This is a genomic window from Pseudomonas grimontii, assembly GCF_007858185.1.
GTDB classification, from domain to species: Bacteria; Pseudomonadota; Gammaproteobacteria; order Pseudomonadales; family Pseudomonadaceae; genus Aquipseudomonas; species Aquipseudomonas grimontii.
On sequence record NZ_VFES01000015.1, the window covers coordinates 56591 to 114261 of the forward strand.

Annotated in this window: 38 protein-coding genes (2 of these 38 running past the window's edge); 25 read left to right on the forward strand and 13 right to left on the reverse strand. The window is 61.8% G+C overall.

The annotated features are described in order from the left end of the window. On the reverse strand, positions 1-362 hold the beginning of the coding sequence (locus FIV39_RS22205) for a serine/threonine transporter (protein ID WP_090403500.1). 916 nt of this gene lie to the left of the window's left edge; the window shows 362 of its 1278 coding nt (coding positions 1-362); the start codon lies at positions 360-362; its stop codon lies off the left edge, out of view. Positions 363-794: 432 nt separating this feature from the next. Here FIV39_RS22205 and FIV39_RS22210 point away from each other — a divergent pair, with 432 nt between their 5' ends. The 7 genes from FIV39_RS22210 (at position 795) to pdxR (ending at position 6838) form a co-directional block, all read left to right on the forward strand. After that, on the forward strand, positions 795-1295 hold the full coding sequence (locus FIV39_RS22210; protein WP_090403498.1) for a DUF4822 domain-containing protein: 501 nt from the start codon (positions 795-797) through the stop codon (positions 1293-1295). A 73-nt stretch (positions 1296-1368) separates the two neighbouring features. Continuing rightward, entirely contained in the window at positions 1369-1776 is a 408-nt protein-coding gene (locus FIV39_RS22215; RefSeq protein ID WP_090409935.1) for a hypothetical protein, read from the forward strand. 294 nt (positions 1777-2070) lie between these two features. Continuing rightward, positions 2071-2265, forward strand: coding sequence for a hypothetical protein (locus FIV39_RS22220; protein WP_090403497.1), 195 nt, complete (start codon positions 2071-2073; stop codon positions 2263-2265). Positions 2266-2405: 140 nt separating this feature from the next. Beyond that, positions 2406-3359, forward strand: coding sequence for a 2-hydroxyacid dehydrogenase (locus tag FIV39_RS22225; protein WP_090403495.1), 954 nt, complete (start codon positions 2406-2408; stop codon positions 3357-3359). Positions 3360-3488: 129 nt separating this feature from the next. Beyond that, complete coding sequence (locus FIV39_RS22230) at positions 3489-4556, forward strand: phosphotransferase family protein (protein ID WP_090403493.1); 1068 nt, start codon at positions 3489-3491, stop codon at positions 4554-4556. A gap of 10 nt (positions 4557-4566) precedes the next feature. Then, positions 4567-5334, forward strand: a complete 768-nt coding sequence (locus FIV39_RS22235; protein WP_024075896.1) for an SDR family oxidoreductase — start codon at positions 4567-4569, stop codon at positions 5332-5334. A 70-nt stretch (positions 5335-5404) separates the two neighbouring features. Next, the gene (gene pdxR / locus FIV39_RS22240; RefSeq protein WP_090403491.1) at positions 5405-6838 is read left to right on the forward strand and encodes a MocR-like pyridoxine biosynthesis transcription factor PdxR; all 1434 of its coding nucleotides are present in this window, start codon (positions 5405-5407) and stop codon (positions 6836-6838) included. Positions 6839-7017: 179 nt separating this feature from the next. Here pdxR and FIV39_RS22245 read toward each other — a convergent pair whose 3' ends face one another. Continuing rightward, a complete protein-coding gene (locus FIV39_RS22245) occupies positions 7018-7647 on the reverse strand; it encodes a DNA-3-methyladenine glycosylase I (protein ID WP_090403489.1) in 630 nt (209 codons plus the stop codon). 217 nt (positions 7648-7864) lie between these two features. Here FIV39_RS22245 and FIV39_RS22250 point away from each other — a divergent pair, with 217 nt between their 5' ends. From FIV39_RS22250 to FIV39_RS22265, 4 genes are all read left to right on the forward strand, one after another. Further along, a complete protein-coding gene (locus FIV39_RS22250) occupies positions 7865-9190 on the forward strand; it encodes a C4-dicarboxylate transporter DctA (protein WP_186731549.1) in 1326 nt (441 codons plus the stop codon). Positions 9191-9335: 145 nt separating this feature from the next. Further along, positions 9336-10037, forward strand: coding sequence for a FadR/GntR family transcriptional regulator (locus tag FIV39_RS22255; protein WP_090403485.1), 702 nt, complete (start codon positions 9336-9338; stop codon positions 10035-10037). A gap of 17 nt (positions 10038-10054) precedes the next feature. Beyond that, the gene (locus FIV39_RS22260) at positions 10055-10759 is read left to right on the forward strand and encodes a GntR family transcriptional regulator (protein WP_090403483.1); all 705 of its coding nucleotides are present in this window, start codon (positions 10055-10057) and stop codon (positions 10757-10759) included. A gap of 139 nt (positions 10760-10898) precedes the next feature. Beyond that, complete coding sequence (locus tag FIV39_RS22265; protein ID WP_090403481.1) at positions 10899-11507, forward strand: hypothetical protein; 609 nt, start codon at positions 10899-10901, stop codon at positions 11505-11507. A 165-nt stretch (positions 11508-11672) separates the two neighbouring features. Here the strand turns inward: FIV39_RS22265 and FIV39_RS22270 are convergent, their stop codons facing one another. Next, positions 11673-16541 carry an NAD-glutamate dehydrogenase gene (locus FIV39_RS22270; RefSeq protein ID WP_090403479.1) on the reverse strand — a complete coding sequence of 1623 codons (4869 nt, stop codon included), beginning with the start codon at positions 16539-16541 and terminating at the stop codon, positions 11673-11675. 492 nt (positions 16542-17033) lie between these two features. On the opposite strand from FIV39_RS22270, the gene FIV39_RS22275 reads away from it, so the two are divergent. The 11 genes from FIV39_RS22275 to FIV39_RS22325 all read left to right on the forward strand — a co-directional run bounded on the left by FIV39_RS22275 (position 17034) and on the right by FIV39_RS22325 (position 32913). Beyond that, on the forward strand, positions 17034-17387 hold the full coding sequence (locus FIV39_RS22275) for a hypothetical protein (RefSeq protein WP_090403477.1): 354 nt from the start codon (positions 17034-17036) through the stop codon (positions 17385-17387). A gap of 126 nt (positions 17388-17513) precedes the next feature. After that, positions 17514-20084 carry a PKD domain-containing protein gene (locus tag FIV39_RS22280; RefSeq protein WP_090403475.1) on the forward strand — a complete coding sequence of 857 codons (2571 nt, stop codon included), beginning with the start codon at positions 17514-17516 and terminating at the stop codon, positions 20082-20084. Positions 20085-20270: 186 nt separating this feature from the next. Continuing rightward, positions 20271-21230 carry an AAA family ATPase gene (locus FIV39_RS22285; protein WP_017739127.1) on the forward strand — a complete coding sequence of 320 codons (960 nt, stop codon included), beginning with the start codon at positions 20271-20273 and terminating at the stop codon, positions 21228-21230. A gap of 5 nt (positions 21231-21235) precedes the next feature. Continuing rightward, positions 21236-22168, forward strand: a complete 933-nt coding sequence (locus FIV39_RS22290) for a DUF58 domain-containing protein (RefSeq protein WP_090403473.1) — start codon at positions 21236-21238, stop codon at positions 22166-22168. Further along, complete coding sequence (locus FIV39_RS22295; protein ID WP_090403471.1) at positions 22165-22659, forward strand: DUF4381 domain-containing protein; 495 nt, start codon at positions 22165-22167, stop codon at positions 22657-22659. The genes FIV39_RS22290 and FIV39_RS22295 overlap by 4 nt, the downstream gene beginning before the upstream one ends. Then, on the forward strand, positions 22652-23740 hold the full coding sequence (locus FIV39_RS22300; RefSeq protein WP_090403469.1) for a vWA domain-containing protein: 1089 nt from the start codon (positions 22652-22654) through the stop codon (positions 23738-23740). Before FIV39_RS22295 ends, FIV39_RS22300 begins: the two co-directional genes overlap by 8 nt. Next, positions 23737-25476, forward strand: a complete 1740-nt coding sequence (locus tag FIV39_RS22305; RefSeq protein ID WP_090403467.1) for a tetratricopeptide repeat protein — start codon at positions 23737-23739, stop codon at positions 25474-25476. The genes FIV39_RS22300 and FIV39_RS22305 overlap by 4 nt, the downstream gene beginning before the upstream one ends. Then, entirely contained in the window at positions 25473-27113 is a 1641-nt protein-coding gene (locus FIV39_RS22310; RefSeq protein WP_090403465.1) for a BatD family protein, read from the forward strand. The genes FIV39_RS22305 and FIV39_RS22310 overlap by 4 nt, the downstream gene beginning before the upstream one ends. 336 nt (positions 27114-27449) lie before the next feature. Then, positions 27450-28688, forward strand: coding sequence for an exonuclease SbcCD subunit D C-terminal domain-containing protein (locus tag FIV39_RS22315; RefSeq protein ID WP_090403463.1), 1239 nt, complete (start codon positions 27450-27452; stop codon positions 28686-28688). After that, on the forward strand, positions 28685-32323 hold the full coding sequence (locus tag FIV39_RS22320; RefSeq protein ID WP_090403461.1) for an SbcC/MukB-like Walker B domain-containing protein: 3639 nt from the start codon (positions 28685-28687) through the stop codon (positions 32321-32323). Before FIV39_RS22315 ends, FIV39_RS22320 begins: the two co-directional genes overlap by 4 nt. Beyond that, positions 32320-32913, forward strand: coding sequence for a glutathione S-transferase (locus tag FIV39_RS22325; protein ID WP_090403458.1), 594 nt, complete (start codon positions 32320-32322; stop codon positions 32911-32913). The genes FIV39_RS22320 and FIV39_RS22325 overlap by 4 nt, the downstream gene beginning before the upstream one ends. Before the next feature lie 474 nt (positions 32914-33387). Here FIV39_RS22325 and FIV39_RS22335 read toward each other — a convergent pair whose 3' ends face one another. The 3 genes from FIV39_RS22335 to FIV39_RS22345 form a co-directional block, all read right to left on the reverse strand. Continuing rightward, on the reverse strand, positions 33388-33567 hold the full coding sequence (locus tag FIV39_RS22335) for a hypothetical protein (protein WP_090403456.1): 180 nt from the start codon (positions 33565-33567) through the stop codon (positions 33388-33390). 156 nt (positions 33568-33723) lie between these two features. Further along, positions 33724-34899 carry a lactonase family protein gene (locus FIV39_RS22340; protein ID WP_090403454.1) on the reverse strand — a complete coding sequence of 392 codons (1176 nt, stop codon included), beginning with the start codon at positions 34897-34899 and terminating at the stop codon, positions 33724-33726. Continuing rightward, positions 34886-35176 carry a DUF5629 family protein gene (locus FIV39_RS22345; RefSeq protein WP_090409933.1) on the reverse strand — a complete coding sequence of 97 codons (291 nt, stop codon included), beginning with the start codon at positions 35174-35176 and terminating at the stop codon, positions 34886-34888. The genes FIV39_RS22340 and FIV39_RS22345 overlap by 14 nt, the downstream gene beginning before the upstream one ends. A gap of 178 nt (positions 35177-35354) precedes the next feature. Between FIV39_RS22345 and FIV39_RS22350 the strand changes: the two genes are divergently transcribed. Beyond that, the gene (locus tag FIV39_RS22350; RefSeq protein ID WP_090403452.1) at positions 35355-40028 is read left to right on the forward strand and encodes a hypothetical protein; all 4674 of its coding nucleotides are present in this window, start codon (positions 35355-35357) and stop codon (positions 40026-40028) included. Positions 40029-40218: 190 nt separating this feature from the next. Beyond that, positions 40219-45132 carry a hypothetical protein gene (locus FIV39_RS22355; protein ID WP_090403450.1) on the forward strand — a complete coding sequence of 1638 codons (4914 nt, stop codon included), beginning with the start codon at positions 40219-40221 and terminating at the stop codon, positions 45130-45132. A 52-nt stretch (positions 45133-45184) separates the two neighbouring features. Here FIV39_RS22355 and FIV39_RS22360 read toward each other — a convergent pair whose 3' ends face one another. Beyond that, entirely contained in the window at positions 45185-47560 is a 2376-nt protein-coding gene (locus FIV39_RS22360; protein ID WP_090403448.1) for an efflux RND transporter permease subunit, read from the reverse strand. A 15-nt stretch (positions 47561-47575) separates the two neighbouring features. Then, the gene (locus FIV39_RS22365) at positions 47576-48604 is read right to left on the reverse strand and encodes a WD40/YVTN/BNR-like repeat-containing protein (RefSeq protein ID WP_186731550.1); all 1029 of its coding nucleotides are present in this window, start codon (positions 48602-48604) and stop codon (positions 47576-47578) included. A 298-nt stretch (positions 48605-48902) separates the two neighbouring features. Here FIV39_RS22365 and FIV39_RS22370 point away from each other — a divergent pair, with 298 nt between their 5' ends. After that, positions 48903-50018 (forward strand): Gfo/Idh/MocA family protein, encoded by a 1116-nt coding sequence (locus FIV39_RS22370; protein WP_090403443.1) that lies wholly within the window; start codon positions 48903-48905, stop codon positions 50016-50018. A 691-nt stretch (positions 50019-50709) separates the two neighbouring features. Here FIV39_RS22370 and FIV39_RS22380 read toward each other — a convergent pair. The 5 genes from FIV39_RS22380 to FIV39_RS22400 form a co-directional block, all read right to left on the reverse strand. After that, positions 50710-52413, reverse strand: coding sequence for an AMP-binding protein (locus FIV39_RS22380; RefSeq protein ID WP_090403441.1), 1704 nt, complete (start codon positions 52411-52413; stop codon positions 50710-50712). Between the two features lie 31 nt (positions 52414-52444). Continuing rightward, the gene (locus tag FIV39_RS22385; protein ID WP_090403439.1) at positions 52445-53743 is read right to left on the reverse strand and encodes an acetyl-CoA C-acetyltransferase; all 1299 of its coding nucleotides are present in this window, start codon (positions 53741-53743) and stop codon (positions 52445-52447) included. After that, entirely contained in the window at positions 53740-54630 is an 891-nt protein-coding gene (locus FIV39_RS22390) for a MaoC/PaaZ C-terminal domain-containing protein (protein ID WP_090403437.1), read from the reverse strand. Before FIV39_RS22390 ends, FIV39_RS22385 begins: the two co-directional genes overlap by 4 nt. Before the next feature lie 4 nt (positions 54631-54634). Continuing rightward, the gene (locus tag FIV39_RS22395) at positions 54635-55978 is read right to left on the reverse strand and encodes a 3-oxoacyl-ACP reductase (protein WP_090403435.1); all 1344 of its coding nucleotides are present in this window, start codon (positions 55976-55978) and stop codon (positions 54635-54637) included. 150 nt (positions 55979-56128) lie between these two features. Next, positions 56129-57671, reverse strand: partial view of an acyl-CoA dehydrogenase gene (locus tag FIV39_RS22400; protein WP_090403433.1) — the 3' portion only. Its footprint extends 983 nt past the window's final position; 1543 of the gene's 2526 nt are visible here — the last part of the coding sequence; its start codon lies off the right edge, out of view; its stop codon occupies positions 56129-56131.

The following is a 57671-nucleotide window of genomic DNA, read 5'->3' on the forward strand; positions in this document are numbered from 1 at the left end:
ACGCTGTAGATCAACAGGATCGGGAAAATCGCGAAAAAGTACAGCAGCGTGATCAACGCACCGGCCCTGATGCCGAAATGCTCTTCGACCACATCGGTAATGTCGGAGCCCGCACGACCGGAGAGTACGAAACGCGTCAGGCCACGGTGGGCAAAGAACGTCATCGGAAACGCCAGCACCGCCAGGATCACCAGCGGCCAGAAGCCGCCCAGGCCCGCATTGATCGGCAGGAACAAGGTACCGGCGCCAATGGCGGTGCCGAACAGGCCAAGCATCCAGGTGGTGTCCTGTCGGCTCCAGCTTGTGAGGGTTGCAGGTGTCGTTGCATAGCGTTCGTCGACGCTATTGGCCTGATCATTCATCCGGTCGGATCTCCGCATTTACACGGCCGGGACGAGTCAGAAAAACCTGACAGGCAGCGCCCCAACCATAGAAGGGGCGCGATTGTCCGGGATTCTCTTGAATAAGCAAAGACTTAGCTGAGGAACGGTTATGCGGTGCAGACGCTCAAACGCGGCCCTGGGCAGTGGTTTCGGGGGAGTTGTCACTGGTTTCTCGAACGACGGCCAAGTTGCATTAATGAGTTCGGCCAAGTTTCTGATCATTACTTTTTAGAGAAGTTACCTACAGCAAAATCGGACTTCGATTGCATTTAAATTAAATTCTAACCACAACACCCGTGCAATTGTTACACAACCTTACATTGCCATTGAGCAACCGCCAAACTGCAAACTAACATCACCCCGCAACATCCGAAAAACAGCACACTTATATAAAACCACAAGGATTCGAAAATGCGCAGACTCACTATTGTTTTTGCCGGTTTATTAATCACGGGGCTCTTCAATTCGTCCGAAAGTTACGCCAAACCCGCGGCACTTGAACCGGACGTTTTTGCACTGGCCTCTTCACCTCAATGGCTGACCACCAAAGTCTATATCGAAGGCGAGCCGGACAAGGACGTCAAGGCCAGTTACCCCGGTGTGGTAGGCCTATCGATGTGGGACCCGCAGCGCAATCGCTATGAGTTCTTCTACACCGATACAGGCCGCTCGAAATACGCCGATGGTGGCGGAGGTTATTTCCTGGTCACCGGCGACAAAAAGACCCACATCCTGGTGCCTGACGTCGGGCCGAACAGGTCCATTGTCAGAAGGCTCGAGAAACTCGACAACAGCGAGTTCACCTATTCTCGCGAAGTGCCGCGCGATATGGTCAGCACTAACCCGCCCGTTCGAATTTATGTGGTGCACGCGCCCTACACCGGCCCCATGAAAACAGCCATGTCGCACTGATTGAACATTCATGTTTATTAATAAAGTCCAATAACAAGCAAGGTACCTGATAATGAATATGCGCAAACTGTTAATGCCTGTATTACTGGCCGCGACCCTGTTACCCGGCGTGGTGACTGCACAAAACACAGCAGCACCTGTCGCCAAAAACGCTGCCGCCACGCCGGACGACACCGTCATGTTGACCGTATTTCTTAAACACGATCAATCGCGACCACTGGGCGAGTTGAAACAACAACTGGCCAAGCAGGAGTTTCACAAGGTATTCCCGCCTGCCGGTGTGGAGGTCGTCAGCTGGAACATAACCATGGGCATCGGACAGGTTGTCGTGCTGCGCCTGCCGGCGTCGCGCCTGGCAGAAGTCAACCTCGCAATCGAAAATACCGCATGGGGTGTCTACACCACGGAATTCTTTCCAACGTACAATTTCATGCCAATAGCACAAGCAGAGCAAAACAAGGCTCGACAGACGACACAGTAGTCAGGTCCTACGCCTCCAGCGCCCCGCCCCTGGCGGGGACGCGACGTTCCGATACGCTCTCAATTCCAGAATCCAGCTCATTGCCCTTAGGCTGTATGAAACTTCCTATTGCCAGTTGACAGCCCTTCGCCTACCCGCACCACCACGACCGCTGCCGGCGGGACGTGTGGATGCCCAATAGTGGTTGTAGGGAGCAGGTAAATCCAATTGACGACAATTCATTTAAGTCAGGAACGAAAAATCCCCAACCGCCCACCCAGAGGACGCCTTATCACAAAATCTGGAGATTCAACCATGATGACCTTATACATGAACCTGTTCAACGCCAGCCATTTGGGCAATAGCGATCCTTCCTACGGCAACGATCAAATCGCTGCAAAAGATAAGACCAAGCCAGAGCAGGCCAAGACCTTCGCGTTCAACGGTAATGAATATTCTGCCGCGCCCAAACCTCGCGATACCATGATCCCCATGCCGCGGATTGGCTAAAGATCAGTGATTCACCTGGGCGATGGATCCATGCAATGGATTCATCGCCCTCTCACCGCGCCTTGACGCCCCTCACGCCACCATCACGGGAAATGTCGCATACTCTCTCTTCCATCCTGCCCCTTAGGAAGAGCCGCCTCATGCCCGCAACCGTTTTGGTCCTGGTTGAAACCATCAACGATTACCTGCCGATCATCGAGAGCAATGACTTTCATGTGATTCTGGCACCCACGCCCTCCGAGCGCGCCCAGGCCATCAAAACCCATGGCGGGCAGATCAAGGCCGTGCTCACCCGTGGCCCGCTGGGGCTGTATGCCGAAGAAATCGCCGCCCTGCCACTGCTGGAGATCATCTGTGTGATCGGCGCCGGCTATGAGCACGTGGACCTGCAGGCAGCGAGCAATCGCGGGATCGTCGTCACCAATGGCGCCGGGGTGAATGCGCCGTCGGTGGCCGACCACGCCATGGCACTGCTGCTGTCGCTGGTGCGCGGCATTCCCCAGACGGACGCTGCGGTGCGACGCAACGAATGGCCCAAGGTGATGCGCCCGTCCCTGGGCGGCAAGCAACTGGGCATCCTCGGGCTGGGTGCCGTGGGCCTCGAGATCGCCAAGCGCGCGGCCCTCGGCTTTGGCATGGAAGTGAGCTATCACAACCGCCAGCCCCGCGATGACGTGGACTACACCTACTGCGCCACCGCCGTGGAACTGGCGCGCGCCTCGGACTTCCTGATCCTGGCCACCCCCGGCGGCGCCGGCACTCGCCACTTGATCGACCGCCACGCCCTGGACGCCCTCGGCCCGAACGGTTACCTGGTGAATATCGGCCGTGGCAGCGTGGTGGTCACCGACGACCTGGTCGCCGCCCTTGAGCAACGCCGTATCGGTGGCGCCGCGCTGGACGTGTTCGACGATGAACCCAAGGTGCCGGACGCCCTCAAGCGCCTGAGTAATACCGTGCTCACCTCCCACGTCGCCGGCCTGTCACCGGAAGCCGCCCACGACACCGTGCAGCGGGTGGCCGACAACCTGGTGGAGTACTTTGCCGGCCGTCCGGTGCTCACGCCGGTCGCCTTGCCCCCGCCCGTAAAATGACCAATCAGGCACGCTGATCACCCTTCAACACGCTAACCTATTAAGCCGCCCCGACCTTGTCGCTGGGCGGCTGCGCGCATTAGATTAGGAAATAGTCCGACGCCTTTAGAATAAGCAGAAGGGATAAGCATGGCGCTTAACGACCAATCGACCCAGATTCGCCCAGGCGAAGAACTTGATGCCAACCTGATCGATCCCTACCTCAAGGCCCATATCCCGGGCCTGAGCGGCACCCCCACGATCAGCCAGTTCCCCGGTGGCGCATCCAACCTCACCTACCTGCTGGAATACCCCGGCCAGGAATTCGTGCTGCGCCGCCCGCCCTTTGGCCACAAAGCCAAGTCCGCCCACGACATGGGCCGCGAATACCGCATTCTCAACCAACTCAAGGACGGCTTCCCGTACTGCCCCAAGGCCTATGTACACTGCACCGACGCGTCGGTGATCGGCGCTGAATTCTATGTGATGGAACGGGTCAACGGCATTATCCTGCGCTCCGACCTGCCGACCGAGCTGGGCCTGGACGCGACCCAGACCGAGGCACTGTGCAAAAGCTTTATCGACAAGTTCGTCGAACTGCACCAGGTCGACTACAGGGCCTGCGGCCTGGCCGACCTGGGCAAGCCTGAAGGTTATGTGGCACGCCAGATCGGAGGCTGGAGCGATCGCTATGAAAAAGCCCTGACTCCCGATGCCCCCAAATGGGAGGCCGTCCGCGCCTGGCTCAACGACAAAATGCCCGCCGACCACCCTACGTCGAGCATCGTGCACAACGACTACCGCTTCGATAACGTGATCCTCGACCCGCACAACCCGATGCAGATTATCGGCGTGCTTGACTGGGAACTGACCACCCTCGGCGACCCGTTGATGGACCTGGGCAACACCCTCGCCTACTGGATCGAAGCCGGCGACCCGGCGCCGGTGCAACTGATGCGCCGCCAGCCGAGCAATGCCCCCGGCATGCTCACCCGCCGCGAGTTCGTCGACTACTACGCCGAACGTGCCGGGATCCAGATCGACAATTTCGACTTCTACTACACCTACGGCCTGTTCCGCCTGGCCGGCATCGTGCAGCAGATCTACTACCGCTTCTTCCACGGCCAGACCCAGGACAAACGCTTTGCGCAGTTCATCCAAATGAACAAGCTGCTGGAGCAGATGAGCCTGAATGTCATCGGTAAATCAGCCCTCTAAGGAATCGCTAATGTCCAAGACCCACCTGTTCGACCTCGACGGCAAGATTGCTTTTGTGTCCGGCGCCAGCCGTGGCATCGGCGAAGCCATCGCCAAGTTACTGGCCCAGCAAGGCGCCCATGTGATCGTCTCGAGCCGCAAGCTCGAAGGCTGCCAGCACGTGGCGGATGCCATCATCGCCGACGGCGGCAAGGCCACGGCGGTTGCCTGCCATATCGGTGAAATGGAGCAGATCACCCAGGTGTTCGCCGGGATTCGCGAGCAGTTCGGCCGCCTGGACATCCTGGTCAACAATGCCGCGACCAACCCGCAGTTCTGCAACGTACTGGACACCGACCTCGGCGCCTTCCAGAAGACCGTTGACGTGAACATTCGCGGCTACTTCTTCATGTCGGTGGAAGCCGGCAAGCTGATGCGTGAGAACGGCGGCGGCAGCATCATCAACGTGGCGTCGATCAACGGCATATCGCCGGGGGTGTTCCAGGGCATCTACTCGGTGACCAAGGCCGCCGTGATCAACATGACCAAGGTGTTTGCCAAGGAATGCGCCGAGTTCGGCATCCGCTGTAACGCCCTGCTGCCGGGCCTGACCGACACCAAGTTCGCCTCGGCGCTGGTGAAAAACGATGCGATCCTGAAAATGGCCCTGGCGCAGATCCCACTCAAGCGCGTCGCCGACCCGAGCGAGATGGCCGGTGCGGTGCTGTACCTGGCCAGCGATGCGTCGAGCTACACCACCGGTGTGTCGCTGAATGTGGATGGCGGCTTCCTGTCCTGAGTGCACCTGGGTTTCTACAGATCGATTTACGCGTAACCTTGACGCAGATCGATCTGTCTCAGGATGCAACATGGAACTCCACATCGTCATCAACGGGCGCAAGGACCTGGCTGCCCAGCTGTATCAGCAGTTGCGCGAAGCCATCGCCACCGGGCGCCTCTCGGCGGGCGCGCAACTGCCACCCAGCCGCCTGCTGGCCGAGCAACTGGGCGTATCGCGCAAGACCGTGTCCGACACCTACGCCACGTTGACCTATGAAGGCCTGCTGGTGGGCAAGATTGGCCGTGGCACTTTCGTCAACGCGTGGGCGCCACAGCCGAATCGCGTGCAAACCGCCACCGACCTGGCCTGCGCCGCCAACCTGGCGAAATGGCAGGCGCTGCCCTCGCCCATGCACCACCCCACACGCGACACCACGTTGCGCTACGAATTTATCGGCGGCGCCACCAGCCGCAACCAGTTCCCCCAGGATGAATGGCGGCGCTGCACCCAGGACGCGCTGCGGCGCATCGCCCAGAACAGCGGGTTCTACAGCCAGCCCGAAGGGTTGGCGGCACTGCGCAGTGCCATCGCCGGGCATATCGCGTTTTCCCGTGGGGTCAAATGCCGCGACAGCGACATCGTGGTCACCAACGGCGCGCAACAGGCCTTGGATCTCATCGCCCGTGTGGTGCTGGAACCCGGCAGCATCGTCGCCATGGAAGACCCCGGCTACAGCCCCGCGCGCCACTTGTTCACGGCGATGGGGGCCTTGGTCATCGGTGTTCCCGTCGATGAGCAAGGCATCCAGGTCGATCTGATCCCCGATGGCGCACGGCTGATCTACGTCACGCCCTCCCACCAGTTCCCCCTCGGCATGCCCATGAGCCTGCCACGTCGAGAAGCACTGCTGGCGCGCGCCTTCGCGCTGGGCGCGATCATCATCGAGGACGACTACGACAGCGAGTTCCGCTACGAAGGCCGCCCCACCGATTCCCTGCAAAGCATGGACAGCCGTGGCGTGGTCACCTACGTCGGCACCTTCTCCAAAACCCTGCTGCCCGAGCTGCGCCTGGGCTATGCGGTGCTGCCACCGGCGATTTACGGCGCGGTGCTCAAGGCCAAGCAATTGACCGACCAGCACAGCTCCACGTTACCGCAATGGGCGCTGGCCAAGTTCATCAGCGAAGGCTATTTGCTCAAGCATATTCGCCGCTGCCACACCGTGTACGCCGGGCGCCGCGAGCGCATTTTGCAGCGCCTGGCGGCAGACCTGTCGCCGTGGTTCGAAGCGGTGCCCACCGTGGCCGGGTTCCATATGGCAGCGTTGTGCAAAGTACCGGTGAATATCCCGCTGCTGATGGAATTGGCGCGCCAGGTGGAAGTCGGCCTGTACCCGCTGGACGTGTTCTTCCACGACACGCCGGTGCGCCCGGGCCTGATCATCGGGTTTGGGGCCATCGAGACCCTCGACATAGACCCGGCGCTGGACAAGGTGCGCGATATTCTCCAGCAGATTGGCTAAGGGGGGGCCAGCGGATTGGTCATTGGTCGCTCCCGAGCCTCAGCGCCGTTGCCCACGAGCCCCTGTACAACCACGAACAGGTACTGACCCCTCTTCCACAATAATCAGCCGCCCCCCCAATCAAAAATGCGGCCGGGGGCTGCCCCCCTCCCACAGTTTTAACTGCGTTGGGTCAGCGGCTATGGGCGTTTGAATATGCGGCGCAGCGCTTCAATCTTTGGGCGGCATGCACACCCTTCAAGGTGATCATTGACCATCCCCATCGCCTGCATCAACGCATACATCGTGGTCGGCCCCACGAACGTCCAGCCACGTTTCTTCAAGGCTTTGGATAACCGCACCGAGGCCGGTGAAGTGGGATTGCCCGTCCAGTAAGCCAGGTCCACCGCTGCCGGGCGCTCTTCAGGGCCGGGTTCGAACGCCCACAACCACTGCGCCAGCGAGCCGGTCTCAGCCACCAGCTCACACGCCCGGCGCGCATTGTTGATGGTGGACACAACCTTCGCCCGATTACGCACGATGCCCGGGTCCTGCATCAACCGCGCGACGTCCGCCTCGCCGTACTGCGCCACGCGGCGAAAATCAAAGCCGTCGAACGCCGCCCTGAACTGCTCGCGCTTGCGCAGGATGGTGATCCAGGCCATGCCCGCCTGGAAGCCTTCCAGGCAAATTTTTTCGTACAGCTGAACATCATCCGCCACCGGCACGCCCCACTCGTGATCGTGATAACGGGGGTATTCCGGCGCGGCCGTGCGCCAGGTGCAGTGGGTCTGCCCTGCTTCGTCGGTGGTCAGTCCTGGTTTGTCCATCCATCACCTCATGTGCCTGGCGGCGGATGATAAGCGAAAAAAATTGCGCCCCGCCAACCGCTCAAGCATCAACCTTCGCGACCAACTGGTCAGACCGGGACCTGTCAACCGACGAAGAATGACTTGTTATTTCAAAAATACCTGGCCTAGACTGGCGACGCACTGGACTTACCGGTATGACCACAACAATTAAGCCCTGGAACCACCAGGGCACCGAATAGAGATCCCTCCCATGCTCAGATGGTGCTCGCGTTCGATTTTCCTGCAAGTCGTGATTGGCCTGATGCTCGGCATCGTCTGCGGCCTGGCCCTTCCCGAATTCTCCTCGCAACTCAAACCCCTGGGTGACGGCTTTATCAAGCTGATCAAGATGCTGATCGGCCTAATCGTGTTCTGCGTAGTGGTCAGTGGTATTTCCGGTGCCGGCGACTTGAAGAAGGTCGGGCGCATCGGCCTCAAGTCGGTGATCTACTTTGAAGTGCTCACCACCATCGCCCTGGTGATCGGCCTGATCATGGCCTTCAGCACCGGGATCGGCACCGGCGCCAATATTCACCTGGAACAACTGTCCTCCGCCGGTCTCAATGAACTGGCCGACAAGGGCCAACACATCAAGGGCACCAGCCAGTTCCTGATGGACCTGATCCCCAACTCGGTGATCGGCGCCTTTGCCGACAACAACGTCCTGCAAGTGCTGCTGTTTTCGGTGCTGTTCGGCAGCGCGTTGAACCTGGTGGGCGAAGCGGCGTCGGGCATCACTCGGCTGATCAATGAACTGAGCCATGTGATCTTTCGCATCATGGGCATGATCGTGCGCCTGGCGCCGATCGGCGTGTTTGGTGCAATCGCCTTCACCACCAGCACCTACGGGCTGGACTCCCTGCAACACTTGGGCAGCCTGGTGGGCCTGTTCTACCTGACCTGCTTTGCATTTGTCGCGCTGATCCTCGGCCTGGTGATGCGCCTGTCGGGCCTGCGCATGCTGCCGTTGCTCAAGTACCTGCGCGAAGAACTGCTGATCGTGATGGGCACCGCTTCCTCCGACGCCGTGCTGCCGCAGGTCATGCGCAAACTCGAACACCTGGGCATTGGCAGCTCCACCGTGGGCCTGGTGATTCCGACCGGGTACTCCTTCAACCTCGACGGTTTCTCGATCTACCTGACCCTGGCCATCGTGTTTATCGCCAACGCCACCGGCACGCCACTGTCGATGACCGACTTGCTGACCATCCTGCTGGTGTCGCTGATCACCTCCAAGGGCGCCCACGGGATTCCGGGGTCCGCGCTGGTGATCCTGGCGGCAACGCTTACGGCCATCCCGGCAATTCCGGTAGTCGGCTTGGTGCTGGTGTTGGCGGTGGACTGGTTCATGGGCATCGGTCGCGCATTGACCAACCTGATCGGCAACTGCGTCGCCACCGTAGCCATCGCCCGTTGGGAAAAAGACATCGATATACAGCGCGCCAACAAAGTGCTGGACGGCCAGCAAGGCTATGCCTTCCAGGCCAAGAAGCCGGTACTGCCGGCGCATCAGGAGTTCTAACGCTGTCTCATGGGCAACCCTGGCTAATGTGGGAGGGGGCTTGCCCCCGATGAGGACGGTCAGTTGATATATCTGTAACTGATCCACCGCCATCGCGGGCAACCCTCCCACATGACTGTATTAGCAACATTAAGGAAGTATCGACGTGATCAGCACCTCAACCGTCGTCAATTCAGTCGTAGAAAAACTCCGCGCCGCCCTGGCACGAGGCCAGTGGCGCCGCGGCGAAATGTTGCCCGGCCAGCGCGAACTGGCCGAACAGATGGGCATCAGCCGCCCCAGCCTGCGTGAAGCGGTGATCGTGCTCGAAACCCTCGGCCTGGTGCGCTCCATGCCCGGCAAAGGCGTGGTCGTGCTCGAAACCAGCATCAGCGAACCGCAATCATCCGACGCCGTGGCCGACGCCAGCCTCGAAGACATCCTGCAACTGCGCTACACCCTCGAACCCTTCATCGTCGGCCTGGTAGCCCAGTCCATCAGCAGCAAGGAAGTCGGCCAATTGCGCCTGACCCTGATGGACATGCGCGAAGCCCTGGATGCCGGGGACGCCGAAGCCGGCATGAACGCCTACCTCGACTTTCATGAAGAACTGTTCGCGCTCACCTCCAACCCGATCTTCCAGAACGTGGTGCAGCAAACCAGCAACGCCCTCAAGCAAAGCGCCCAGGTGCTGCGCAACTCCCCCGAGCACCTGGCGGAGCGCTTACAGGAAAATGAAGCGGTGGTACGCGCCATCCGCAACAAGAACAGCGCCCTGGCCAGCGCCGAGATGCGTCGGCATATCCTCCAGGAAGGCCTGCGCATGGGCATTCACTTGAACATCCCGGACGACCACCTGGGCAGTTGATTTTTTGGAGACCGGCCATGACCGCTCACGCCCTGCAATACGACCCCTTCCTGCCCACCCTGCGCCTGGTGGCCGGCAAAAAACCTTCGGTGGATGACATCTATCCACGGTTGTTCGACGCCATCCTCGAGCAACGCATCGCCCCGTCCAGCCGCTTTACCGAAGAAGGCCTGGGCGAAAGCTTTGGCGTGAGTCGCAGCGTGATCCGTCGGGTGCTGGCCAAGCTGTCCCACCAGCAAGTGGTCATTCTGCGCCCCAACCAGAGGGCCCAGGTGGCGGCGCCGGATGCCCAGCAGGCGCGGCAGATTCTGGAAGCACGGCGCATGACCGAGATCACGGTGGTCCAATTGGCCTGCGCCCAGGCAACATCCGCGCAGATACGCCAGTTGCGCGAGCTGATAGCACGGGAACGCGACTGTATAGAACGCAACCAGCGTGGGCCGGCGATTCGATTGTCCGGGGAGTTTCACCTGCAATTGGCGGCGATGGCAGGTAATGCGCCGTTGGCGCAGTTTCTCAACAGCCTGGTGCCGTTGACGTCGCTGATCATTGCCCAGTTTGAAGCGCAAGCCTGCACGTACTGTGCGTGGCAGGAGCATGCAGCGATTGTCGATGCGGTCGAACAGCGCGACGGGAACGGCGCGGTAAGCCTGATGACGCAACACCTGGATCACCTGGAAGCCAAGCTACTCAGTGGCGATGCGCGAAAGAGCACACGCTGACTATCTGCGATAACCAAGGCAATTTGCGAAATGGCCGACAATTCCGATTGGCACTGAACTGCAAAATTCATTCAGTGCCGAGTTCGTTACAGACCACGGCCCTTTTTCCAAAAAGCTTTACACGCGGATGAATACATCTATGCAAGCCACCGTCTTTACACTGTTCGCAGCCCTTTTTATTACCAGTGCACAGGTATCTGCCGAGTCAGTTGCCGAGACTCATATCATCACTCCAGCGCATCCTATCTGGCTGCTTGAACGACCCTACGCAGACGGCCCGATGCTGACCGCACGTACTTTTGGAGGGAGTGCTTACGGCGATTACCACGGGAAGGCCAACCTTGCGATCAGCTGTCACCCACAGAACCCAGAAGCCCACCTGACGCTGGAAATCAGCCCGCAATCGCTGGGCTTTGACATCGATCCATTTGAAGGCAAGGATGCCAGCGCCAATGGGCCACTGAGTATCACGACAGGACGACGCACCGCCGTCGATCACTCGGTAAATGGCGTCTGGAATGACGGTGGGGCTTTCCAGATAGATACGATCTTTGCGCTCAGCACCTTTGTCCCGCGAAATGAATTAGCCTACTGGGCCAGCGATGCCTCGCGCGGGCAAACACTGACACTCTCACTGGCGCCCGCGAAAGAGGGTGGCAAGCCATTGACTGCAACGTTCTCATTACCAGCAAACAATAGTGGGTTGAAAAAAGCCATCCAGCCTTGCCTGGGTGCTGCCAGCGCGTGAGAACACTCGGTCACCCTGTAGGAGCTGGCTTACCATTGATGATGCCGGTGGGTTCGCCGAAAGGCTAAGGGCTTCATCGCCGGCAAGCCGGCTCCTACAGGAATTCAACGCACACAAAAAAGCCCCCGCATCTCACAATGTGGGGGCTTTCGTTTTACCAAGGCATCAAGCCGGTTGCAGCACCGACTGTCCACTCAACGCCAGGTCCAGCAACTCACGGTTGGCCACCGCGTACATGGCGTAGTCCGTGCCGACCGCAGCACGGATTTCCACCATCATTGCGACCCAACGATCGGCCATGTCCTTGTGCTGCTCAAGCCACAAGGCCACGCGGGCTTCCATGTCTTGCGGCGCGTCGGCCATTTGCAGGACGGAAATGGTGATCGCCCGTTGCTGCCAGTCCACATCGTCGCGGAACGCTTCGCGCGCCTGGGCCTGCCAGTTGTTGGCCACGGGCAGATCGCTGATCTGCTGCAGGTACCACGGCAAATCCAGGGCGCTGCCGACGGCGAAGTAGGCCTTGGCCACTTCGGCGGCGTCATGCCCGGTGACGTCGGCGGCTTCGATGATCGGCAGCAAGGTGTACAGGTGGGTAGTGCCTGCAACCATGCGCGCCAACAACTCCGGCACGCCGGCTTCGGTGTAGGCCTGGTAGCGGGTCTGCCAGCCTTCGCGGGTCGGACCTTCCAGCAGTTCGTCGAGCTTGAGGCCCAACGCGGCCAGGTGCGGACCGAAATGTGCGGTGTCACGGCCAGCGTCCTGCTCGTTGCGACGGCTGCGCAGGAACCAGCGCGTGGCGCGACGGCCCAGGCGCATCAGCTCATCCATCAACTGCAATTGCACGTCAGCGGAGACCTGGTGGTCCAGGGCTTCAATCTGGCGGAACCAATGCGGGAGGTGGAAGATGTCACGCACGATCACATAAGCACCGGCCACGTTCGCCGGGCTCATGCCCGTCGACTCCTTGAGTCGCTGAACGAAGGTGATGCCCATGTGGTTGACCAGGTCGTTGGCGATCTGGGTGCTGACGATCTCGCGCTTCAGGCGGTGGCGACGCATGGCCTCGCCGAACTTGGCGACCAGGCTCGGTGGGAACGCGGTCTCCATGTCACGGGTGAGGTATTCGTCATCCGGTACCTGCGACTTGAGCAGCGCTTCCTTGAGGTCGATCTTGCTGTAGGAGATCAGCACCGACAGCTCCGGACGGGTCAGGCCCTTGCCGGTCGCGGCGCGCTCGGTGAGCTGCTCCTCGGTCGGCAGGTACTCGATGGCGCGGTCCAGCTTGCCACGGCCTTCCAGGTCGCTCATCAGGCGTTTGTACTCGGCGGCACGCTCGTAGGCACGGCGCGCAGCCAGGGACAGGGCCTGGGTCTGCTTGTAGTTGTTGCCCAACACCAGGCTGCCGACTTCGTCGGTCATGCTCGCCAGCAACTGGTTGCGTTGCTTGTCGGTCATGTCACCGGCCTGCACCACTTCGTTGAGCAGGATCTTGATGTTCACTTCGTGGTCGGAGCAGTCCACACCACCGGCGTTGTCGATGAAGTCGGTGTTGGAACCGCCGCCATTGAGGCCGAACTCCACACGACCCAGCTGGGTCATGCCGAGGTTACCGCCCTCGCCCACCACTTTGCAGCGCAGCTCGTTGCCGTTGACACGCAGCGCGTCGTTGGCCTTGTCGCCTACATCGGCATGGCTTTCAGTGCTGGCCTTGACGTAGGTACCGATACCGCCGTTCCACAACAGGTCCACCGGCGCCTTGAGCAAGGCGTTCAGCAGTTCGGTCGGGGTCAGCTTGTCGGCCTTGATATCGAAGCGTTCTTTCATCTGTGGCGAGATGGCAATGCTCTTCGCGCTGCGCGAGAAGATACCGCCGCCTTCGGACATGATGCTGGTGTCGTAGTCGGTCCAGGCCGAACGCGGCAGCTCGAACATGCGCTGGCGCTCGACGAAGCTGGTGGCCGGGTTCGGGTTCGGGTCGATGAAGATATGCAGGTGATTGAAGGCCGCGACCAGTTGCAGCTTATCGGACATCAACAGGCCGTTACCGAACACGTCACCGGCCATATCGCCGACGCCCACCACAGTGATGCTGTCTTCCTGCACGTTGATGCCGCGCTCACGGAAGTGACGCTGCACACCGACCCACGCGCCCTTGGCGGTGATGCCCATTTTCTTGTGGTCGTAACCGGCGGAACCGCCGGAGGCGAACGCATCGCCCAGCCAGAAGCCGTAGTCGATGGCGATGCCGTTGGCGATGTCGGAGAAGGTCGCAGTGCCCTTGTCCGCAGCGACTACCAGGTACGGGTCATCGTCGTCATGGCGCACGACATTGGCCGGCGGCACCAGGGCGCCGTCCTTGAGGTTGTCGGTGATGTCCAGCAAGCCGGAAATGAAGATGCGGTAGCAGGCGATGCCCTCGGCCGCAATCTCGTCACGGCTGCCACCCAGTGGCAGGCGACGCGGCAGGAAGCCGCCCTTGGCGCCCACCGGCACGATCACCGAGTTCTTCACTTGCTGGGCTTTTACCAGGCCGAGCACTTCGGTCCGGAAGTCTTCTTCACGGTCGGACCAGCGCAGGCCGCCACGGGCAACGTTGCCAAAGCGCAGGTGCACGCCTTCGACACGCGGCGAGTAGACGAAGATTTCAAACTTCGGCACCGGCTTGGGCAGCTCAGGGATCGCGCGCGGGTCGAACTTGAAGCTGAAGTACGACTTGTTCTGGCCGTTGGCGTCGGTCTGGTAGAAGTTGGTGCGCAGGGTGGCCTTGATCAAGTCCAGGTAGCGACGCAGGATGCGGTCTTCGTTGAGCACCTGGACGTCGTCCAGCGCCGTGAGGATCGCTTGTTCCAGGCGTTGCTGCTTGTCTTCCAGGTCATCGGCGGTGAGCTTGCGCGCCAGGTAAAAGCGGGTCTTGAACAACCGGGTCAACTCGCGGGCGATGTCGGTGTGGTTGTTCAGGGTGCTGGCGATGTAGCCGAGGTCGAAGCCCAGGCGGATTTGTTTCAGGTAACGGGCGTAGGCACGCAGCAGCGCGACGTCGCGCCATGGCAGGCCGGCGGTGAGTACCAAGCGGTTGAACGCATCGTTCTCGGCATCGCCATGCACGATGTGCACGAACGCGTCCTGCAGGGTGTCGTTGAGCTGCTGGATGTCCAGGTTCACGCCTTCGGCGGCGATGAACGCAAAATCGTGGATCCAGAACTCGCGGCCGTTGGCATGGCGCAGGCGGTACGGGAACTCACCGAGCACGCGCAGGCCAAGGTTTTCCAGGATCGGCAGCACGTCGGACAGCGCCAGCGGGGTATCCGCGTGGTAGAGCTTGCAATGCAGCTCGCGCTGGCCGGAAACCTGGCCCAGCGGCTGATAGAAGCTCATCACCAGCGGGTTGGCTTCGGTGAGGCTGAGCAGGTGCTGCATATCGACCACGGCCGAGTGCGCAGCGAAACGCTCGCGGTAGCCGGCCGGGAAGCCTTTCGGAAAGTCGGCCAGCACATTGGTGCCGTGGGCTTCGCCAAAGCTTTCCACAACGAGGCTGGAGTAGTCGTCCTGCCAGCTGCGGCAGGCCTGCACCACTTCTTTTTCCAGTTGCAGTGTGTCGATGTCCAGGCGGTTCTTCGGGTCGACCCGCAGAATCAGTTGCACGCGCGCTAGCACCGATTCGGAGAAGAAGGTCCAGAATTCGCAGTCCGAGGCCTTCAGGCGATCCATCAGCACTTGCTGGATTTTCTGGCGCACTTCGGTGGAATAGATGTCACGCGGCACGTAGGCCAGGCAGTAGCAGAAACGACCGTACGGGTCTTTGCGCAGGAACACGCGGATCTTGTTGCGCTCCTGGATCTGCACGATCGACATCACGGTGCTGAACAGCTCGTCGACCGGGGTCTGGAACAGGTCGTCACGGGGCAGCACTTCAACGACTTGAGCAAGCTCCTTGCCCAGGTGAGCCTTGGCCTGGAAGCCCGAACGGCGTTCTATCTCCGCGACCTTGCGACGGATATAAGGGATGACGCGCACGCTTTCGCCGTACACCGAAGAGGTGTAGAGGCCCATGAAGCGGCATTCCTTGATCACCTTGCCGTCGGCATCGATCTGGCGGATCGACACGTAGTCCGGGTAAGCCGGGCGGTGTACGCGGCTTGGGTGCGCGGCCTTGGCGAACGACAGCACGGTCGGCTCGCGCAGGTACGCCACGGCGTAGTCTTCGATGCGCAGGTCGTCGGCGGTCAGGCCGGCGCGCAGCAGTTTGGTCAGACCGAGGAACGAGCTGGCGTCATATTCGATATGACCGCCGTCCGCCTCGTCACGTACCACGAATTCTTCATAGCCAAGGAAGGTGAAGTGGTTGCCCACCAGCCATTCCAGGAAGTTCTTGATCTCGGCTTTCTCTTCGCCGTCGATGCCGAACGGGCTGGCGTCGATACCGTCCAGCAGCTCCTGGACCTTGGCCTTCATCGGTTCGAAATCGGCCACGGCCACGCGCACTTCGCCCAGTACCTGCTCAAGCTCTTTGCTCAGCACGTTCAGTTCGGCGGCATTGGCGCAGCGGTCGATTTCCAGGTACATCAGCGATTCTTGCTGGATGCCTTCGGCCTGGGTGCCTTTGGGCAGGATTTCCAGCAACTCGCCCTTGCTGCCACGACGCACACTGAGCACGGTGGTTTGCAGGGTATGGATGCTGTAGCCACGGCGGTTCAGCTCGGTGCGTACCGAGTCCACCAGGAATGGCAGGTCATGGTGCAGCACTTCGACCGCAGTGTGGGTCGATTGCCAGCCATGACGCTCATAATCGGGGTTGTAGACCCGCACTTGCGGTTGGGTGTGATCAAAGCGCTCAAGCAGGCGCCAGGCAGACAGGGTGCAACCGGCCAGGTCGGACAGGCGACGCTGGGTCAGTTCATCGAGGGAAATGATGCCGAAGAATTGTTCAGCGAACAGCGCCACTTGTGGCAGTGCCTGTTCACTGATGTGCTGCGCCAGTGCCGCTTGCAGTTGATGCTGGAAGTCGGCCTTGCTGGCTGCGGTGAAGAACGCCATCTGTGGTACTCCGCTTGGGCTTGTTATTGATGGAAGCGTCGCGTGTTATCCCCTTGCGGGGAGACCGTCAACTCTGTTCGCAGGTAACGAGTTAAGCACCATAAACGAATCAGAGTGACAGGTGGGTGAAGCTGGACAAGACAGTCAGGTCACATACAACTTCCATAAGATGCGCACCTTGCCGGGTGACGGTACGACGGGCAGGTCAGACGCTCGACACAGGGCTCATCCGTTGCGCAGCTTAACGAGTGTAGGAAGACAGCTGCTTGCGATGCTGCGACATATTCGGTCATCGGTACGCAGGGTTGCGGTTGCGACTTGTGCAACCCGGAATTTTCGGTAGAAAAACCGACTATTTCCCACGCCACGAGTACCAAAAATGACTGGTATTGCCCGCCAGGTCATGCGTTGGGTCTGACACAGGATGCAGCACAAAATTCGCCGCAATGGCACAATTGCCTACGTAACGCCCTACCCCAGACAGGATTTCCCATGCTGCAACTGAAAACCGACGCATTGATGGCCACCCCGTGCGACGAAGAAGAAGACAACATGGCCATGCTTTGCTGCCACGGCAAGAACGGCGAGATGTTCATGCTCACCCGCTACCCCGACGAAGACGAAGTGGAGCTGACCTGGGACTACGAACCGTCGACCCTGGACGGGCTGAAAGTCACCCTGAGTGATACAACCCTGCGGGTGGAACTGGCCGCCGGTGATGCCGATGCCCTGGGTGGCAAGGACCATCTGCAAATCAGCCACGCCACGGCACCGGCAGATCTGTCAGAAGTGGAAGAAACCCTGCAAAACATCCTCAAGGGCACGGGCGTCTACATACGTGCCTGAATAGCTGCGGGCGCGGACACGACCGAACCTGGAACCGTTTGTCGCTACTGTTATTTCTAACAGTATCGGTACCGATGTTTTGCGCCTTAGCTGATCGAAGTCACAGTGACTGCACGGGTGTCTTCGATGAAACTCATCAGCAAGCTTCTGGCTATTGGCCTATTGGCCACCGCTTCATCAGTGCTGTCGGCACCCGTGGCCGACAGGGACTATTCACACTTGATCCTGCTGATCAAGGACGACGGATCCAGATCGCGAAACTTTCAGGACAATATCGACCCCTCAAGCACGTTCCAACACCGCGTGCCCAACATCAAGCCGCTGGTGCCCCCCACCATGGCCCGCACGCAAGAGAATGTTCAAGCCCTGCAACGGCATCGGCTGGACCGCTACTACATCATCGATACGCGCCACCTGGCTCCCGAACAGGCTCAAGCATTGGCCGCGCAACTCAAGCAAGACCCCGCCATAGAAGACGTCGACTTTGAACCGAGAGTGGACGGCATGCACAACGACAAGGCCGAACCCGTCGAGCAAAGCCCGCGCAACAGTATTCCGGACTACACCCAACGCCAGAATTATCTGTTTGGGCCGCAAGCCGTAGCGCCCTACAAAATCGGCGGTGTAAATGCCGTACAAGCGTGGAAAGTGCCCGGTGGCAAGGGCGAGAATATGCGGGTGATCTCTTCGGAGATTGATCATTGGTCCTATGATCATGTGGACTTGCCCAAACCTTTTCTGGAAGTCAGCGACAGTGCCATACCCGGCAACCATGACACTGCCAGCGTCGGCACTATCAGTTCAAAGGCGAATGGGTTTGGCACCACCGGCATCGTACCTTCCGCACAACTGGGCTATATGCAATATGGCACTGAACGGTTGATGCAAACGGCCGAGCACCTCAGGGCGGGCGATGTGGTGCAATTAGGGGTGCACTTCGGGTACGCGACAATTCCCGGGGTAGGGTGCGCTTTCGACTGTTTTATGCCCCTTGAGTACAGCCGGCCGGTACGCGACATCATTACCTACCTGACCGAAGAAAGAGGCGTGCACGTCGTACTCGCCGCGGCGAACGGCAATATCAATCTGGATCACCCCTTCTTTAACGGCTGGTTTGATCGGCATAAATTCGACTCCGGCAGTATTTATGCCGGAGCGGTTGAGCCCAAATCCGGGATGAAAGCGTGGTTTTCCCAATTTGGTCACCGCGTGGATCTGTTCAGTTGGGGCGGCTCCGTCAGCACGACCACCTGGAGCGCCGCCAACCCAACCACGGGTTATACCCACACGTACAGCGGCACCTCCTCGGCCAACCCAATCATTGCCGGGGTAGTGGCGTCGTTACAAGGTGTCGCACGGGCCCACGGTTTGGGCAACATTGCGCCCAAGCGACTGCGCGAGATCCTGGTGGAAACAGGCTACCCACAGGCCGACGGCAATAGCACCCAAATCGGTGTGCAGCCAGACCTGGACGCCGCCATCAAGAAACTTCTCGCCGATGGCGTCGGCCAGCCGCCCACCGGCCGCCTTGCGCTTCCCGAGGAGGTGAAATCGGGAGAGGCCTTCAGCGCCCATGTCTACGCCGAGTCGCCCGCCCAGAAACCGCTGAGTTTTCTCTGGTGGGCACCCACCTTGAGCCCTCCGGAAGGGACGTCGCAAACCATGCAATTCAATACACACGTCGTGCCCGTGGACACCCCGACCTCGATTTCCGTTGATGTGTCCGATGGCACGAACACCCTGCGCCTGACCGAAAGCCTCATCCTCAAGGCACCTGATACCCCGCCGATCGGCGACTGCGCCGCGCCCTGGGTCGTGAATAAAGCGTACGCCTCCGTCAGCGAAAAAGTGTCCTACAGCGGCTACAACTACCGAGTGGCGCACTGGTCGCAAAACGCGCGACCCGATCTGAATTTTGTCGAAACAGGCGCCGCCAAACCCTGGTTGCGCCTGGGCACCTGCGGCGGCGGACAACTCGTCGCCAGGATCACCGGGCCATCCAGTGTCGAAGCCGGCAAGGGGGTGCTGTTGTCGGGGGTCTCGTCGAGCGGTCAAGGCCTGCGCTTTGCCTGGGCGGCCAATGGCTTCAACCCGTCTTCATCGCCTCAGGCATCCAGCACGTTCATTGCGCCGACTACCACCGGCATACGCAGTATTACGCTGACGGTGACAGACACGCATGGCGTGACGGCAACCACCAGCCACAGCCTGACGGTGACCGCTGGCACACCCACCAACCGCCCCCCCGTGGGCAACCTGCAGGGCAACGAGACGGTCGAATCGGGCAAAACCGTGAACTACATCGCCAGCGCCAGCGATCCGGATGGCGACCCCATGACCTACGCCTGGACGCTTGGAGACGGCCTCACCGCCGCCATCCGCAATACCCGCAGCGTCAGCGTGACCGCAAGCCCTGTCAGCAGCGACACCCGCACGACGATCAGTGTCGCCGTCAGTGACGGGCGCGGCGGTGTACTGCGCCGGGATAAACAGATCACCGTTAAAGCAGCGCCGGGCTCAGGCAATTGCGAGGGGATTGCGCCCTGGTCGGCCACAAAGATCTATTCGACCTACGCAGAGTCGGTCTCGTATAGCGGCAAGATCTACAAACAGAACTTCTACAACCTCAACAAACCGCCAGACGTCAACTCTGCCGCCTTCGGCAAGGAATGGCAGCAGGGGGTGCCTTGCCCTTGAAACGACGGGGGTGAGCGGTGCAGTCCGCTCACCCCATTTGTGCGTCCCAGACAAAATTCCTACAAGTTTTGCTAAAAATACCCCGCGCGCCGTTAGTCGCCACCCCCCGCCATGCATTAAAGTAGCTGCCCCAGACTGTCGTTTGTTACATGACGCACAGGCTTATCTCTCCAGGAACCGTCATCGATGGAACATCGTGAAGCGCTGCTTGCGCTGCGAACCTTTCTTTCTACGCAGATTCTCGGCCAGGAAAAACTTATCGATCGCCTGCTGATCGCCCTGCTCGCCGACGGCCATATGCTGGTCGAAGGCGCACCGGGCCTGGCCAAGACCAAGGCCATCAAAGAGCTGGCCGAAGGTATCGAAGCGCAGTTCCATCGTATTCAGTTCACCCCCGACCTGTTGCCCGCCGACATCACCGGCACCGAGATCTATCGCCCGGAAACCGGCAGCTTCGTGTTCCAGCAAGGGCCGATCTTCCACAACCTGGTGCTGGCGGACGAGATCAACCGCGCCCCGGCCAAGGTGCAGTCGGCCCTGCTGGAGGCCATGGCCGAGCGCCAGGTCAGCGTTGGGCGCAGCACCTACGAACTGTCCCCACTGTTTTTGGTGATGGCCACGCAGAACCCCATCGAGCAGGAAGGCACTTACCCGCTGCCCGAGGCCCAGCTCGACCGTTTCCTGATGCACGTCAAGATCGGTTTCCCCGACGCTGCCGTCGAACGGCGCATCCTGCAACAGGCGCGTGGCGAAGCGTTGAATGGCGAAACCAAGCCCGAGCGCCGCGTCAGCCAGCAGGCGATCTTCGCCGCACGCAAGGAAATCCTCGGCCTGTACATGGCCGATGCGGTGGAGGAATACCTGGTGCAACTGGTGATGGCCACGCGCACCCCGGCCAAGTTCGATCCCGAGATGGCCGAGTGGATCGCCTACGGCGCCAGCCCACGTGGCTCCATCGCCCTCGACCGCTGCGCGCGTGCCCATGCCTGGTTGGCCGGGCGCGACTTTGTCAGCCCGGAAGACATCCAGGCCGTGCTGTTCGACGTGCTGCGCCATCGCATCATCCTGTCGTTCGAAGCCGAAGCGGCCGGGATTGACCAGGATCGCGTGGTGCAACGCATTCTCGACGTCGTTGCCGTCGCTTGAAGTCGATGAATGCCAGCGATGGTGTGCGCGTCACGCTCAGCGAATTGATTGAGATGCGCCACCGCGTGCGCGAAGTGCAGCTGTTTTCGACGCCCAGCCAGCGCAGCCCGCTGATCGGCCTGCACCATTCCAAGCTGCGCGGGCGCGGCGTCGACTTCGACCAGGTGCGCGTGTACCAGGCCGGCGACGATGTGCGCACCATCGACTGGCGCGTGACCGCGCGCACCCAGGAGCCGCACACCAAGCTGTTCCACGAAGAGCGCGAACGCCCGATTTTCATCATGGTGGAGCAAAGCTGCCGACTGTTCTTCGGCTCGGGGCAGATGTTCAAGTCCGTGCTCGCGGCCCAGGCGGCGAGCCTGATCGGGTGGGCGGCCCTGGGGCATAACGACCGGGTCGGCGGGCTGGTGTTCGGTGACAGCGAGCACTACGAAATCAAACCCCGGCGCAGCAAACAAAGCCTGCTGCAACTGCTTAACCGCCTGGTGCGCGTCAACCAGAGCCTCGACACCGAAAGCCGCCCCGAAGCCGACGCCCTGGGCATGGCCCTGCGCCGTGGTCGCGAAGTGCTGCGCCCCGGCAGCCTGGTGATTGTGATCTGCGACGAGCGCGCCCTCACCGAAGGCGCCGAACAGCAACTGAGCCTGCTGTCACGCCACTGCGATTTGCTGCTGTTGCCAGTCTCCGACCCACTGGACCACGCCCTGCCCGCCGCCGGGCTGCTGCGTTTCGCGCAGCGCGGCGCGCAGTTGGAACTGGATACGCTGAACGTCGACTTGCGCCAAGCCTACAAGGCCCAGGCCGAAGCGCGCATCGCCCGCTGGGAACTGCTCGCACAAAAACTGCGGGTATTGCTGATGCCCTTGAGCACCCAGAGTGAGATGGTCGAGCAACTGCGCGAATACCTCAACCCGCAACGCCCGGCCAAAAAACAATGAGCAGCCTCGACCAACTGCAACCGCTGATCGCCCCGCCGACCATCGGCTTCTGGCCACCCGCGCCGGGCTGGTGGCTGTTGCTGCTGGTGATTCCGCTGATCGGTTGGGGGTTATGGTCACTTCGGCGCTTGCTGCCCACCCGACGCCCCCTGGCGCGCGCCGAACAACCGCTGGACCCACTGCGCATCGCCGCCCTGGCCGAATTGGCGCTGATGCCCAAACCCTACGACGGCGCGCCCGCCGGTGCCTGGCTGCAACAACTCAACGGCCTGCTCAAGCGCCTGTGCCGTAACGACTACCCCTACAGCCAGAGCCACACCCTCAATGGCCGCAAATGGCTGGCATTCCTCGACAACCGTTGCCCGGCTGCCGGCCTCACGCGCTGGATGGTGCTGGTGGAAGGTGCCTACAAACCCGAATGCAAACTCGACGACAAAGCCATCGCCGGCCTGACCCAAGCGGTCGACACCTGGATTCGCAAACATGTTTGAGTTCGCCTGGCCGTGGATCTTCGTCCTGTTGCCCTTGCCCTGGTTGATGCGCTTGATCCTGCCGGCGGCCGACAGCGGCGAGCCCGCCCTTAAAGTCAGCTACCTCGGCGATCTCGAAAGCCTGGCCCGCCGCCGTGCGCGGGTGAACCTGCCGGGCTGGCGTCAACAGGCGCCCTTCGTGGTGCTGTGGCTGTTGCTGTTGACCGCCGCCGCGCGCCCGGAATGGCTGGGCGAGCCACTGCCGATTGCCGCCAGTGGCCGCGACTTGCTGGTGGCGGTGGACGTGTCCGGCTCGATGGATTTTCCCGACATGCACTGGCAGGACGAAGACGTGAGCCGCCTGAACCTGGTCAAACACCTGCTCGGTGACTTCCTTGAAGGCCGCGAAGGCGACCGCGTGGGCTTGATCCTGTTCGGCAGCCAGGCCTACCTCCAGGCGCCGCTGACCTTTGACCGCCGTACCGTGCGCACCTGGCTGGATGAAGCGCGCATTGGCATTGCCGGCAAAAACACCGCGATTGGCGATGCCATTGGCCTGGCGCTCAAACGCCTGCGCCAGCGGCCTGCGCAAAGCCGCGTACTGATCCTGGTCACCGATGGCGCCAATAACGCCGGGCAGATCGACCCGCTGACCGCCGCGCGCCTGGCGGCCGAAGAAGGCGTGAAGATCTACCCCATCGGCATCGGTGCCGACCCTGAGCAAACCGGCTCCCTGGGCATCCTCGGCGTCAACCCGAGCCTTGACCTCGATGAGCCGGCGCTCAAGGCCATCGCTGAAGCCACCGGAGGCCAGTACTTCCGTGCCCGCGATGGCGAGGAGCTGGAAGCGATCAAGCAAACCCTGGACCAACTTGAGCCCGTCGAACAGCAACCCACCCAGGCGCGCCCGGCGCAGGCGCTGTACAGCGGACCACTGGCCCTGGCGCTGATCCTGAGCATGTTGCTGGTGATCCAGGAACGCTGGCCGAACAACGCCTTGCAACGCGGGTTCAACAAACTGTCGAGCAAGGGGATCTTCCTGCAACAGCACCCCGAATGGCGCCAGCGCCTTAAACGCCTGCGTTTGCGGAGGCGTCGATGATCGATCTCTGGCCGCACTGGTTCCGCCCCTGGTGGCTGTTGCTGCTGCCGCTGCTCGGCTGGTTGCTGTGGCAGCTGTGGCACCGGCAAAAACGCGCCGGACGCTGGCAGATGATCCTGCCGCCGGCCTTCCACGCCGTGCTGCTCAGCGGCGGCAACGGGCGCGAGAGCAAATCACCGTGGGTGTTGCTGGGCCTCGCCTGGCTGTTGGCGGTGCTGGCGTTGCTGGGTCCCAGCTGGCAGCGGGTTGAACAAACCAGCCAGAAACCCTCCGACCCGTTGGTGGTGCTGCTCGAACTGACCCCGCAAATGCTCGCCACCGACAGCCCGCCCAACCGCCTCGAACAGGCACGGCGCAAGCTCTATGACCTGTTGCAGGCGCGCACCGATGCGCAAACCGCCATCGTCGTGTATGCCGGCAGCGCCCACACCCTGGTGCCGCTGTCGGACGACCTGGCCACCAGCCGCAACCTGCTCGAAGCCCTGCGCCCCTCGATCATGCCCGAGCCCGGCCACCGCGCCGACCTGGCCGTGGAGAAAGCCCTGGACCTGCTCAAGCACGGCGGCCTGGGCCAGGGTCGCCTGCTGCTGGTCGGCTCATCGCTGTCCAAACAGGAACGCCAGGGCATTCGCCTGCTGCTGCAAAGCAACCAGGCGCCGAGCCTGTCAATCCTCGGCATCGGCAGCCGTGAAGGCACGCCGGTGACCCAGGAAAGCGGCGAATTCCTCAAGGATGAACAAGGCGCGATCCTCGTGCCACGCCTCGACAGCCCGACACTCAAGGCCTTCGCCAGCGAAATGGGCGGCCGTTACCGCGCCGCACGCCTGGACGATAAAGACCTGCGCCAGCTCGGCGTGCTGGACCCGCCGCAAGCGCTGCGCAACGACGGCCAGTTACTGCACCTCGACACTTGGGCCGACCAGGGTTACTGGTTGCTGCTGCCACTGTTGCTGCTCGCCGCCTGCGCCGGGCGGCGCGGCTGGTTGTTCTTTTTACCGCTGCTGCTGTTGGGCGCGCCGCAACCCAGCTACGCCTTTGAATTCCAGGATTTGTGGCTGCGGCCGGACCAGCAAGGCCAATACCTGCTGAAGAAAAAACGCCCCGCCGAAGCCGCCGAACATTTCGAGGATGCCCAATGGCAAGGCGTCGCCCTGTACGAGGCCGGCAACTATGCCGAGGCCATCAAGCGGTTTGCCCAGGGCAATGACGCCTATTCCCACTACAATCGCGGCAACGCCCTGGCCAAGTCCGGTGAACTCGAAGCGGCCATCGACGCCTACGAACAAGCCCTGGAAGCCCAGCCCGACCTGCAACCGGCGCTGAAAAACAAGGCCCTGTTAGAAGCCCTGATCCAGGAACAGGCCGAGCCTGAGCCTGAACAGCCGGCAAAAAACGAGGATGACGAAACCACCCAACCCGGCCAAACTGCGCAACCGGGCGCCACTGGGCAAAAAGCCACAGGTGGCGAGCAGTCGTCCCAGGGCCAGGGCGAAGCCGGCAGCGGCGACACCCAGGCCGGCACCCCGCCGCAAGCCGGCGGTAACGAAGTACCGGGCAGCGAATTGGGCGATGAGCAAACCACCACCCCGCCGCTGCGTCCCACCGACGCCAACCTCGACGGTGAACACCGCCAGGCCCTGGAACAATGGCTGCAGGAGATCCCGGACAACCCCGGCGAACTGCTGCGACGTAAATTCTGGTACGAACAGCAACAGCATCAGGACAAGACTCGATGAGCCGCCGCACCACCCTTCTGCTTCTGCTCGCGTTGTCGGCAGGCCACGCCCAGGCGGCGAACCTGGTCGCCAGCGTCGACCGCAACCGCCTCAATTCCGGGGAAACGGTGGAACTGACGGTGGAATCCAGCGATGTCACCCAGTTCGGCAAGCCTGACCTGTCGCCCCTGGATGCGCAGTTCGAAGTCAGCGGCACGCGCCAACTCAACCAACTCACCACGCTGGGTGGCGATAACCACGCGACCACGCGCTGGATCATTACCCTGCTGCCCAAGGAAAACGGCACGGTGGTGATTCCGCCGCTGCAAGTGGGTGAGTACGCGACCCAGCCGATCAGCCTGCAAGTGCTGGAGACCACCAGCCAGGACACCAACGCCGAGCTGGCCCCGGTGTTTATCGAAGCCAACCTCGACCAGACCAGCGTGTACGTCCAGGCCCAGGCATTGTTGACCGTGCGCGTGTACCACTCGGTGTCGCTGTACGACGACAGCAGCTTGACGCCGTTACAGATCCCCGATGCCCGTGTCGAACAGTTGGGCGAGTCGCGCACTTATGAAAAGGTCATCAACAGCATCCGCCATGGCGTGATCGAAACCCGCTACGCGATCTATCCGCAACACAGTGGCCCGCTGGAGATTCCGACGCAGACATTCAGCGCCACGCTGGTGGAGTCGCGCCCGCCCCAGGAAAACACGCTGCAAGGCACCAAGCCCGGCAAACTGATCCACGTGAGTTCGGCGGCGCTGCCATTGGTGGTCAAGCCCAAGCCGGCGCTGTACCCCGTCGATACGCCCTGGTTGCCGGCCCGTAGCCTCACCCTCACCGAGAACTGGGCCCCGGAGCCTGAGCATGTACAAGTCGGCGACTCCCTGACCCGCAGCCTGACCGTCAAGGCCGAGGGGCTGTCCAGCGCCCAACTGCCAGCCCTGCCCAGCACCGACATCAACGGCCTGCGCCGCTACCCGGACCAGCCGGTGCTCGGCAACCAGACCAGCGACCGTGGCCTGATCGGCAGTCGCGAAGACCGCGAGGCGCTGGTGCCCAACCGGGTCGGCGCCCTGGAACTGCCTGCCGTTGAAGTGGTGTGGTGGAACACCCACGAGGACCATCTAGAACGCACCAGCCTACCCGCCCGCACCTTGCAAGTGGCCAACAACCCCAGCCTGGCGGTGGATACGCCCGCCACGCCGACCATCATCACCGCACCGGACGACAGTCGCCTGTGGCTGTGGCAACTCAGCACACTCATCCTCGCCTGCACCACCCTGCTGGGCTTCGGCCTATGGTGGCGCGCCCGCTGGCAGCCGGCGGTCCTGCGTGCCGCGCAAACCGGCCCGAGCCCACGCACCCTGCTCGACGACCTCAAGCGCGCGACCCAGGCCAACGACCCCCAGGCCACCCGCCAGGCGCTGGATGCCTGGGCGCGGCAACAGCCGGAAACGTTGGCGGACATGGCGGCGCGGTTCGTGCCGTTGTCGGATGCGTTGGACGGGCTCAATGGCGCGCTGTACAGCGAGAGCGGTCAGTACTGGCTGGGTGAAGAGCTGTGGCGCGCGGTCAAAGCCATCCCGATGGCCGAGCGCGAGCAGGACCCGGCGACGGATACCACCAGCTTGCCGCCGCTGTATCCCAAGTAACCCCCGCTGCATCCCCGACACGCCACACATCAAAATGTGGGAGGGGCGGCGCGACGATTCGACTTGCCCCCAATGGCGGTGGGTCAGCCAGCTTATCTATAACTGCTCCGCCGCGATCGGGGCATAGGTATCAACACAACGTTGGCTCGACGCTGAATGCCCGGCAGATAGGGCTGTTGTGGCCACAGGGAGATGGGTCAGGGTCTGCAAAGTTGTGTAGATACCCATGGCCATCGGGGGTAAGCCTCCTCCCACCTTGGATCTGCGTCGTCTGGAGCAGCGCGTTCGCAATACAGGTAAACTCCCCTCCTTTTCATCTTCTCCACGGAGTTCGCCTTGCGTCTGTTTCACACCTCCGACTGGCACTTGGGCCAAAACCTCCACGGCCAGGAACGCGACTTCGAACACGCCTGCTTCCTCGAGTGGCTGCTGCGCCAGATCGCTGCCCAGCAACCCGATGTGCTGTTGATCGCCGGCGACATCTTCGACACGGTCAACCCGCCGCTCAAGGCCCAGGAGCGGCTGTATGACTTCATCATCAGCGCCCACGAACAAAACCCGAAGCTGACCATCGTGATGATCGCCGGCAACCACGATTCCGGCTCACGGATCGAACTGCCCGCGCCGTTGATGCGCCGTTTGCGTACCCATGCGCTGGGCCGCGTGCTGTGGCTGGACGATGGCCAGTTGGACGCCGAGCGCCTGCTGATCCCTCTGCCGGATGCCAAGGGCAAGGTCGCGGGCTGGTGCCTGGCGCTGCCGTTCCTGCGCCCGGCGGAAGTTACCGGTGCGCACCTGGGTGACGACTACCTGCACGGTATCGGCCAGGTCCATGAATGGCTGATCGCGGCGGCTAACGCCAAACGCAAAAAAGGCCAGGCGCTGATTGCTATCAGCCATGCACACATGGCCGGTGGCTCGGTGTCGGAAGACTCCGAGCGCAGCCTGATCATCGGCAACGCTGAGGCACTGCCGGCGAAACTGTTCGACAAAAGTGTCGGCTATGTGGCCCTCGGCCATTTGCACAAGCCGCAAAAGGTCAATGGCGAAGAGCGCATTCGCTACAGTGGCTCGCCGATTCCGCTGTCGTTTTCCGAAATCGGCTACAAGCACCAGATTCTCGACGTGATGTTCCAAGGCGAACGACTGGTCAGCGTAGAGCCGATCCTGATCCCGCGTTCGGTCAACCTGCAACGCCTGGAAGCCGCGCCCCTGGCCGACATCCTCAAGGCCCTGGCGGAGTTGCCCGACATCGACCTGCTCGCCGAAACCCAGCGCCACCCCTGGCTGGAAGTGCGCGTACGCCTCGACGAGCCGCAACCCGACCTGCGCCAACAGATCGAATCCGCCCTGCAAGGCAAGGCCGTGCGCCTGGTGCGCATCGCCGCCGAGTACGCGGGCAAACGCGGCGAAGACACTCACGATGGGCGCCTGATCGAACTCGACCAGCTCACGCCCCAGGAGCTGTTCAGCCGCGCCTGGCAGGACAGCTACGGCAGTGAAGTGGATGAACAGACCTTGAAGGATTTCGCCGTGCTGCTCCAGGAAGTGCAACAGGAGGGTGAACAGCCATGAAGATCCTCGCCATCCGCCTGAAAAACCTCGCGTCCCTGGCCGGCCCGTTCGAGATCGACTTCACCGCCGAGCCCTTGGCCAGTGCCGGGCTGTTCGCGATTACCGGGCCGACCGGCGCCGGTAAGAGCACCCTGCTGGATGCCCTGTGCCTGGCGCTGTTTGGGGCGGTGCCACGCCTGGGCGATACCGGCCAGGCCAAAATGCCGGATGCCGACAGCGATATTTCCATCGGCGACCCACGCACCCTGATCCGTCGCGGCACCGGTGGCGGTTATGCCGAAGTGGATTTTGTCGGTGTCAGTGGCCGTCGCTACCGGGCGCGCTGGGAAGCCAATCGCGCCCGCGACAAGGCCAGCGGCAAGTTGCAGAACAGTCGGCAAAGCCTTATCGACCTGGACAGCGACCAACTGCTGGCCAGCCAGAAGACCGAATACAAGACCCAGCTGGAGTTGGCCCTGGGCCTGAACTTCGAGCAGTTCACCCGCGCCGTGTTGCTGGCCCAGAGCGAGTTCAGCGCTTTTCTCAAGGCCAACGACAACGAACGCAGCGAACTGCTGGAAAAGCTCACCGACACCGCGCTCTACACCCAGCTAGGCCGCCGTGCGTTTGACAAGGCCAAGGACGCCAAGGACACGCACAAACACCTGCAGGACCAGGCCACCGGCGTGGTGCCCCTGGCCCCTGAAACGCGCGCCGAACTGGATCAGCAATTCGACGCGGCCCAGCAGCAGCTCAAGACCCAGCAGGCCCAGCTCAAGCAGTTGGAATTGCAGCACACCTGGCTCAAGGAACTGCGCGAGTGGCAGGACCGCCAGCGCAGTGCCACCGAAGACTTGCAGCGAGCACAAGCGGAGTGGGACCACCAGGCCACGCAGCGCCAGGACCTGAGCCGCCTCGACCAACTGGCACCGCAACGCCATCAGTTTGCACGCAGGGCGGAACTCCTCACCTTGCTGACGCCGTTGGCCGCGCAGATTCAGGCGCACATCGAGCAACAGGCCGAGTTGCATACCCGCCAGGCACAGGCCCAACAACAGCAGGCAGCCGCCCAGGCCGCATTGGCCGAAGCCCTCAAGGCCCAGGGCGACGCCGTGCCGTTGCTGCGCCAGGCCTTCGAAGCGCAAAGCACCCTCGCCCACCTGACCAAAGACCTGGCCAAGCGCACCGAGGACAAACAGCAGCAAGAAAGCGCCTGCGCCGAAGGCCAGACGCTGCTCAAGGGCTTACAGGACAAGCACACCCACGTTGCCGAGCGCCTGCAACGCCTGGCCGCCGAGCTTGAGCGCAGCAGCGCCCTCGCCCCGCTCAGCGAGGCCTGGAGCGCCTACCGCGACCGCCTGCAACAGCTGATGCTGATCGGCAATCGCCTGAAGAAAGGCCAGGCCGAACTGCCACAACTGGAACAGCGCGCCACGAGCGCCGCAGACAAGTTCGCCCAGCAACGTGACGCGCTGGACCTGCTGTATCAGGAAGCCGGTGCCGAGCCGCACGCCGTGGCCGAGCAGATCCAGCTGCTGGCCAGCCTGCTGCAAGACAATCGCAAGCAGCAACGCGCCTTCGAAGACCTGACTCGCCTGTGGGACAGCCAACAGCAGTTGGATCAGCAAGCCGCGGCCCTGACGCAAAAACTCGCCGACGCCCAGCAGCAGCGCGAGCAACTGAACCAGACCGGCCTGCAAACCAAAGCTGAACTCACCGTTGCCGAACAGACCCTGGCGGTGACCAAGCAACTGCTGGAACGCCAGCGCCTGGCCCGCAGCGCCAGCGTCGAGGAATTGCGCGAACAATTACAGGATGGCCAGCCCTGCCCGGTGTGCGGCAGCCATGAACACCCGTATCACCAGCCCGAAGCCCTGCTGCACAGCCTCGGTCGCCACGACGACAACGAAGAGGCCACGGCGCAGAAAGCCGTCGATACCCTCAAGGAAAAACTCACCGAGCTGCGCGGTGAAGTCGGCGGCCTGATCGCCCAGCAAAAAGAATTCCTGCAACAACAGGAACACCTGGTCACCCAACAGCAGGCGCTCCAGCCCAGCCTGGATGCGCACCCGCTGTCGGCCTCGTTGTTCAATCAGGACGCAACCAAACGCAGCCATTGGTTGGCCCAGCAACTCAACCAACTGACCCAAAGCATCACCCAGGACGAACAACGCCAGGGCGCCCTGCTCAACCTGCAACAAAACGCCGGGCGCTTGCAGCAACAACTGCAAGCCGCCCAGGACGCGAGCCAGCAGGCGCGCCAATTGCTGGTGGACCAGCAGCGCGAGCTGTCCAACGACCGCGAACGTCTCGACGAAGAACTCAACGCCTTCGCCAGCCTGCTGCCCGCCGAGACCCTGGAAGGCTTGCGCAGCGAACCCGCCGCGACCTTTATGCAATTGGACCAGCAGGTCAGCCAGCGCCTTGAGCAGCTTGGCCATCAGCATGATGAGCTGGCCGAGCAGCAGGAACGCCAGCAGGCCATCGAGAAAGAACACACGCACCAGCAGCATCGCCAACAGCAGCTCGACGTGTTGCATCAGCAGGTCACCGAGTTGAGCGCCCAGCAGCAGGCCGCCCAGGCGACACTCACCGCGCTGTTGGGCGAGCACGCCAGCGCCGAACACTGGCAGCAGCAGCTGGAACAGGCCGTGGTGCAGTCACGCCAGAGCGAGGCAGGCGCCAACCAGCAGTTGCAGGACATCCGCAACCAACTGATCCAATTGGCCGCCGACCTCAAGGCCCAGCAGGAGCGCCAGCAATCCTTCGAAGCCGAACAGCACACCCTCGATGCCCGCACCCACGAATGGCGCGCCCTGCACCCCGAGTTGGATGACGAGGGCCTGGCGCGTCTGCTGGCTTTCGATGACGCGCAGATCACCGCGCTGCGCCAGCATCTGCACAGCAGCGAAAAAGCCGTTGAGCAAGCCAAGGTGTTACTGCAAGAGCGCGAACAACGCCTCGCCGACCACCTGGCCCTGCACAACGGCAACCTGGACGCCCAACAACTCGATGACGCCCTGGCCGCGCTCAATCAACAATTGGCCGAAGGCGAAAAGCAATGCGCCGAACTGCGCGCGCGCCAGTCCGAGGACCAGCGTCGCCAGGACGCCAACAGTGCGCTAGCCGAGCAGATCGCCAAGGCCTATGAAGAGTGGCAACGCTGGGCGCGCCTGAACGCGCTGATCGGCTCGGCCACCGGCGATACTTTCCGCAAGATCGCCCAGGCCTACAACCTCGACCTGCTGGTGCACCACGCCAACGTGCAGTTGCGCCAACTGGTCCGCCGCTACCGCCTCAAGCGTGGCGGCAGCATGTTGGGGCTGTTGGTGATGGACACAGAGATGGGCGATGAACTGCGCTCGGTGCACTCGTTGTCCGGCGGCGAGACGTTCCTGGTGTCGTTGGCGCTGGCCTTGGGCCTGGCGTCGATGGCGTCGAGCACGCTGAAGATCGAATCGCTGTTTATCGACGAAGGTTTCGGCAGCCTCGACCCCGAGTCCCTGCAATTGGCAATGGACGCCCTCGACGGGTTGCAGGCCCAGGGGCGCAAAGTGGCGGTGATCTCCCACGTGCAGGAAATGCACGAACGCATCCCGGTGCAGATCCAGGTCAAGCGCCAGGGCAATGGCCTGAGCACCCTGGAGGTGAAGTGAGCGAGGCGCTGCTGTACTCGTTCCGGCGCTGCCCCTATGCAATGCGCGCACGCCTGGCGCTGCGCTACTCGGGGGTCGCGGTGCGCATCGTCGAGGTGAGCCTCAAGGCCAAGCCGGCCGAGATGCTGGCGCTGTCGCCCAAGGGGACGGTGCCGGTATTGAGTGTGGCGGGCGAGGTCATCGATGAGAGCCTGGCGATCATGCAATGGGCCTTGGCCCGGCACGACCCGGATGACTGGTTGTTGCAGGGCGATCCGTCGGTGCTGGCACTGATCGCCGAGAACGATTCAACCTTCAAACATCATTTGAATCGATACAAGTACGCCGAACGCTACCCCGAGCAGCCGATGGAACATTATCGGACGCAAGGTGAAGTGTTCTTGCAGAAGCTGGAAGGTTTGCTGGCAGAGAATGGCTACTTGCTGGCCGACCACTTGAGCCTGGCCGATATGGCACTGGCGCCGTTTGTGCGCCAGTTTGCCCATGTGGATCGCGAGTGGTTTGCTACGACGCCGTATCGGCGCTTGCATGTGTGGTTAGAGCAGTTTCTGAAGTCGCCGCTTTTTACCGCAGTGATGGCCAAACCCTGAGCCCTACGCAAATCACAATGTGGGAGGGGGCTTACCGTATCGACACGCTGTTGTAGCTGCCACCGCTAACCACGATGCGAAGCGAGCCGCCCTTGATCTTGCTTTAGATCTTGATCTTGATCTCAGGCGCCCCGTTAAACCACGCTGGCCGGAATTCGATAGTGATTTGGGGGGTAAACCGGCAGGGATGCCGGTTTAGCCGCCCCGCGCCATGGATGGCGCGTGGCGGCGGCCCCCCAAATCACTGTCGGATTACGGGCACACCGAGCCTGGGCGAGGTGCCGAGTGGTGGGGCGAAGCGTTTTTGGTTACTTTTGGCGCTCTTCCAAAAGTGACCCGCTGTAAGAGCGGAACCCTAAGTAGCCGTTACCGCAGCAACGGATATGTACTCGGTCTGATCCAAAAAAATGGTCGGCCCAGAGGCCGCCATCGGGGGCAAGCCCCCTCCCACATTGGATCTCCGGCATCTGTCGTTCATTGCTGGGTCTTGTGATCCAGTGCAGCGTAGAAGTTGGCGCTTTGTTGCAGGTATTTCTGGGTGTAGGCACTGGTGCTGGATTTTTTGCCGGTGACTTCCACGCTGGCGGCAGCAGGCAAAGCCACGGTGGCGGAAACAGCGGAAGCAGCGATGACGGAGAAGAGATTCAAGTTCATGTCGGTAACCCTTGTGTTCGTTTGGTTGGGTGGCCGGGGAAGGCCTTGGAACCCAACTTACGCCCGAGGGTTGAACCTTAGAAATGCTTTGAAACAGTAGCCGCTATTAATACAATTAATACAAAGACTCAGGCCCCGCGTTGCGGGGCCTGTGGCTTATTGACGCACCAGGAACTTGAGGTCGCTGGGGGCATCGATCGGCAATTTCTGCACGGTTTTACCCAACAGGCCGGTCTTGGGGTCACGTTCGACCACCACAATTTCATTGCTCTTCTGGTTGGCGATCAGCAGGAACTTGCCGCTCGGGTCGAGGGCAAATTCACGCGGGTGGTCGCCTTCTACGGAGCGGCGCTGCACTTCCTTGAGGTGTGCAGTGGCCGGGTCGATGCTGAACACCACGAGCTGATTGGCCGTGCCTCGGTTGCTCACATACAGGTATTTACCATCGCCGGAAGCATGCAGCGCGGCGCCGGCTTTATCCGACACCGGCTGCCCGGCGGCGTAGTCGACCAGTTGGGTCTGCGTCAGCGTGCCGTTTTTGTAGTCGAACACCGCCACCTGCGCGCTCATCTCGGTGGTCAGCCAGGCATGTTTGCCATCAGCGCTGAACAGCAGATGACGCGGGCCGCTGCCCGCAGGCAATTGCACCGAGGCCGGCGTGGCCGGGGTCAGTGGCTGCTCGTGACTGACCTTGGGGTCGTAGTGGTAGGCGAACACCTTGTCCGCCCCCAGGTCCTGCACGAACACATACTTGCCATCCGGCGCCGACACCACCGAATGCACATGGTTGGAGGCCTGGCGCTCCGGGTTTACGCGGCTGGCGGGGTGCCCACTCAACTGCACCGGCGCCGACAGCTTGCCCTCGGCGTCCACCGGCAAAATGGCCAGGCTGCCACCCGGATCTTCCAGCACTGAATAGTTGGCGACGAACAGATAACGGCCGTCAGCGGCCACGCTGGAATGGGTCGGCTCATTGCCCAGGCTCTGGACCTGGTTGATCAGGGTGAGCTGGTGATTGCGCGGGTCAATGCTATAGCTGCTGACGCGCCCGACCGGGTCTTTCTGGCCGGGGCCGTTTTCATTGACCACAAACAGGTGCTTCTGGTCCTTGGAGACCGTCAACCACGAAGGGTTGGCTGCCTTGGCCGCCAGCACCGGCGGGCCCTGGAACTGTCCGGTACGGCTGTCGAATTGCAGACGGTAGATACCTTCACTGCTGCCGGCTGTGTAGCTGCCCACCAACAGTTCGTAGGTGTCGGCCGGGGCGGCTTGCACCGACATCGCACCGACACTGCCCGCCATCAACAGGGGCCAGAATTTACGCATCATCATCGGCTTCATCCTCGTCGTTATTGTTGCCGGTGAAGGCGCTCATGCAGATCAGGCGGTGCTCGCCCGAATCACCGGTAAGGGTCCAGCTTTGCAAGGTGGTGTCGAATGTGGCCGCCTGCACCTGAGCCAGGCTGAATTCCCAGCGTTTTTCAGCACGGCCGTCCATGGCGGTGATCAGCAATTTCTGGGCATCGAGATGGAAGTCAAAGGCATGCAGGCCATCGATTTCAAGCATGTCGCTGGTGGCAAGTACAGCCGGCAGGGTCTTAGCAGTCATCAGGGTCATTCATTGGCAAGAAAGACACTGATGATAGGCCAATCCTTCACGCCTTTCTTCCCTCGCGTTGCCCGGCCATAGCCGGCTACCGCCTGCGGCCCGCCCGCAGACACCATGCTGGGCTGAAATGACCTCGCCTGATCCAGGCGGCGTTCCCCAGAAAAGGACTTTTACACCCATGCCCTCTCCTGCCCTCCCTGAAAACCTGACGGCCCAGGTGGTGAGCCAGCAATTTGCTGGCCTCGCGACCCTGGAAACAATCATCCGCCCTCTGCTCCTGCGTGCCATCAATGAACGCTACCCCTCATTGGCGATCGACCTGTCCCTTACCCAACTGGCCATTCCACAACCCTCCGGTGGCTGGAAACTCCAACCCTTGATAGACGTCGTCTACCAGTACCTGTGCAGCAATGGCCCGCTGGACTTCAGTGACGTCAATGACACCGCCTATTACCTGTCCGACGCTCCGCCCAAGCGCCTGAAGCTGCCGGGCACCACTGCGGAAAAGCTGGACATGAAGGTCATCGAGGACGTGATCCGGGAATTGCCCGCCACCCTGCCGATTGCCCTGCAGGACGCGTTGATCCACTTCTGGAATGAGGACGCGGACAATGGTGTCACTCGCTGGCGCTGGCTCAGCGACATGCTCAGGAGCACCTTGCAGGCCGCCGCCCTCGGCCAGCCGGCGCTGGATGAGATAGCCCGCCAAACCCTCGACCAGCTCACCACCACCCCAGACCGCGCCCAGCGCATGGCACGCCACGGTGAGCATGCCGTGATGGCCTACGGTATCGAGACCACACTTCACAACAAGGGCCAAAGTGCTCGCCTGCTCCCTGAGCACCTGCTGCTGACCCGCGTCATCAACGGCCAAGCGCCAGTACTGCTGTGTACACCCAGTGGCCGGGTTGAACATTTTACGTCCCAGGATGACTTCACCACCGCCTGGGAACAGCGCATCAGCGCGCAGTATCAAGCCCAGACAATCACCTGCAACCGCTACGAACCCGAGGGCTCGATCTTCGACCACCAGGCAGCGATCATCCTCAACCAGCAACTGGAAAATCTTGCCGACCTGAACCTGCCACTGAATCAAAGCCCAGCGACATTGCAAGCGTTGTACCGCGAATTCACCGACCCAGGGCGGTACTTTATCGATGCCCCGCCAGACCGCCTGCCGCACCTCAGGACCGTGCGGGCGCTCATGCCCGACCCATTGCGCGATGCGCTCCCCGCCGATCGTTCCCGTTACCGGCAATACAGCCTGGCCCTGGCCAGCGCAAAGCAGCGGGCGCAAGGACGCACCTTCCTCAGTGACATTGACGACATCCACACCTACACGGTCCGCGCCTTGCAGCAAGCGTTGCAGCGCGAGGCCGCCAGGGCCGCAGCCCCCGCACCCCAGGCCACATTGCACCCCGATGATGTGACGTTGACGTTCGTGGTGGCCGCCGGTTACCCCGGTGGCGCCGGTATCGTCGAACACGTGAACATGAGCCTCACCGAACTGGCCATCAATAACCTGTCCGCCCGTCCCAGCGGCCAACTGTCGATTGCCCATCGCCACGGCGCCGTGCTGCCGGACTGGTTGACGGCGGAGTACCTCACGGGCAGTGATGGCTTGATCGAACAAGTCGACATCGGCAAACACTACCCCCAGCGGCTTAAACAAGCACTGCTGAGCGACACACCTGACGCACAGCGACGCGAAGTCCTGTTTACCGATCAACAGCGAGTGCAGTTGCCGTTGCTGGCCTTGGAGCTGAGCCTCCAGGGCGCGGCCGGCGTGACGCCCCAAGGCGCCAGCATGGTCGACGCGTTGATGCAGCCCGAGAGTACAGACCAGCACGTCAACAACCATCCCGTGGCGATTCGTCACCTGGCATTCTTGCGTGCCCCAGGCGCCCCAGCGGATACGGTCAGCGCCATGTACCTCATCGAGTACCAAAATCTTGAGAGTGGCCCGCACCTCCTGTATCGACCGCTGTATGCCGAACCGCTGCGCGAGTTCGCCAACCGTGCGGCGCTGTTCGAGGCCATCGCCGAGCCCGGAGCGTTACAAACCAGCGTGCTGACCTGGCTGCCCGACAACGTGCGGCCGATCTACGACCGGGGCGGCTTTCGCCAACCCCATTACGTGCGCTTTGGCCAAGGCGACGAATTCGCGCCACTGCACACACCGCAGCCGGCGACCCTCGCCCGCAATGGTCTCAACGATGAACTGCAGCAATGCCTGGTGACCGGGCAGTTGATGCGCTACCTGTTCAGCGACCACGCCCGGGCGCTGGTGGATCAGGCCGAACGCGCGTCGGTGTCCAACAACGAAAGCCGCTGGCAAGTGTTGATGGAAGGTGCAAGCTTGCTGTTCGGCAGCCTGTTGGTGCCGGTACTGCGTGGTCCGGCGATGCTTACCGGATGGTTACTGACCATGTTCGCCAGCGTTACCCGCGATGTCCAAGCCCTCAGCAGCCAGAACCCCCTCGACCGGGAACAGGGCGCCATCGACTTGTTACTCAGCGTCGCGATGGCGTTGCTGGACTTCCCATCGGTGCAGGCACGACGACCACCGTTGGCCGCGGCCATCCGGCAACGGGCTTTGCACGCACCAGTACCTCGACGTGATGCCTCGCGCTGGCCGCCCCTGCCTTCCCCGCAGCACCGCCAAGGCACCGTGGCCCTGGCCGGAGAACTGCCGCGCGACAACCGCACGGCCCTGGATTTCAGTTTCGCCCAGGCACGCCAGCGCCTCACACCGAGCCAGCGTATGCGCCTTGCGGCATTTAAAGTCGCCACGCCCCCCGCCTTGCCCCAGCCCGTGTTGAACGGCCCACGCAGAGGCTTGTACCTGATCGAAAACCACTGGTACGCCCAGATTGAGGGGGACCTGTTCCGGGTCGTTCTGGACGACGATGCCAGCGTGGTGATTGTCGACCGTGCCGATAGCAAGCGGCGCGGCCCCTACCTGCGTACCAACGCACAGGGTGTCTGGTCCGTCGATACCCGGCTGCGGCTACACGGGGGCATGCCGCCCAAACGGATTGCCGCCGAACGCCAGCGCAAGGCCCTGCGTATCAGTGAGTTGCGAGGCGACTATGAGCAGATGCTGGCAAACCAACAGGAACGGCAACGCACAGTGGACGCGGCCCAGGCCGCGATGGAAGACGCCGAACAGAATGCCCGATTCAGCGAGGTGCAACGGGCCAACGTGCGCAAGCACTTCGACGATGCCCTGAAAACCCAGACCCGCGATTACCTGAAGATCCTCAACAGCGCCCAAGAACGCAACGAGCTGAACATTCCACTGCCGCTCAAGAACACCCTGGTGCTTTTGGAGAACACCATCAATAACACCCGCAAACATGTGGTAATCGCAGAAGCAGACAGGCGAGCGCTCTACCGCGCCCACCCTCGGTTCACCCGTGAAGGTGCCGCCCTGTACCTGGCGGTGCTCAGCGAACCGATGGGTTATCGGCAGTTTCTCCATCAGATGCTGGACATCAATGACCGCAGCATTCGCGGGCTTGAGTCCACGGATCGTCATCTGGAGCAGTTGTTCAATCTCGGCTCCTCCGGTGCCGACGTGTTCAAACGCTTGACCCAGGGCCGACCGAACGAGATCAGTGCCCTGGCCATCAAGGATCTGCAAATTCGCTGCCTGAAACGACTGATCGTCAAAGACATCCAGCATCCGCTGTTCATTGCGTTGGACACCATTGTCGAACCGCTGCAACAGCATGTGCGCACCCACAGTGAACTCAACAGGCTGGAGCTGTCGGCCAGTGATCGCCTGAGTGTGCTGGAGAGCCTGGTGGAGCATTATGGTCGCGCCCTCGATTCGTTGCAGGGCTTGGGCATCGTCGATGCCGGCGTGCTGGACCCGACCTACAACAGCAAACTGTTCACCTTGCTCGATGAGCTCTACCAGGACGTCACGCGACGTTTGGCCAACGAAGTCAAACCGCCTGCGCAAACCAGCCGACGGCCACCCCGGCGCCCTGTCGCGGTCACGGGAAGACCCGCGAAAAAGGTTATTCGGACCCGAAAAAAGGCCACGCTTATCGGCGAGGTGAAACCCGTTGGCAACGTGGAAATGGTCGAGGTGCGAGACGAAGCCAACGACCAACTGCTGGGAATGTACTCGCAGGACGGTGAGGACTGGGTCGAGTTCGTCGAAGCAACGCCTGCCCAATCGCCTGCTGCCCCGCGCGAGTTCGGCCTGGTCAAAGGCAAGGCGCGCAAGCTGCTGGCGATGGTTGAAGAGCACCTGCGTCGGGGCGACGACTACACCAAAATCTGCAAGCATCCGCAGGAGATTGAGGAGATCCTGCAGTACGAAGCGGTCCGCTACGACAAGCTGGCCACGGAGCTGGACCGGCTGGTTCAGGCCCAGGCCGAAAGCGCCCGCACCGCCGCGGACCAGACGCTGGTGACCGACCTGCGCGAAGCCGGACGACGCCTGAGCGCTCGCGGCAAGGCACTGCGCATCCAATTGAGCCTGGAACTGCCACCGACGCACGGCAACCTTGAATACCTGATCGGCGAAAAACAGGTCAGCGTGTCCAGGTGGAATGCACGGTTTCAACTAAAAGGCGAACGTCGGGACTTCATCCAGGAATACGCAGTGAATGACCAGCAAGGCAACCCGCTGTGGTTCGCGCACTTTCATTACCCGGCTGCCAATACACCCAAGGCTGGCTACACCGCCGCCCACTTGAAAACCCGTGCGCAACAAACGCAGAGCTACTACTCGTTACTGGCCCAGGCTCAAAGCCCGCAGACGGTGGTGGATGTACACCGTGGGCTGATCGGCAAGGCGTTGGCCGAGCGCTGGTTTTTGTCGCTCGAACCCTGAGGCCAGAACATCCCACTAACAGCAAGCGCGCATAAGCACCTGCATATCTGGTCGTTCTACGCGCGCGGGGTTGATCAGCCTCGCGCGCGTGGCCATAAAGCCTTCCGATAATATCGGGCTACCACATCGGGCGTGCTGTTGATCTTACTTTACGAAGGCATTCACTTATCCAACGTAAAGGAAGATGTCCATGCCTGTCATCCCGCCAAGTCCGGCCGAAAACCTGCTGAAAAAAGTCGTAGCAGCGCAATTTTCCACGCGGCCGTCACTGCGCTCAGTTGTTGCTCAAATGCTGGCCAGCAGGCTGGAAGAGTACTATCCGCCGCTGTTATCCATTCCCCTTTCAGGTCTTTGCCTGGCGCTACCTCGCGAAGGTAGCGGCCGAGGTCTGCATCCGCTACTGGATGTGGCGCTCCAACATCTTGCCGACGGCAGTTTTCCCGACCTGTCGTTTCGCTACGGACTGGACGCTTACCTGAGCGACACAACCGGTACCCGGCTCACCTTTCAAGCCAATGGCGAGCGCAACTATGACCTGCATGTCTTTGAAGACGCGATACGCGAGCTGCCCCTGATTCTGTTTGTCGGCGCGCAAGACGCGCTGGCCACCTACTGGGAGCAGGACAGCGATGCTGGCGGCAGCCGCTGGCAATGGTTGGCAAGTGTGCTGCGAGGCCGGCTGAGCACCTCGGCCGTACGCCAATCCGGTGATGATGCCCAGCAACTGCAAATGCTCAGCACCCTGGCCGACTGTCCCAGCCGAGAAGCCAGGTCCGAACGGCCATGGCCCGATAACGCTATTCACGCGTACACCCTGGAAACCCAGCTGGTGCGGGGGAATACCACGCTGACGCTGCAGGCCAGCGATATCCTGGTGGTCAGCGGCAGCCGCGTGTTCTGGTGCGGCTTGTCAGGCCAGATCCTGTCCTTTGCAAGCCTGGATGCTTTCGGTGAAGCCTGGGGCAAGCGCATGCAAGCGCAATGGATCGCCGATACGATCACCTGGCGGCAGTACGAACCCGACGGCGATATTTTCGAGGTGCAAGCCGCCCTGGTCTTGAATCAACAACTGGACGCGCTGGCTCGCATACGCCTGCCCGCCGACAGCACCGTCCAACGACTGGAGACGCAGTTTGACGCCCTTACTGATCCGGCCGAACTGTTTAGCCATGCGCCGCGCGTGCCCAGCCAAACACGCCTGCCGATCCAGGCCGCCCTTCCTGACTGGCTACGCGACGCCTCGCCTGCCGACCGCTTTGCCTTTCATCAACGCCTGCTCGAACAAGCCAACCTCAGACGCCTGACACACGGCAAAGGCTACCTCGACGGGTTGGACGATATCCGCACCTACGCCACCCGGCACCTGGACCATCAACTGTGCCTGGACCGAAATGCCGCCCTGCATGGCGAGCGCACCTGCACGGACATTGCCCAGTCGCCTTACGCGGCCGACACCCTGCACCTGACCTTCCACGTGCCCGTGGGCACGCTGCAAAGCGGCTACATCGAGAACGTCCCGATGAGCCTGGTCGACCTGGCCCTGAAGAACCTCAGCGGAACACCCGCCGGGCGCATGACGGTGCAGCACACGGGAGGGCTGCCAATCGAACCCTGGCTGACCCCGGAATACCTGCTCCAACTGGTGCAACGCGTTGATGTCGGCCGCAATTACCCGGCTTACATTCAACAGGGCCTGCTCAGTGATGAAGCAGAGGCGCAACAACGCAAGCGCCTGTTCTGCCAGCAACGCCCCATCGACCTGAAAAGCCTGGCCCTGGAGCACAAAATAAAGGGCGAAGCCGGGCTGACGCTGAGCGGTTTGCGCTATGTCAACGCAGTGCTGGGCGCCCACAGTACAGAGCGTTGGGCGGGTGCCGATGAAGTCGTGATGCGCGTGCTGTCGTTTCAGCGCAAGCCCGGCGCCAGGGCGGATACGGTACAGAACATGTTCATCATCGAGCCCCGCAACGGGCAGCCGGGGCCGCGTCTGCTGTATCGCCCCGCATACCGCGAGTCGCTGATGGAATTCGTCGACCGGGAGAGCCTGCTGGCGGCCATCATCGAACCTGGCGCGCTCCAGGACAGCGTATTGGCCTGGTTGAAAGATGACGCCCGGTCTATCTACAGCAACGGTGGGTTCAAGGAGCCCCATTACGTGCGTGTCAGCGGGATCGGTTCAGAGTTCGATCCCTTGCCCAGGGTTCCGCCTCCCGCCACCCTTGCCCTGCCTGGAGATGAAAGCAACGATCGGATTCTGCAAGCCCTCAATGCCAACCAACTGACGGAGTACCTGTTTGAGTGCGAAGCGCGTCAGTTGCTGGACCAGGCCGACCGCGATTCAACCTCCAACGCTGAAAGCCGTTGGGCGTTAATCCTCGAAGGCATGCAACTGGGCTTCAATACGTTGTTGATGCTGGTACGCGGACCGTTGGCGGCCGTGGGCTGGTTCATGCAACTGGCACAAAGCCTCAAGCAAGACGTGCCGGCACTGGAGAGCGACGACCCGACTGCCAGGGAACTTGCCTGGGTCGACCTGTTGCTCAATACCAGCATGGTGTTGCTCCACTTCGGCTTGCCCACCCAGGCAGCAAAAAAGCCCGCCGCCGCCGATGAGCCGGCTCCACAGGCCCTTGAACAATGGCCATTGAGCCGCCCATCCACTCAAACGCCCCCCGCCTCTGCCGTGGTTCAGCGGGGCATCGTCGGCTTACCCTCCGAGCCCCCCGGTGGTGGCCGCACGCTGTTGGACATTGACCGCTCACTGGCCGGCGACAGTGCTTCGGCGCGCCTGCTGAAAAAACTGTTGGGGTTCAATATTCCCTGGCCTGAACCGGCCCCGGAACCCGTCGCGCTCGGCCCGCAACGGGGGCTGTTCAGGCTCAACCAGCGCTGGCATGCCTCGGTGGGTGGCCTGCTGTTTCGCGTCAGCATCGTCCCGGGCTTTGACGAGGTGTTCATTATTGACCCCGAAAAACCCGACCACCCTGGGATCAAGCTGCGAACCGATGGCTCCGGCCACTGGACCCTGGACCGCGGGCTGAAACTGACCGGCGGTGGCCCCAAGCGCGTGGCGGCTTTACGTGAAGCGAATCGGCTCCAAAGGGAGCAACTGCTGGGCCGCATTCAAGTGCTCAGTGTGGAGATCACCCCCACGATGCACGCGTTCAGGGCATTGCTCGATGGGCTAAACAGCGAGCGCAAAACCCTGCTTCAACACATCAGCACGTTGAAACTGGTATGGAACCTTCTGGATAAAGCCACCGACACGCAAAAACCGGCCCTTGAAGCTCGACACGAGCAAGAGATATCAAGCTATTCAAAGGTACGCACGCGCTATGAAATTGCTCTGGAAAAGGCGGAACAACAGTACGCACTGTTACTGCCCAAGCGTATTGAACTGTTCAAGGCGGGACAGGACCTGGAAAAGTACGCAGGCGCTCGTGGCCACGTGCAGGACCGGGCAGCTACCCTGAAAACACTCTGGGAGGACCAACTGCGCCTGCATATCCATCTGCAAAAATGGGCAGAGACGTTTCTATTCACCGATCGTGGCGAGCCCATGAGCCAACTGATTCAACGGATGTTGCCTGAGTTGCAGAGCGGACGCCCTTGGACGTACAACGAACACGTGACCCGATCGATTGAACTGGCAGACGTCATCCACCGTATGGCCGCTCGCTCCCGCGAGATGGAAACCACCCTTGAGTTATTGGAACAGGACTCTGTAGCAGGACGTGCGATTCGTGAAGAGTTGCTGGCAAACATTGACACGCTCCAACACTTTTTTTCAGAGAACCTGGAGCTCCACGCGCTGATCCCGCTGTCGTGGGCAGTGGTCAAATTATCAGTACTGGAGCCGCCGCCACTGGAGGCGCTGTACATCGAACATCTTGCCGATTCGAACCTGAGCCAAACCTTGCTTTCGCACACCGAAGTACGCAGCAGCACCGGCTACCCTCTCGATCAACAGCGCATGCTATATGACACGCTCCTCGGTAAATACCGCAGCTACGAGCGCGCCATTGAGGCCCTCACGTTTATCAATCCAGAACGCGTCCACCCTGTCTCCGAACGCCTCATGAATGGGCTCAGGCAGGCGCGGATGCTGGCCGAAAACGAGCTGGAAAGCGTGGTGCGCAGCCAAGAGGCACTGGAGGTCGAAGCGTTGTCTTCAAGCTTGCGCAGACCGAAAGCGCCTACAAAGCGCATATTCAAAACCCGCAAAAGAAACTACCTGGTCGGTGACCTGAAGCCTGCTGACAGCCAACACCCTCAGGAACGTCTGATCATCACCAACACCTTTACCGGTGAAACCGTAACCTCGTTCGAGCCCTATGATGCTGACAGCTGGGTAGAAACAGTCCAAGAATCCCTAGCCACACCAGCGCCCGCCGCAAGTATGCGCCCCCTGGCAACGCTCAAGACTCAGGGCGAGAAACTGATCCGGCAACGCACAGAGATCGAACGGGTAATCACCGCACAACAACAGAAGCTGGAATCTCCCATCACCCGGCAAGACATCAACCCCGCGGACTGGGACGAGTTGCTCACCGGGCAGGCGAAAAAACTCACCGACCTCGCCGATGAAGTCGCGCACGCTCACCGCAACCAACCTTCAGCGCAGGACCTGATCGACACCTATCGGGCACACGCCAGGGATATTGAGCGCATGGCGCAGCGGGTGTGCAGTGAGGCCTATAAACGCCAGTGGCCAAGCCTGGAAAGCCTCGAGTATCTGTGGGGGCAAAAACAAATCGATATCAACCTTACCAGCCGGGCAGATCCGCAGCGGCCCACCCTGGGCGGCGATTTCTTCACCGAATACGCCGTGTATGACAAAGCGCAAAAGCCGCCGACGGTGCTCTGGTACGCCCACTTTCACTACGCCACCGCCGATGCACCGCCAGCCAGCTACACCCGGGCCCATCTGAAACTCGCCAGCCAGCGTAAATACACGCAAAAGGACCTGCTCAAAGAGCATGTTCAAACACGGTTACGCAGCCAACAGTCGCCTGGGGCCGAACCTATCGAGAAAATCCTGTATGTGTTGATCATGCCGCCTCAGGATCAGCTGTTTTTAGCCATCGCCCCCTCAGCCACCTGATCACCAACGCCCGATGATGCTGACATCGGGCGTCTCTGCGCAGCTGACGGAATCAGTGCGCAAACAACGAGTTGCCCTTCTGCCCCGCCAGCTTCTCGGGCTTGATCAGGAAACGCGCCAGTGCCGGCAGCAGCCACAGTGCACCGAACATGTTCCACAAGAGCATGAAGGTCAGCATCAGGCCCATGTCGGCCTGGAACTTGATGGCCGAGAAGATCCAGGTGCACACGCCGATCGCCAGGCACAGGCCAGTGAACAGTACGGCTTTACCGGTAGACTTGAGCGTCTGGTAATAGGCTTCCTGCAACGGCAAACCGGCACGCAGGAAGCTTTCCAGGCGGCTGTAGATGTAGATGCCGTAGTCCACGCCGATCCCCACGCCCAGGGCTACCACCGGCAAGGTCGCGACCTTGACACCGATGCCCATGAACGCCATCAGCGCGTTGCCCAGCACCGAAGTCAGCACCAGTGGCAGCACGATGCACAGGGTCGCCGCCCAGGAACGGAAGGTGATCATGCACATGGTCGCCACACACAGGTACACCAGGACCAGGATGGTCAGCTCGGACTCCTTGATCACCTCGTTGGTGGCCGCCTCGATCCCGGCGTTACCGGCCGCAAGGATGAATTCCAGGCCGTCCTTGTTGTTGTCCTTGGCGAAGTCCTGCACCGCATGCACCGCGCGGTCGAGGGTTTCGGCCTTGTGGTCGTTAAGGAACACCAGCACCGGCGCCAGCGAGCAATTGTTGTTGTACAGGCCATCGGCGCGGGCGATGGAGTTGTTCAGCACATCGGGGTTACGCGACAGGGTTTCCCACTTGAGGTTGCCCTCGTTCATGCCCTTGATCATCTGCTTGGACACGGTCACCAACGAGATCGCCGACTGCACGCCCTCGGTGTTCTGCATCTTCCACATCAACTGGTCGATGGGCGCCATGGCTTCATAGCGCGAGCAGCCTTCGGCCTTGGTCTTGACCATCACCACCAGCACGTCGGAACTGGTGGAGTAGTTGCTGATAATGAAGTTGTTGTCTTTGTTGTAGCGCGAGTCCGGACGCAGTTCCGGCGCGCCCTGGTCGAGGTCGCCGATCTTCAGGTTCTGGCTGTACCAGAGGCCACCGCCGAAGGCGACCAGCGCGAGCAGGACCGATACCGGCGCGACTTTGGCGCTGGCGAATTTGGACAGCAGGCGCCAGAACGGATGTTCGCGGTGCGCGTCCTTCTTGCTCCGGGCGATGGCACGCTTGCTGATGCCCGCATACGAAATCGCCACCGGCAGCAGGATCAGGTTGGTGAACACGATCACCGCCACGCCGATGGACGCGCCGATGGCCAGCTCACGGATCACGCCGATGTCGATGATCAGCAGTGTGATAAAGCCCACGGCGTCCGCGAGGATCGCGATCATCCCCGGCAGGAACAGTTGCCGGAAAGTACGCCGCGCGGCCGTCAGCGCGTTGTCCGCCTCGCTGGATTGCAGGGCGATACCGTTGATCTTCTGCACACCGTGGGAAATCCCGATGGCGAAGATCAGGAACGGCACCAGCATCGAGTACGGGTCCAGCCCGAAGCCGAAGAAGTGCATCAAGCCGAGCTGCCAGACCACCGCCACCAAGGTGGTGCTCAACACCGCAATGGTGCTGCGCAGGCAGTTGGTGAACCACAGTAACAGGACCAGGGTGATGACGAACGCGACGCCGAAGAACAGCACCACCATCACCAGCCCGTCGATCAGGTCGCCGACCTTCTTGGCGAAGCCAACGATGTGGATCTTGACGTTGGGGTTCTGGGCTTCGAACTTGTCGCGGATCTTGTCTTCGAGTTCATGGGAAAACTTGCGGTAATCCAGGGCCAGCAACTTGCCCTGGTCCTGTGGGTCCGGGTAGGACTCCAGCAGCGGAATATCGACAATGCTTGATTTGAAGTCGTTGGCCACCAGACGCCCGACCTGGCCGGACTTGAGCACGTTGTTGCGCAGTTGATCGAGGCTTTGCGCCGAGCCGTTGTAGCTCTGCGGGATGACTTCACCGCCGGCAAAGCCTTCTTCGGTGACTTCGGTCCAGCGTACGCTGGGGCTCCACAGCGACTTGAGGCCCGAACGGTCGACGCCGGAGATGTAGAACACCTCGTCGTTGATCTGCCTCAGGGTCTCCATGTACTCCTTCGTGAAGATGTCACCGTCCTTGGCCTCCACCGAGATGCGCACCGTGTTGCCCAGGTTGGCCAGGTCGTTGCGGTGCTCCATCATCTTTTCGATGAAGGGGTGCTTGAGCGGGATCATCTTTTCAAAGCTGGTGGACGGGCGAATCAACGTCGCCTGCCAGAACAGGAAAACACTCACCAGCAGGCAGATGACGATCACTGCCGGGCGGTTGTTGAAGATCAGGCGCTCAAGAAAGGTCGCTTTATCGTTGTGATGACTGCTCATTCTTTGCCCGCCTTCTTATTGTTTTGTCGGTTCAGCGCCGGTTGGCGCGGCCACACGAACACCGCCCTGCCCGACCAGAATCAAGTTGCCATTGCCTGCCGCCGTGACGGCCGACAACGAAATGCGGTCCGGGCGGTTGAACACGCTGAAGGTCTGGCCGTCGTCATGGCTGACCACCACGCTGCCGCCGTTACCGACGACGACGATGGCGCCGTCCTCCAGCAACGTCGCCCCCGACAAGCCGAACTCCAGGGCGCCGCGTGCGGCATTCAGTTCGACCTGTTCCCAGGTGCTGCCGAAATCCGTGGAACGGTAAAGGTTGCCGCGCAAGCCGTAGGCCAGCAGGGTCTGCGGTTGTGCGGTGCTGATCACGCCAAACAGCGAGCCCTCGTAGGGGCCTTCGAGTTTTTCCCAGGTCTGGCCGTCGTCGCTGGAGCGGAACATGCTGCCCTGCTCGCCGACGATAAACAGGCCGGCGTCCTTGATCTGGGCGATGGCGTTGAGGTGGAACTGGTCTTCGTTGTCGAGGCGGTCGCTGACGTCTTCCCAGGTCTTGCCGCCGTCGGTGGTTTCGATCAGCGCACCGTAGGCGCCGACGGCCAGGCCGTGGCTGGCGTCTTTGAACCAGATGTCGAGCAGCGGGGATTCGCGCTTGAGGTCCTGGTATTGCTGGGTCCAAGTGGCGCCGCCGTCGGAACTGGAAAGGATTTGCGCATCATGGCCGACCGCCCAACCGTGCTGGTCATCGACGAAATACACCGCCGTCAGCAGTTGCCGGGTGGGGACCTTGGCTTGAGTCCAGGTACTGCCCTGGTCATCGGAATAGAGGATGTGCCCGCGATCACCGACCGCCACCAGCCGCTTGCCGGCATGGACGACGTCGATCATCAGGCCTTTGGCGGCCTTGGGGGATTCAATCGCAAAAGTGGTATCGCTGGCGGCCTGGACGACCGTCGGCAATGCGACAGCGCCAAACAGCGAGAGCGCTGCGGCCAGCAACGCAACCCTGCGTGCGGCGCGTGGGCGGCAAACAACCCAACCCATGACAGGCTCACTCATAGACCTTTCTCCCATTTATTATTGTTAGGTCGTCTCGCCTTCCCGGGCCCTGAAACCTGCAATCTAGAGCGCCTGGAGGAAGCAGGGGCCATCCTATCGGGCTTTCGAATCGTCTGACAATCGGTGCTACGTTATCTTTTGTTAACTGGCGGCGTTTAGCCATGCCTGAATAGCAGGGTATTAGCCAGGCTGATCAATGAATTTTTATTCCATATCTTGAATTGTGGGAATTTTTATTCCATTAATAGCCTTCCTGAAAACAATAATCCAAAGGACCACGGCTATGCGTGAACTCGGAATCGGCTTGATCGGCACAGGCTTCATGGGCCGCGCCCATGCCTTGGCGTTCAACAATGCCCGGGCGGTATTTGAACTGCCGGTACACCTCAAGCTGGCCGCCCTGGCCGATGCCGACACCGAACGCGCCCAGCGCTGTGCCACGGCCTGGGGGTTTGCCAAGGCCCACGGCGACTGGCAAGCGTTGATCAACGACCCGTCGGTGGACGTCGTGGCCATCACCACTCCCAACCACCTGCACTACCCCATGGCGATGGCGGCGATTGCAGCGGGCAAGGCGGTGTATTGCGAAAAACCCCTGGCGGTCAGCCTCGAACAGGCCGACGCCATGCGCCGCGCCGCCAGTGCGGCCGGGGTGGTGACGCGGGTGGGCTACAACTATCAGCACAACCCGATGATCGGCCTCGCGCGGCAACTGATTGCCAAGGGCGACCTCGGCGAAATCATCAGTTTCCAGGGCGAGTTCAGCGAAGACTTCATGGCCGACCCGGCGTCACCGTGGTCGTGGCGCTGTGAAGTGGCACACGCCGGTGGCGCCCTGGCGGACCTGGGCAGCCACTTGCTGTCGATGGCGCGTTATCTGGTGGGCGACGTGACCCGCGTGTGTGCCGACACCCAGACCGTCCACGCCCAGCGCCCGGCCGTCAACGGCAGTGCCGAGCTAAAAGCCATCGCCGTGGATGACCAGGTACATGCCTTGCTGCGCTTCGCCAACGGCGCGCGCGGCACGGTGAGCAGCAGTTGGCTCAAGCACGGTTACAAGAACCACCTGAGTTTCGAGATCAGCGGCACGAAGGGTACGTTGGCGTTCGATCAGGAACGCTTGAATGAACTGCGCCTGTGTCGTGTCGGCCAGGACGGTTTCCAGCGTTTGCTGGCCGGCCCTGCCCTGCCCGGCTACGCGGCCTTCAGCCCGGCTGCCGGGCATCAGTTGGGTTACAACGAACTGAAGACCCTGGAAGTGCAGGAATTGATCATGGCGCTGGCCGGCCAGGGCGCGGATGGCACCGACTTTGAAGCGGCGTGGGAGGTGGAGCGGTTGGCGACGGCGATTCGCGTGGCTGCCCGTGAAGAGCGCTGGGTCAACGTGAACTCGGTTTGAACATGTGGGAGGGAGGCCCCACTACCTCTGTGGCGAGCGGGCTTGTCCCGCGTTGGGGTGCGAAGCGCTCCTGATGAGGACGAATGCGGTGTATCAGGCGCTCCACTGCGGCTGGTTTTGGGGCTGCTCCGCAGCCCAACGCGGGACAAGCCCGCTCGCCACAGGGAGATTTGTCAGGGTTTGAAAAGTTGTGTGGATACCCCTGCCCCGATGGCGGAGTGTCAACCAATGTATTGGACATCGCTATCTACACAACGTTGTAGCAGCCAACGGCAACCACGATGGTAACCACGATGCGAAGCGAGCCGCTCTTGATCTTGCTTTTGATCTTGATCTCAGGCGCCCCGTTAACCACGCTGGCCGGAATCCGATAGTGATTTGGGGGGTAAACCGGCAGGGATGCCGGTTTAGCCGCCCCGCGCCATGGATGGCGCGTGGCGGCGGCCACCCAAATCACTGTCGGATTACGGGCACACCGAGCCTAGGCGAGGTGCCGAGTGGTGGGGCAAGAGCCCTTTGCTTACTTTGGGGCTTTTCCAAAGTGAGCCGCCGTAAGGGCGGAACCCATAGCCGCCGTTACCGCAGCAACGGATATGTACTCGGTCTGATCCAAAAAAATGGTCGGCCCAGAGGCCGCCATCGGGGGCAAGCCCCCTCCCACATTTAGGTAGGTCACCTACACACATTTAAATCAGCGCAAGGCTCGGCGCAGTACCTTACCCACCGTAGTCTTGGGCAACTCGGTACTGCGAAACTCCACATACCTGGGCACCTTGTACCCCGTGAGGTACTCCCGACAGTGCGCAAGAATCTGTTCCTGGGTCAGCTTCGGGTCCTTGCGCACCACGATGATCTTGACCCTCTCGCCCGTCACGCCATCTTCCACCCCGATGGCCGCCACTTCGCCAACCCCCGGGTGCAGCGCCACCACGTCTTCGATTTCATTGGGGTACACGTTGAAGCCCGAGACCAGGATCATGTCTTTCTTGCGGTCCACCAGGCGGATATAGCCGCGTTCGTCCATCACGCCGATGTCACCGGTCGACAGCCAGCCCTCGGCGTCAAGCACCTCGGCGGTTTCCTTCGGACGCTGCCAGTACCCCTGCATCACCTGCGGACCGCGCACTTGCAGTTCGCCCTGCTCGCCAATCTCGGCCAGTTCGCCGTCTTCACGCATGAACCGCACCCAGGTCGACGGCAACGGGACGCCGATGCTGCCGGTGAATTCCATTTCGCGCATGCGCGCAATATTGATCGGGCTGATGCTCACCACCGGCGAGCACTCGGTAAGGCCGTAGCCTTCGATGATCGGCAGCCCGGTGACTTCCTTCCAGCGCTTGGCCACTGCCGTGTGAGTGGCCATGCCGCCGGCGATCACCATGCGCAGGTCGGAGAAGTCCCGCGCACAGAACTCCTTATTCTCCAGCAAGCCGTTGAACAGCGTATTAACCCCGGCGATGCCATTGAAGCGTTCCTTGCGCAGGATCATCTGCACCCGTTTCACATCCCGAGGGTTGGCGATAAGGATGTTGCGCCCGCCCAGGCACATGAACATCAGGCAATTCACCGTCAGCGAAAAGATGTGGTACAGCGGCAGCAGGGTGACGTTGGTTTCCTGTTTGTCCTGGTCCAACTGGTCGCCGACCCAAGCCTTGGCCTGCAACAGGTTGGCGATGATATTGCGATGGCTGAGCATCACGCCCTTGGCGTCCCCCGTGGTGCCGCCGGTGTATTGCAGGAAGGCCAGGTCGTCGAGGTGCATGTCCACCGGGAAGTGGTTGAGCGCGCGGCCCTGTTTCAGCACCTGGTTGAAGCGCACCGAGCCAGGCAGGTTGAAGGCCGGCACCTGCTTTTGCACGCGGCGCAGGATGAAGTTCATCGCCGCACCCTTGAAGGTGCCGAGCAAGTCGCCGATGGCGGCCACCACCACGCGCTTGACGCTGCTGCCGGCGATGACTTTTTCCAGGGTGTGGGCGAAGTTTTCGAAGATCACCACAGTTTCCGCGCCGCTGTCCTTGAGCAGGTGCTTGAGCTCGTGGGAGGTGTACAACGGGTTGACATTCACCACCACCGCGCCGGCCAGGATGGTGCCGAGCAAACAGATCGGGTACTGCAAGCAGTTGGGCATCATCAGCGCCACGCGGTCGCCCCTCTTCACCCCCTGGCCCTGTAGCCAGCCGGCAAACGCAATGCCTTGCACCTGCCAGTCGGCGTAGGTCATTTCAGTGCCGATGCTGACGTAGGCGACCCGCTCGCGAAATTTCTCCAGATGCTCCAAGAACACCTCGCGCAGCGACGGGTAGTCCTCGATAGCGGCATCGATGTCTGCCGGGACGCCGGGCAGGTAAGCGTTCAACCAGACCCGTTCGGTGTGTTCCAGGCTGATAGCGTTCATGGCAGTCTCCTTATTGTTGTTTTTGATAGCGCTACTTTTCGACGATGGCGGTAATGCCCAGCCCGCCCGCCGCGCAGATGGAAATCAGGCCGCGACCGCCGGCCCGTTCGTGAATGGCCTTGGCCAGCGCCGCCAACTGCCGGCCACCGGTGGCGGCAAACGGGTGGCCGCAGCCGAGGGAGCCACCGTTGACGTTCATTTTGGCGCGGTCGATGGCCCCCAGCGGCGCGTCCAGACCCAGGCGCTCGCGACAGTAATCGGCGTCTTCCCAGGCCTTGAGCGTGCACAGCACCTGGGCAGCAAACGCTTCGTGGATCTCGAAGAAATCGAAGTCGGCGAAACTCAGCCCTTCGCGCTTGAGCATGCGCGGTACGGCGTAGGCCGGGGCCATCAGCAGGCCTTCGCTGCCATCGACAAAATTCACCGCCGCCGTCTCGCCCGTGCGCAGGTAGGCCAACACCGGCCAGCCATTGGCGGTCGCCCATTCTTCGCTGGCCAGCAGCACCACCGAGGCGCCATCTGTCAGTGGCGTGGAGTTGCCCGCCGTGAGAGTGCCGCTCTGGCGGTCGTAGGCCGGGGACAGCCCGGCGAGTTTCTCCAGGCTGGCGTCAGCGCGCAGGTTGTTGTCCCGCGCCAGGCCGCGATGGGGGCTGATCAGGTCATCAAAGAAACCGCGTTTATACGCTGCGTCCAGGCGTTGGTGGCTGGTGAGGGTCAGCTCATCCTGGGCCAGGCGCTTGATCTGCCAGCGCTGGGCCATTGCTTCGCAATGCTCGCCCATGGACAAGCCGGTGCGCGGCTCACCATTGCGCGGCAACAGCGGCTTGAACAACATCGACGGACGCATCTTCAGCAACGCCTTCAACGTGTCGCCCATGCCCTTGGCGCGGTTGGCCGCAAGCAAGGTGTGGCGCAGGGATTCATTGATGCCGATGGGCGCGTCGGAGGTGGTGTCGGCGCCACCGGCGATGCCCACCTCGATCTGGCCGAGGGCGATTTTATTCGCCACCAGCAAGGCCGCTTCCAGGCCGGTGCCGCAGGCTTGCTGCACATCGTAGGCCGGGGTCTGCGGCGACAAGGTGGTCGACAACAGCGACTCACGCGCCAGGTTGAAATCCCGCGAATGCTTGATCACCGCGCCGGCGGCAAACTCGCCCAGACGCTGGCCGTGCAGGTTGTAACGGTCGACCAGGCCTTGCAGCGCCGCCACCAGCAAGTCCTGGTTGCTGTCGTGGGCGTACACCGTGTTGGAACGGGCAAACGGGATGCGGTTGCCGCCGATAATCGCCACGCGGCGGGTCGGGGCCGGGTTGAAGCTGTAGTCACTCATGGATGGCTCTCATTCCAGACAAATAGCCCGCGCATATGCGGTTTGTCGCCGGCGAAATTGCGCACTTCGAATTCGCGGCGCGTGCCGCTCACGGGGTGCTGCCACAGAGCGACCTGGCCGGGCAAAAAGATCGGCAGTTTGAAGTCGCAATGGGCTTGGGCCTGATCCAGGCCACCGGGCGGTTGTTGAGCGGCCAATGCGCGGCCGAGGGTCCACATGCCATGGGCGATGGCGCGGCGAAAGCCGAAGAGCCTGGCGCCGATCAGTGAGGTGTGGATCGGGTTGAAGTCCCCCGAGACCTTGGCAAAGCACCGGCCCAGGTCGGCGGGCAACATCCAGCGCTGGGTGCGCAACAGGCCTTCTTCCTGCAACGACAGCGCGTCCTCCCACGGCTCGCCGACGGGACCTTTCACCTCGCGGCGCAGGTACAGGCTGTCGCTTTCCCACACTAGGGTGCCGCTGCTGTAGGCACGGGTGGCGATGCTCAGCGCCTGGCCCTTGGTATGGGCCACCCAGCGTTCGCAAAAGACTTCCAGGCGCAGCGCCTGGCCTTCATGCAGGCGCTGGTGCTGTCGGATACGGTTGGCCAGGTGCACCATGCCGCTGGCCGGGTACGGAAAACTCGGACGGGTCAGCAGCATCAGGTGCAGGGGGAACGCCAGCACATGGGGGTAGGACAGCGGCACGCCCTGCTCGCGGCGAAAGCCACAGGCACGGCCGTAAGCCGAAATGCCCGCAGCAGACAATTCCACCGCCGAGCGCACCAGGCGCTCCTTGGGCAACAGCGGTGCGTCCTCGAGCTTGGGTTTGCGCAGGCCACGCACGCCGTCCAGCAGCAGGCGCGTGCGCGATGGCGGTGGGTCGACGATCTGCGTCACGTAGTCCATGGACTCAGGCTCCCAGCAGGCTTTGGCCGCACACGCGCACGACCTGGCCGTTGACCCCGCCCGATGCAGGGTGCGCCAGCCAGGCAATGGTTTCGGCCACATCGATCGGCTGCCCGCCTTGGGACATCGAGTTCATGCGCCGCCCCGCTTCGCGAATCATCAGCGGGATTCTTGCGGTCATCTGGGTCTCGATAAATCCCGGCGCCACCGCATTCACCGTGACCTGTGCCGCCGCCACACGCGGCGCCAGGCCTTGCACCAGACCAATCACGCCGGCCTTGGAGGTGGCGTAGTTGCTTTGCCCGGGGTTGCCGGCAATGCCGGAGATCGACGACACACACACGATGCGCCCGCCGGGGTTCAGACCCTGGCATTCCAACAGGGCGTTGCTCAGGTGCAACGGAGCTTCGAGGTTGACCGCCAGCACACTGCGCCAGGCCGCTTCAGTCATCTTGGCAATGGTCTTGTCGCGGGTGATCCCGGCGTTGTGCACCACCACGTCGAAGGCGCCGTATTGGCTGACATGGGCTTGAAGCTGTGCAGCGGCGTCCGCCGCCGTGATGTCCAATGGCAGCGCCGAACCGTCCACACTGGCGGCCGCCTGTTGCAGCGATTCCTGGGCCTGGGGCACATCCACGCAGACCACATGGGCGCCATCGCGCGCCAGTACCTGGGCAATCGCCAGGCCGATGCCACGGGAAGCCCCGGTAACCAGCGCGCGTCGGCCGGCAAAGGGTTTATCCCAGTTGACGCTGGGGTGACCGTCCACCGGTTTTTCCACCCGCACCACCTGCCCGCAGACGTAGGCCGAGCGGCGCGACAGGAAGAAACGCAGGCTGCTGTCCAACGCCGCTTCGGCACCCGGTGCGACGTAGATCAACTGCACGGTGATCGCGCGGCGCAGCTCCTTGGCCAGCGAGCGCACCAGCCCTTCGAGGGCACGCTGGGCGATGGCCTGGGGCAAGTTCGCGCAGTGTTCGGGCGCCGTGCCCAACACCACCACGCGACCGTGCTGGCCGAGGCGTTTGGCGTTGGCGTGAAAGAATTCGTACAGCTCATCCAGCTGTTTCAGGTCGACCACAGCGCTGGCGTCGAACACCGCACCCTGCACCTTCACCGTGGACGGCGCCTTAGGCGTCGCCGGGGTGGCGGTGACCGTGTCGGTGGCGCTGAAAACCTGTTGCACCTGCGCAACCAGGCGCCCTGCCCCGGCGACAATCACCGGGTTGACCAGGCCTGGCTGGCCGCTGCGATGGCGCTGCAACGGCACGGGCTGAGGCAAGCCCACCGCCTGGGCCAGGCGACGGCCCCAGGGGGAATTGACGAACGATAGGTAGCTGTCACTCATATCCGCATTCACTCACAACACATTCTGACGTTGTAAACCCGATCCATGTGGGAGGGGGCTTGCCCCCGATAGCGGTGATTCAGCCAATGAGCCGGCGACTGATGGATTGCTATCGGGAGCAAGCCCCCTCCCACACTGACCGCGTTTGTCCTAGTTGACCGAGGCGTTTTCACCTTGGGCGGTTCGGCGCTTGGGCGCCGGTTCCAACGCCTGTTTGCGCTGCTGCAACGCCTCCAGCAAACCGAAGTCCTGGGGGAAGTCATCCACCTGGATAGCGTGGTCGGCGTATTCCACATAGCGCGCCAGCAAGGCATCTTCGTCGTCGCTGATCAGGTCCAGCGCCCGTGCCTTGACGCGCCAGCCGGTAAAGGCCGTGGTGGAGATCGGCATCGGTTCGAGCAGGCCTTGCTTGATGGCCGGCTTGAGCCGGGCATCGATCAGCTCCACCTGCGGCAACAGGCGAAAGCCCAATTCGCCGTAGGCCAGCTTGTCGATTTCCGGGCGTGGAATGTAGGAATTGGCCAGCAGGCGGTCGCGGGTTTCGCCGGGGGTCTGCACCACATCGGCCACCTGGGCCAGCAGGTGATCCGAGGGTTTGCGCAGCGGGATACCGAACGGGAACGTCAAACCTCGCAGCACCGCAGCCGCTGTTGTGGAGGGGTAGTTATCCAGCACTTCGGCGAGGGCTTCATGGGCACGCAGCAACGCGTCCTGTGCCGCCCAGTGCACCAGCGGCAGGTCTGCCTGGGGACGACCGTCGTCCTCAAAGCGCTTGAGCACGCAAGACAGGATGTACAGCTGCGACAGAATATCGCCCAAGCGCCCGGTGATACTTTCCTTGCGCTTGAGGGCACCGCCCAGCACGCCCATGGAAATATCCGAGACCAGCGCCAACACCACCGACAGACGATTGGCCTGGCGATAGTAGGACGCCAGCGCGGGGTCGGTCTTGGCCGGTACGGAAATCAGGCGCCCGCCGGTCAGAGAATGCACCGCCGCACGTACGGTGTTGGCCAGCACGAAACTCACATGGCCGAACATCGCGCTGTCGAACGCTTCCAGCGCCTTGCGCCGGTCCGGGTTGCGGGCGGCTTCCATTTCGCGGAATACATAGGGATGGCAGCGGATCAGGCCCTGGCCAAAGATGATCAGGCAGCGCGTCATGATGTTCGCGCCTTCCACCGTAATCGCGATGGGGCTTTGCTGGTAGGCGCGAGCCAGGAAGTTATTGGGGCCCATGCAGATGCCCTTGCCGGCAACAATGTCCATGCCGTCGTTGACGATCATTCGCGCGCGTTCGGTGACGTGGTACTTGGCGATGGCCGAGATCACCGAGGGTTTCTCACCGGCATCCAGGGACGCCACCGAGACCTTGCGCACCGCATCGCAGGCATACAGGTGCCCGGCCATACGCGCCAGCGGCGCCTGCACGCCTTCGAACTTGCCGATGGGCAGGCCGAACTGTTTACGCATCGCCGCGTAGGCCGTGGTACCGCGCACCGCGACCTTGCCGAGGCCGACGTTGGCCGATGGCAGCGAAATCGCCCGGCCGGCGGCCAGGCACTCCATCAACATGCGCCAGCCGTTGCCGACTTGCTCGCGGCCACCGATAACCCATTCCAGCGGGATAAACACATCCTTGCCGGTGGTCGGACCGTTCTGGAACACCGCGTTGAGCGGCCAGTGGCGACGG

What these genes read in the sequence shown, in the direction of transcription:
- FIV39_RS22210 (WP_090403498.1), top strand. Translation starts at nt 795, where the DNA reads ATGCGCAGACTCACTATTGTTTTTGCCGGTTTATTAATCACGGGGCTC.
- FIV39_RS22215 (WP_090409935.1), top strand. Translation starts at nt 1,369, where the DNA reads ATGCCTGTATTACTGGCCGCGACCCTGTTACCCGGCGTGGTGACTGCA.
- FIV39_RS22220 (WP_090403497.1), top strand. Translation starts at nt 2,071, where the DNA reads ATGATGACCTTATACATGAACCTGTTCAACGCCAGCCATTTGGGCAAT.
- FIV39_RS22225 (WP_090403495.1), top strand. Translation starts at nt 2,406, where the DNA reads ATGCCCGCAACCGTTTTGGTCCTGGTTGAAACCATCAACGATTACCTG.
- FIV39_RS22230 (WP_090403493.1), top strand. Translation starts at nt 3,489, where the DNA reads ATGGCGCTTAACGACCAATCGACCCAGATTCGCCCAGGCGAAGAACTT.
- FIV39_RS22235 (WP_024075896.1), top strand. Translation starts at nt 4,567, where the DNA reads ATGTCCAAGACCCACCTGTTCGACCTCGACGGCAAGATTGCTTTTGTG.
- pdxR (WP_090403491.1), top strand. Translation starts at nt 5,405, where the DNA reads ATGGAACTCCACATCGTCATCAACGGGCGCAAGGACCTGGCTGCCCAG.
- FIV39_RS22245 (WP_090403489.1), bottom strand. Translation starts at nt 7,647, where the DNA reads ATGGACAAACCAGGACTGACCACCGACGAAGCAGGGCAGACCCACTGC.
- FIV39_RS22260 (WP_090403483.1), top strand. Translation starts at nt 10,055, where the DNA reads ATGACCGCTCACGCCCTGCAATACGACCCCTTCCTGCCCACCCTGCGC.
- FIV39_RS22265 (WP_090403481.1), top strand. Translation starts at nt 10,899, where the DNA reads ATGCAAGCCACCGTCTTTACACTGTTCGCAGCCCTTTTTATTACCAGT.
- FIV39_RS22270 (WP_090403479.1), bottom strand. Translation starts at nt 16,541, where the DNA reads ATGGCGTTCTTCACCGCAGCCAGCAAGGCCGACTTCCAGCATCAACTG.
- FIV39_RS22275 (WP_090403477.1), top strand. Translation starts at nt 17,034, where the DNA reads ATGCTGCAACTGAAAACCGACGCATTGATGGCCACCCCGTGCGACGAA.
- FIV39_RS22280 (WP_090403475.1), top strand. Translation starts at nt 17,514, where the DNA reads ATGAAACTCATCAGCAAGCTTCTGGCTATTGGCCTATTGGCCACCGCT.
- FIV39_RS22285 (WP_017739127.1), top strand. Translation starts at nt 20,271, where the DNA reads ATGGAACATCGTGAAGCGCTGCTTGCGCTGCGAACCTTTCTTTCTACG.
- FIV39_RS22290 (WP_090403473.1), top strand. Translation starts at nt 21,236, where the DNA reads ATGAATGCCAGCGATGGTGTGCGCGTCACGCTCAGCGAATTGATTGAG.
- FIV39_RS22295 (WP_090403471.1), top strand. Translation starts at nt 22,165, where the DNA reads ATGAGCAGCCTCGACCAACTGCAACCGCTGATCGCCCCGCCGACCATC.
- FIV39_RS22300 (WP_090403469.1), top strand. Translation starts at nt 22,652, where the DNA reads ATGTTTGAGTTCGCCTGGCCGTGGATCTTCGTCCTGTTGCCCTTGCCC.
- FIV39_RS22305 (WP_090403467.1), top strand. Translation starts at nt 23,737, where the DNA reads ATGATCGATCTCTGGCCGCACTGGTTCCGCCCCTGGTGGCTGTTGCTG.
- FIV39_RS22310 (WP_090403465.1), top strand. Translation starts at nt 25,473, where the DNA reads ATGAGCCGCCGCACCACCCTTCTGCTTCTGCTCGCGTTGTCGGCAGGC.
- FIV39_RS22320 (WP_090403461.1), top strand. Translation starts at nt 28,685, where the DNA reads ATGAAGATCCTCGCCATCCGCCTGAAAAACCTCGCGTCCCTGGCCGGC.
- FIV39_RS22335 (WP_090403456.1), bottom strand. Translation starts at nt 33,567, where the DNA reads ATGAACTTGAATCTCTTCTCCGTCATCGCTGCTTCCGCTGTTTCCGCC.
- FIV39_RS22340 (WP_090403454.1), bottom strand. Translation starts at nt 34,899, where the DNA reads ATGATGATGCGTAAATTCTGGCCCCTGTTGATGGCGGGCAGTGTCGGT.
- FIV39_RS22345 (WP_090409933.1), bottom strand. Translation starts at nt 35,176, where the DNA reads ATGACTGCTAAGACCCTGCCGGCTGTACTTGCCACCAGCGACATGCTT.
- FIV39_RS22350 (WP_090403452.1), top strand. Translation starts at nt 35,355, where the DNA reads ATGCCCTCTCCTGCCCTCCCTGAAAACCTGACGGCCCAGGTGGTGAGC.
- FIV39_RS22355 (WP_090403450.1), top strand. Translation starts at nt 40,219, where the DNA reads ATGCCTGTCATCCCGCCAAGTCCGGCCGAAAACCTGCTGAAAAAAGTC.
- FIV39_RS22360 (WP_090403448.1), bottom strand. Translation starts at nt 47,560, where the DNA reads ATGAGCAGTCATCACAACGATAAAGCGACCTTTCTTGAGCGCCTGATC.
- FIV39_RS22365 (WP_186731550.1), bottom strand. Translation starts at nt 48,604, where the DNA reads ATGGGTTGGGTTGTTTGCCGCCCACGCGCCGCACGCAGGGTTGCGTTG.
- FIV39_RS22370 (WP_090403443.1), top strand. Translation starts at nt 48,903, where the DNA reads ATGCGTGAACTCGGAATCGGCTTGATCGGCACAGGCTTCATGGGCCGC.
- FIV39_RS22380 (WP_090403441.1), bottom strand. Translation starts at nt 52,413, where the DNA reads ATGAACGCTATCAGCCTGGAACACACCGAACGGGTCTGGTTGAACGCT.
- FIV39_RS22385 (WP_090403439.1), bottom strand. Translation starts at nt 53,743, where the DNA reads ATGAGTGACTACAGCTTCAACCCGGCCCCGACCCGCCGCGTGGCGATT.
- FIV39_RS22390 (WP_090403437.1), bottom strand. Translation starts at nt 54,630, where the DNA reads ATGGACTACGTGACGCAGATCGTCGACCCACCGCCATCGCGCACGCGC.
- FIV39_RS22395 (WP_090403435.1), bottom strand. Translation starts at nt 55,978, where the DNA reads ATGAGTGACAGCTACCTATCGTTCGTCAATTCCCCCTGGGGCCGTCGC.